Below are 57350 nucleotides of genomic sequence, written 5' to 3' on the forward strand. Positions count from 1 at the left end.
ATGAACTCGATTATTTCTTTCCAGCAGCATCGTCTCTGGCGCCGCGATGTCATGAAGCGGATGAATGTCCAACCGGGCGATCGGGTGTTGGACGTTTGCTGTGGTACAGGGGATTGGACGATGTCACTCGCTGATGCGGTCGGAAAAGAAGGAAAAGTCATCGGTCTTGACTTTAGTGTGAACATGCTTTCTGTTGGGATCAAAAAGAAAATGCAGAAACGTTGGAGTCACGTCGAATTCGAGCATGGAAATGCCATGGATCTTCCCTATGAAGACGACAGCTTTGATTATGTGACCATCGGTTTTGGCTTGAGAAACGTCCCTGATTATCAGCAGGTGCTCAATGAAATGTTCAGAGTCGTGAAGCCTGGCGGAAAAGTGGTCTGTCTTGAAACATCACAACCGACAAACCCTCTATTCAAAGGCATCTATTATTTTTATTTCGGCAATGTCATGCCTGTATTCGGTAAGCTGTTTGCGAAAAGTTATCAGGAATACAGCTGGTTACATGAATCTGCAAAAGATTTTCCCGACCAGGAGGAACTGAAGCAGATGTTCTATAATGCCGGATTCAAACCTGTGCGTGTAAAGTCCTATACAGGAGGCGTCGCTGCGATGCATATGGGGGAAAAGCAAGAATGAAGGATGAAGTCCCATGAAATTAGCCATGATCTATTCGTTTCTTAAAAATGATCTCGCTGTCATTGAAGAAGCGGTAAACGAAACGATCCAATCTGAAAACCCTGTATTACGTGAGGCGTCCAGTCAACTACTCCAAGCAGGAGGAAAACGGATACGCCCTGTTTTTGTGCTGCTCGCAGGGAAATTCGGTGATTATGACCTGGAACGCATGAAGGCCGTTGCCGTGTCGCTTGAACTGATACATACTGCTTCACTCGTTCATGACGATGTCATAGATGAAGCGGAAGTGAGGCGTGGGCAGCCGACGATTAAATCACGCTGGGACAATCGCATTGCGATGTACACTGGGGACTATATCTTTGCGCGATCGCTTGAAAATATGTCGATGCTGGATAATCCACGGGCTCATCAGACGCTTGCGAAGACGATGGTGGAACTATGTCTTGGGGAGATTGAACAAATTCGGGATAAATACAACACGGACCAGAATTTGAGATCTTATTTGAGAAGAATCAAACGGAAGACGGCATTGCTTATTGCATCCAGCTGCCGCCTTGGTGCGATTGCTTCAGACGCCTGGCCGGAATATGAGCGAGCGCTTTGGGCGTATGGATATTATGTAGGAATGTCCTATCAGATCATTGACGATGTACTGGATTTCACAGCGTCTGAGAAAGAACTAGGGAAACCGGCTGGAAGTGACTTGTTACAAGGAAATATCACCCTGCCTGTACTTTATTCGATGCAGGATGCGGCGTTTAAGCAGAAGCTCGATGAGTTGTTTGAAGATAAAGAGAATCTGACCCATGAGCAGATTGAGCCTTTAATCGAGACGATCAAGACGAATGGTTCGATAGAGAAATCTCTAGCGTTTAGTGACAGGTACTTGAAGAAGGCATACGCTTCCTTGGACCGACTGCCACCAGGACGATCAAAACAGACCCTGAAGGGGATTGCCAAATACATCGGAAAAAGAAAAGCCTAGCCCTATTGCCTTCCTTAGCAATATTTGTTAGACTTTTCTTGGCACTTATTAAAAGCGCTTTCACATTATACATAAAATGAGGTGTAGAACATGGAAAAGACTTTTTTAATGGTTAAGCCCGATGGAGTACAACGCAACTTAGTTGGAGATATTTTGACGCGATTTGAAAGAAAAGGATTCAAATTAGTAGGAGCAAAGCTTATGGTCATCCCTGCTTCTCTGGCAGAGCAGCATTATGGAGAGCATAAGGGCAAGCCTTTCTTCGGAGAACTTGTTGACTTTATCACTTCCGGACCTGTTTTTGCCATGGTGTGGGAAGGGGAAGAAGTGATTGCGACGGCTCGTCAAATGATGGGTGCGACCAAGCCTCAAGATGCAGCTCCAGGAACCATTCGAGGAGACTTCGGCGTTACGGTTGGCAAGAACGTCATTCATGGATCAGATTCACCTGAAAGCGCAGAAAGAGAAATTAACTTATTTTTTGATGCTGAACAACTCGTGGACTACAAGAAGGAAAACCTTGCCTGGGTTTACTAATCGAGATGATCTGCAAAAAGCCGCTGTCTTATGCGGCTTTTTTATTTTGGGAAAAGTGGAGCGCTCCTTCGATCAATAGAATGCTGCTCCGCTAGCTGGTTTCGAATCTCGCCTTTCTTTATTTACAATCCATATGTCATAGAGTACGCTAATAAAGACTAGGTAAGGAGGAGCTTTCGAACGATGACAGAAGCACAGGGCTATAAAGAATTCGTTAAACTGATACATAAAAAGACAGGGATTGATTTGTCGCTTTATAAAGAAGCACAGATGAAGCGGAGGTTGACCTCTCTTCGGGACAGAAGGGGATTTGAGACGTTTCCGCGCTACTTTGAAGCCATAGGCAGAGAGCCGAAGCTATTTCATGAATTACTCGACAGAATGACGATTAATGTATCCGAGTTTTATAGAAATAGACAAAGGTTCGACGTGCTTGAGAATAAGGTCATCCCGATGCTGTTACAGGGGAAGAAGAAAATTAGAGTGTGGAGTGCAGCGTGCTCGACTGGGGAAGAACCCTACACGCTTGCGATGATTCTAAGTAAATTCATCCCCCTGAGTCAAATCGAGATCATCGCGACAGACCTTGATGATAACGCGTTGGAGCGAGCTCAAAAAGGGGTCTACTCGGAACGGTCTTTGAAAGAGGCGCCGGCGGAATCCGTTCATAAGTTTTTCAAAAAAGAAGGAGCATTTTACCACATTGCCCCTGAGATTAAACAGTGCGTCACGTTTAAGAAACATAATTTACTCGCAGATCCCTATCAAAAGGACTGCGACCTCATTGTCTGCCGGAATGTCATGATCTATTTTACAGAGGAAGCGAAGGAAGAAATTTACCGAAACTTCAGCAAGTCGTTGAAGAAAGATGGCGTATTCTTTGTCGGCAGTACCGAGCAAATCTTTTCACCGAACAAGTATGGTTTTGATGTTTATGATACATTTTTTTACAAAAAGAGATGAAATTTGAGGTCGGAAGCGCTTTCCGGTCTCTTTTTATAAAAATTTGAATATTTGAAGAACACAAACATCCGTGCTTATGATATAGTAATACGTAAATTTTAAAGCTGATTCAATCAGTTTCAGGAGGGACCATATAAATGCGCTACTTAACCGCTGGGGAATCTCACGGAAAACAACTTACGACAATTATCGAAGGCATGCCGTCACATCTGCCTCTATTAAAAGAACAGATCAACGAATCACTCCTAAGAAGACAGGGTGGATACGGCCGTGGAAAACGGATGCAGATTGAAAAAGATCTGGTCGAGATCACGAGCGGGGTGCGCCATGGCTATACGTTGGGATCTCCCATTACGCTTGTCGTACATAATGATGATTTTAAGCATTGGACGGACATCATGGGAGAGGACCCGATTCCTGATGACACGAAGCTCAGACGTGTCGTGACAAAACCAAGACCCGGACATGCTGATTTAAACGGTGGAATGAAATATGGACACCGTGATATGAGAAATGTGCTTGAGCGCTCTTCTGCAAGAGAGACAGCTGCCAGAGTAGGGGCGGGTGCCGTAGCAAAGGTACTGCTTAAAGAGCTTGGCATTGAAGTGGCCGGATATGTAAGAGAGATCGCAGGAATTGTCAGTGATGTGGACGAATCTCTTACCCTTGAGGAAAGACGTGAAATATCAGAGGCATCGCCCGTACGTACTTTTGATGAAGGTGCAGCTGAAAAGATGATGCACGCCATTGATGAAGCGAAGAAAGAAGGGGACTCCATTGGCGGCGTTTGTGAAGTGTATGTGGAAGGCATGCCGCCTGGAATCGGTTCATACGTTCATTACGACCGAAAACTCGACTCCCGTATTGCTGGAAGTGTTATGAGTATCAATGCCTTCAAAGGGGTTGAGTTCGGCATCGGGTTCGAAGCCGCAAGAAGAAACGGAAGTGACGTTCACGATGAGATCCTTTGGAGTGAAGAACGTGGCTACTACCGTAGAACGAATCGTCTTGGAGGATTTGAAGGCGGCATGACGACCGGGATGCCGATTGTTGTGAAAGGCGTCATGAAGCCGATCCCGACGCTTTACAAGCCTTTAAAGAGTGTGGACATCGAATCGAAAGAGGTATTCTCAGCAAGTATCGAAAGATCGGATTCCTGTGCTGTACCGGCAGCTTCTGTCGTCATGGAACATATCGTTGCCTTCGAACTTGCGAAAGTCATAACGGAAGAGTTCCCAGCTGACTACTTCCCTCGCCTGAAGAGAGCAGTCGATGACTACCGTAAAGAAGTGCAGGCGTTTTAATGTCTCAACTTACGATTCAAGCGGAGACGCATTCCTATGATGTGCTGATCGAGGCTGGGATCAGGCATCGGTTGGGAACATATGCTTCAGGTTATAAAGAGGTACTCGTTGTCACAGATGATCAAGTGGCAGAAAAATATCTGGATGATGTTGTAGCTGGGTTGATGGGGCAGAAGGTGTACACTCATATCGTCCCTTCAGGAGAAGCTTCCAAAAGCATGAAGCGATATGAAGACATTCTTGATAAGTGTATCGATGTAAAACTCGACCGCAACAGTCTTTTGATTGCTTTAGGTGGTGGCATGATCGGTGATTTAGCCGGCTTTGCCGCTTCCACCTATCTGCGCGGGATCGACTTTATCCAAATGCCAACGACCATCCTTGCCCATGACAGCAGTGTGGGTGGTAAGGTTGCGATCAATCACCCCTCAGGCAAAAACTTAATCGGAAGCTTTTATAATCCTGTTCAAGTCCTTTATGATGTGGAGACCCTGCACTCGCTTCCCGAGAAGGAAGTGAGGTCTGGTTACGGTGAAGTGATCAAACATGCAATGCTCAGTGATTACGACTGGTTAACGGACTTACTCGGTCTGACGCTGAGTAATATTGGGGATCAGAGGTTGATTCGTGACTTGGAGAAGGGAATTCAAGTGAAGGCCGGCATTGTGGAGAAAGATGAAAAAGAGCAAGGTCTCAGAAAACACCTTAACTTAGGTCACACGCTGGCTCATGCAATCGAAGCGGAAGTTGGATACGGGGAAGTCACCCATGGAGAAGCAGTTGCCATCGGCTTGTGGTTCGCCATGAGGTTAAGTGAACGAAAAGGTGATGTGAGGTTACCAATAAAAGATTATGTAAACTGGTTGAAAATGAATGGATATCCGCTTTCGTCCATCCGCTCACTTCAGTCCGTTGCATTGCTAAAGCGTATGAAGGTGGATAAGAAAACACTTGAACAAAAAGTTCATATGGTGCTATTGCAGGAGATTGCTGATCCATATGTTGTTTCTGTGGAAGACGAAGAGATGTTAACGCAACTTGAACTTTTTCTTAAAGAGGTGATCGAGACATGATAAGAGGAATCAGGGGAGCGACAACAGTAGAGAACAATGAGTCAGAAGAGATGTTGTCCCGGTCCTATGACATGATGGAAGATCTCATTAAACAAAATGGGATTACGCCAGATCAAGTGGTATCTGTTTACTTCTCCGTAACGGATGAACTAGATGCAGTCTTTCCTGCCAAATGCTTACGGCAGCTTGAAGGATGGACGCATGTACCCGTCATGTGTATGAGAGAGATTCCTGTTCCGGGAAGCCTTCCCTACTGCATTCGTGTTATGGTTACAGTAGAGACAGCACGTTCTCAGGAAGAGATCGAACATATCTATCACCATCAAGCCAAACAACTTAGACCTGACTTGCAGAAGTGAGAGGAGAATACTAGTGAAAGCAAAAGAGATATTAAAAACGATGAAACCTTACAAACCTGGAAAAGGAATTGAAGAGGTCAAGGAGGAATACGGCCTAGACCGTATCGTCAAGCTTGCTTCAAATGAGAACCCGTTCGGTTTTTCTCCGGAGGTTCAAAAGGAACTTCCGGCCTTGATTGAAAAACTGGAAATCTACCCGGACGGATATTCGGCTGCCATAAGGAAGAAAGTGGCCCAATTCATCAATGTGAATGAGGATCAGTTAATCTTCGGAAACGGCTCTGATGAAGTGGTGCAAATCGTTTGCCGAACATTCCTCGAGCCTGGTACGAACACGGTTATGGCGACACCTACTTTTCCGCAGTACCGACACAATGCGTTGATCGAAGGAGCGGAAGTCAGGGAAGTCCCGTTAGTAGACGGTCATCATGACTTAGATGAAATGCTTAATCAAGTGGATGAGCATACGAGAGTGTTGTGGATTTGTACACCGAACAACCCAACAGGCGTCCACATCGACCATGACCACCTTCAATCTGTCGTGGAGCGATGCCCGGAACATGTCTTGATCGTAATCGACGAAGCGTATTATGAATACTTGGAAGCGGAAGATGCCTTTGATTCCCTTGCTGGGCTTAAAGAACATTCGAACCTGATGGTCCTGAGAACTTTTTCTAAAGCGTACGGACTTGCCGGTCTCAGAATCGGATATGGTGTCGCTCATCCTGATATCATTCAAGTGCTTGAGCCTGCAAGAGAACCTTTTAATACATCAACAGTAGCTCAGGCAGCTGCCATCATCGCACTAGACGACCAGGCATTTATCCAAAAATCTGTAGAAGAAAACCGTAAAAATAAAAAGAAATTGATGAAATTCTGTGACGATAACGGGATCTCCTACTATGACTCACAAGCAAACTTCATCCTTGTGCATTTACCGATCAGCGGGGATGCCATGTTTGAGCATCTGCTCACAAAAGGGTTTATCGTACGTTCGGGTGAAGCGCTTGGACTTCCGAATACGATCCGTTTGACGATTGGAAAAGAAGAGGATATGGAAAGAATCCAGGAGGAAATGAAACAAAGAATCGCTTCAGGAGTGAGTTAATATGTCAGAGAAGGTGCTGATCGTCGGTCTCGGGTTGATTGGCGGATCACTTGCCATGAATGTATCAGAGAAAGAGGGCTACACCGTGATTGGTGTTGACCAGGATGAAGAAGCGTTGAACATGGCGCTTGCTCAGGGTGTCATTCACCAGGCATCGACGGAGTTTGAAGCTGTTGTCAAGGAAGCGGACATTTGTGTATTAGCCACCCCCATTTCCACCACCATCCGTTACTTGAACATACTCCAAAAGATGGATTTAGAGAAGCCTCTTCTTGTGACCGATGTTTCTTCAGTCAAAAATCGTGTACTGGAGGCAGCGAACAAATGGGAGCATCCCATGCTTTCGTTTGTAGGGGGGCACCCGATGGCGGGGTCTCATAAGCAGGGATATACAGCCGCTAAGCCCCATTTGTTTGAAAATGCCATTTACGTGTTGACGCCTTCCGTTCATGCGAGCAATCAGGAAGCGGATCGATTGAAGGAATTGTTCTCCGAAACGGGAGCGCGTTTTCTCACGTTTACAACTGAGGAACATGACGAAATGACGGCGGTCATTTCCCATTTTCCTCATTTGATTGCGTCTTCCCTCGTTCACCAGGCGAGAGAATGGCAGGAGACGCATCCTTATATCGAACATCTAGCTGCAGGCGGGTTCAAAGATATTACACGCATAGCTTCTAGTAATCCTTCTTTATGGCAGGACATCTTCTTCCAAAATAGAGAACTGCTGATGACTATGCTCGATGATTGGATCAAGGAAATGGAAGAAATTCGTGATTATTTATCTGAACAAGATGCGGAGAAGACGCTGGAATACTTGGTCGAGGCGAAGCGTTATCGAGACGGGCTTCCGACGAAGGAAAGAGGAGCCATCCCGGCGTTTTATGATCTTTACGTCGATATTCATGATAAGCCGGGAGCCATTTATCAGGTCATCGGTCAGCTTGCTGCTGCCGAAATCAGCATTAAAAACATCGAAATCCTGGAAATCCGTGAAGGGATTACAGGTGTGCTCCGAATCAGCTTTGCATCGAGTGAAGATCAGATGAAGAGTAAAGACCTGCTTGGACGCAACTCGTTCGAAGTCATGGTCCAACAATGAGAGGAGGGATTAAATGTCAGAAGTAACATTAGAATCCAAGACGAAAGGATTGTCTGGTGAGGTGCGAGTACCAGGCGACAAATCTATATCACACAGAGCAGTCATTTTTTCTTCATTGGCTGAAGGGACGTCGACCATTACAAATTTCCTGACCGGAGAGGATTGTTTCCGAACGGTGGAAGCCTTCCGACAAATGGGTGTGAACATCGAGGAGGAAGGCTCCACACTGAAGATTCATGGGCAAGGCGTTCAAAAGTTGACCGCCCCAACACAGCCGATCAACTTCGGTAACTCGGGAACAACCGCCCGCTTGATGAGTGGCGTTCTTTCTGCCCTGCCTTTCTTTACAACAGCTTATGGAGATGAATCGTTATCAAAAAGACCGATGGACCGTGTCGTCCTACCACTGAAGGAAATGGGCGCCGTCATTCATGGACGCAATAGTTCCTCATTCCTTCCGCTTGCCTTCTCCGGAACCACGCTTAGAGGCATGCGCCATGAGTTGAAGGTCCGTAGTGCTCAAGTGAAGTCCGCGCTCCTTCTCGCTGGTTTGTTGTCAGAAGGGGACACAACCGTCGTCGAAAAAGGGGTTACGAGGGACCACACCGAAAAGCTCTTGCCACAATACGGAGTTGACCTTGAGGTGAAGGGTTCTGAAATTACGATTTCCGGTGGACAAGCGTTGTCTGCCTCCGACTTGCAAGTGCCGGGTGACATCTCTTCTGCAGCATTCTTCATGGTGGCAGCAGCCATCACTCCTGGGAGTGAAGTGACGATTCGGGACGTAGGATTGAATGAAACGAGAAACGGAATTGTCACAGCTCTCGAACGAATGGGAGCATCTATCGATTATGACATTCATACATACATCGGGGATGAACCGGTCGGCGATGTGCGCGTATCGACAAGTACGCTTGAGGGTGTCACAATAGAAGGCGAACTGATTGCCAATCTCATTGATGAAATTCCGATCCTTGCCCTTGCCGCTACTCAAGCGGAAGGTGAGACGGTCATCAAAGACGCCGAAGAATTGCGAGTGAAGGAGACCGACCGCATTTACGCCGTTGTAGAGAATTTGAAGCGTCTCGGTGCCGATATCGAAGCGCGTGACGATGGAATGGTCATAAAAGGCGGCAGAGCCCTTAATGGAGGCGTGCTGGACTCATTCGGGGATCACCGCATCGGAATGATGGCTGCCATCGCCTCGCTCGTTACAGAGGGTCCTGTGACGATCCTGGACAAAGAGTGCATTAATATTTCCTATCCACCGTTTTTCGAGCATTTGGATCAATTAAGATAGAAGAAAGTTTCATAGTTTGCCATAAGCTCTCATACGATGTAAAAAGCCCAATGGAGGTTTTAATCGTATGGGAGCTTATTGGTTTATCCATCAAAAAGAAGGCACCCGATCAGAGACAACCGTTTATGGGAACAAGTATGTAAGAGACCGTATTGGAAAGATGCATTACATCCAAATGGATACGAGTGGGTTCTCTGTTACACCGGGACATGTCATGATGGATGTGAACGACCCACTCGAAGAGTCCGCACACCCTGTACAAACATCCGAGTCCTACATAAAAAAAGGGTGCACGCTTCTCGTAGTGAAACACCTAGTTTCTAGCATACGTCACTACAGGGAATTGTATGACCAATTATTAAAAAAACTGGAGCCGATCCCCGTCCCGTACATGGTGACTCCAGTCGTTCCGGCACACCTGCTCCGCCCGGAACTGGTCCGTTACTTTTCCCGCAAAGGCGCTCCTTTTTTATGTGTTGAAGTGAAAGGTCCAGAAGAGCTTCGTTCCGTCACTTGGGAATGGATTGTCCAGGCTCAGTCCCACAAGCGAATACCTTTGACAATTATCGTCAAAGATGGCGAAAATACGTCCGTAGATTATACGGATTTGTGGGATGCGCTCTCTCGGCAGTATGGTATCATTAGGTTAACAGACATACAGGAAGACGAATGGTTGACGAGTCAAAACCTGAGGGACAGTGGTATTTATCCGAATAGAGGGGACTTTATCTATGGTGGATGTGCCGATTACAACTTATACCGGCAGGAAGAAGGCTCAACGTTTGATGAAGAGGATGATTTCAGATATCATAATGCTGTTCCAGATGTGACCGTTGTAAGTGGGAAGGTCGTTCAAGTGAATCAGACTTTAATCGACTATACCCCTCAATCACATGTGAAAGTAAACGTACACAAGCACTTTGTTTAATTTGAAAGGATGTAACCATGGAGGAAATTCAAAAAGCCGTCCGTCTGATGGATGAGCACAAGACGGAAGATGCGATAAATACTTTAACAACCTACCTACCAGAAGCTGATGAAGAAGAACGCTTCACGATAGCTGAACTTTACATTCAATGGGGGATGCTGGAAGAAGCGAAACCCGTTCTTGAAGAAATGATGCAGCGTTACCCGAAGGAGCAGGAATTGAAGGTCATGATGGCTGAGATCCATATTGACCTTGGCGAAGATGATGAAGCCATAGACATTCTGAATCAGTTCGGTCCGGAAGATGAGGACTATTTACAGGCTCTTGTACAGCTGGCTGATCTCTACCAGGCTCAAGGACTGTATGAGGTTTCAGAGCAGAAGTTATTAGAAGCTAAACAAGTGGAACCTAACTCTTCGATTATCGACTTCGCCCTTGGGGAACTTGCTTTCTCTAATGGTGAATACGCGAAGAGTGTCCCTTATTATGAAAATGCCATGCACCACGAGCCGGTAATCGGTGATGTAGAAGTTGCAACCCGACTCGCAGAAGCATTCGCAGCAAACGGGGAATTCGAACAGTCTCTTGAAATGTTCCAGAACGTTGAAGAGGATAACCCAGATGTCCTTTTCCGTTACGGTTTTGTAGCGTATCAGGCAAATCGAAATGATATTGCGATGAAAGTATGGGAAAACTTAATTGACAAAGACCCGTATTATCAATCTGTTTATCCTCACCTGGCACAGGTCTATGAATCAGAAGGCATGCAGAAAGAAGCGCTTGCCATGGCGGAAAAAGGGTTGGAAAAAGATGAATTCAACAAAGAGCTTTATCACCTGGCCGCTACGTTATCTCACCACCAGGGCAACAAAGAGCAGGGCTATCAGTACATGCGTGAAGCGATTGCTCTCGACCCGGGTTATAAGGAAGCCGTATTGTTCCTGATTGAAAATTACAAGGCGGATGAAGACTTCGAGTCGATCATTGAACTTATTAATGAACTGATCCACCTCGGGGAAGAAGACCCGAATTACTACTGGGAGCTTGCGAACGCTTATGAAGAAGAAGAACAGTTCAAGGATGCGCTTGGTATGTATGAGAAAGCTTACCCGAACTTGAAAGAAGACACAGACTTCCTTAAAGCATATGGATACTTCCTTGTAGAAGAAGGGTTAATGAATGATGCACAGAAAGTTCTTGGAGAATATTTAGCGATTGATCCGACAGATACAGAGGTGGAGGACTTCGTTTCCAGGTTGAAAGAAGAATAGGTTTAACACTGTAGCGCAGGAGGGGCGCCCATGCAAACACCCATTTCCGTGGATGAAAAGAAGGATTTTGTCCGATGGTTTTTGAATCACTTTCAGTTGAAAAAACGGGAAAGCGTATGGATTCTGAATTACTTGATGAATCATGAGTCTCTATTATCCAGTGTACATTTCGTTAATGAAGTCAAGTTCTGCCCTCGCGGCATGGAAATCAGCGCACAAGGCGTATCGGACCCGCCGTTCCGTTTTTACAAAGGTCAGGTCATGACAAACGATGCTGAGAAATCCTTTCACGATCTACGCATGAATAAAGATGAACCGGTCTATATCCAAATGAATTTTGAAAAAGCTCAACAGTGTTCGAAATATGCTTTGGTGTTGGAGGAGAACCCTTATCTCCCGAAAGATTATTACTTGAATGACCGGGACAAATCAGAAGCGAACCGCCTGCTCTCCCACAGCCTGCTGCAGCATAGATTGAAACAGACAGAGACCGAAATTGATCTTGCGCTAGTGCGGGGGGACCGGGAAACGTTCAACGATCTCTGTCAGGCATTAAACCAAATTAAAAAAGAATTGAATGCTTTCACATGAAAGTCAGGAACATCCTTGATGTCCTGGCTTTTCTTTTTGTGAGGATTTAGTACAATAGAGGGAAAGATAAATAAGGGGAGAATTCCATGCGCTTTGCGAAAAAAGATATCGGCCAGTACCTGCCGGAGAAGGAATACATAGACACGGTTGTCATACCGCTTGTTCCGTTTGACCCGTCCTCTGACAAAAACATGGAGAAGCAGGCGTTTCTGCGTGAATTGAATCAAGTCTTCACCAATGTGATAGAAAAAGAGTATAGAGGACGAATATTTTTATCACCTGATTACCATTATATGAGTGATGGACAAGATGAGGAAGTAGAGAGGATCAATCAATGGATTCATCATTTCCGAGAACAGCCTTTCAAGCATATTTTTCTTTTCACCTTCGACATGAAATGGAAAAAGTACGAAAAAGATATCGAGGGCGAGTTGATCTGGGTGCCTGGATTGCAAACAGGGGATCTTCAATCCACTGAGACACAAGCATTTGTCAAAGAACAGGCTAAAGAGATCAGCGAACTTATCCAATCGTATTGGTAGGAGCAGAAGTTACGACAAGGATTGATAGGATATATTGACCCGTCTTCAAGATTGCGCTATCATGGTATTGTCCTAGTAAACTGTGTGTAAACAATCCATGTCACATGGATGACCGCATAGAGGGGGGAAAAAAATGAGCGACAAAAAAAGAGTATCCCGCCGTCAATTTCTAAACTACACATTGACTGGTGTGGGCGGATTTATGGCTGCCGGTATGCTTGCACCGATGGTACGCTTTGCGATTGATCCTGTGTTGAAAACACAAGAGGGTGGCGACATGGTATCGGTTGCGTCCGTAGACGAAATCACCAACGAACCACAACGCTTTGAATGGACGATCGATCAGGTGGATGCCTGGTACGAATCTGAAGTTCAGAAAACGGCTTGGGTGTACAGAAACGATAGTGATGAGATTATAGCTTTATCTCCGATCTGTACACACTTAGGGTGTACGGTGGACTGGGCTTCAAATGAAGAATATCCGAATCAATTCTTCTGTCCATGTCACGCCGGACGTTATACCAAGGATGGTGTAAACGTGCCGAATACACCTCCAACTGCACCGCTTCCTGTTTATCAACATGAAGTGAGAGATGGCATGCTTTACTTAGGTGATGCTATATCAAGAGAGGGGGCATAATTCATGCTACAAAGGTTGTATGACTGGGTGGACGAGCGTGTTGACATTACCCCGTTATGGCGAGACATTGCTGACCACGAGGTGCCTGAGCATGTCAACCCTGCACACCACTTTTCTGCATTTGTTTACTGTTTTGGCGGACTGACATTCTTTGTTACCGTTATTCAAATTCTTTCTGGAATGTTCTTAACGATGTATTACGTTCCGGATATCGAAAATGCTTGGAAATCTGTTTATTACTTACAAAGAGAAGTAGCCTATGGGCAGATCGTTCGTGGTATGCACCACTGGGGAGCGAGTCTCGTGATTGTCATGTTATTCCTACATACATTACGGGTATTCTTCCAAGGAGCATATAAGAAGCCACGTGAGCTTAACTGGGTAATCGGAGTACTCTTGTTCTTCGTAATGCTCGGACTTGGTTTCACTGGATACCTACTACCTTGGGATAACAAAGCTTACTTTGCAACACAAGTAGGGCTTGAGATTGCAGCAGCAACACCTCTGATTGGTGATATGCTTAGAACATTACTCGCGGGTGATCCATCTATCGTTGGAGCGCAAACGCTTACTCGTTTCTTTGCCATTCACGTATTCTTCCTGCCTGCAGCTTTGTTCGGATTGATGGCGTTCCACTTCATACTCATCCGTAAACAAGGTATTTCTGGACCACTATAAGAGGTAAGATGAAAAGGAGGGAAAGTTGTGCATAGGGGAAAAGGTATGAAATTTGTCGGTGACTCCCGTGTCACTGCCGAACAAAAAGCTAATTTACCAAAAGACTATTCAGAGTACCCGGGACGTACGGAAGCGTTTTGGCCGAACTTTCTACTTAAAGAATGGCTTGTGGGCTCCGTATTCTTAATCGGTTTCCTTATACTTACTGCCGCTCACCCGTCTCCACTTGAGCAGCAGGCGGATCCGACGAATGCGAGTTACATCCCGTTACCTGACTGGTATTTCTTGTTCTTATACCAATTTCTGAAGTATCAATTCGCTGGGGGAGACTACATCGTATTAGGTGCAATCGTCATGCCTGGTATCGCTTTTGGAGCGTTGTTACTGGCTCCGTTCCTGGACCGAGGACCTGAAAGACGACCTACGAAGCGACCAATCGCTGTCAGCCTTATGCTTCTTGGTGTCATCGCTACGTTCTGGTTGACGTATGAATCTGTCAGCCACGCGGACTATGAGATGCGTGCTGAACAGTACGGTGTTAACATTGAAGCTGTCGAGTCTGAGATTGATCGTTCAGGACCTGGCTGGGCGGTTTATGAAGCGAACTGTATGAGCTGTCACGGTGATGCACTTCAGGGGGTAGGGAACTATCCATCCTTAATGGATACTGAGAAATCAGTTGATGAAATTAAAGATATTGCCGTCAATGGTATTGGTCAAATGCCTGCTGGAATCTTCAACGGCTCTGATGAAGAACTTCAGCAACTGGCCGAATTTATTAAAAATGCTGGTTCTGGTGGAGGCGGCGAGGAAGGTTCCTCAGAAGAAGGTGGGTCTTCAGAAGAAGGTTCATCTGAAGGTGAGGAGTCTGCTTCCGCGCACTAATTCACTAGAGATTCAAACATAATGTACAATGAAGCCGCGCTCGTAAGAAGAGCGCGGCTTCATTTATCCTGGAGGAATGGTTTATGAAAGGTTTTATCTCCTACATACTCACGAACCGCCTATTCTTATGGCTATTATTCATTGTCAACCTTTTTGGCACAATCTATGGGTATATCTGGTATGAACCTCAACTCGTTCAGACGGAAGCCATTTACCTTGTTTTTGTTCCAGACAGCCCTACAGCCAGCTTGTTTTTCACTATATTTTTAGGGTTCTTCCTTTTCGGGAGAAACGTTCCTTATATTGAAGCGCTGGCTCTCATTACGCTGATGAAATACGGCATATGGGCTGTCGTCATGAACGGATTGACGTTCGTCGATCAAGGCGGTTCACTACCGCTCACGGGATATATGCTGATCGCTTCTCACGGAGCTATGGCTGTTCAGGCTCTTTTATACACCCCGTATTATCGAATTCGACTGAGACATATTGCTTTCGCTGCGGTTTGGACGCTTCATAATGATGTGATCGATTATGTGTTTGAGCAGATGCCGATCTATCCGTCCATTATGGAGCACATGAATGAAATTGGATACTTTACGTTCTGGTTGAGTATTGGATGTATCGCTATCGCTTATGTGACAACACAAAAGCGTCGTTCTACATGATGCCGCCCATTCATACACTCTCTGTAAGACTGTTTATGAGAGAGGAGAAATGGAATGGGACGAGCGCTTCTGGTTTGTCTGATCAGTTCCCTTATTTTCACACTCGTGACGCCGAATGCCTTCGGGGAGAGACAATACTCTGGGTGGGATGAATTTGCAAAACAATTCCAGCTTCTAGTTCGTGATGATAAGCATTCATTGGCTGAAAGGCTATTGAATAACCGACTGCCTGAGATGGAAACATATATAAAAGACCAAGCCGAAGAGGTTAGAACGGTATGGGATAAGGTTTCCCCTTCGATCGTCGATGAAGAGATAACGGCTCAAGATGCAGAAGCTTTAAAGAAGTTTATTTCATTCTTGGTGGCATCTGACTCTAAAGAATGGGTGAATCATCAGATTGAAGATATTCAATTACGATCGATGGACTCTAAGACGTCTGCTGAGACTTTAGTGAACGAATGGGACGAGCTTAGCCCTTATGTGGCTGCTTTCGTAGAAGAAGAGGAGCTGCTGCCCTTGAAAGTGGCTTTTTCTCAATTAGGGCAGCATGATACTATGCAAACGAGGGATCATGTTGTTCAAAGTCTGCCCATTCTAGAACAAGACTGGCAATTCAAGGATAGTGCGTTATTGTTTACGGTCATCATTATAGGTGGTACGATTGTGTTCACACTTTTCTATGTCGCATTGCGAAGGTTTATAGCTAACCGAAAAAGTGGGCACAAGAGAAGCGAAAATAGTTGATTTTTTCGGTTAATTTGACTAAAATTGACCTAAGTAAGTCATCTACATCCAAGACGGAGGAATGAATTATGGAATTTCTGATTTACTTTGCGTTGATCTTAATTATTCCAATTTGGGCTCAATCCAAAGTGAAAAAGACGTATAAAAAATATTCAAAAGAACCTATCTCATCTGCTATGAGTGGTGCTGAGGTAGCTAGAAAAATCTTAGATGATAACGGATTGTACAATGTAGCAGTGGAAGAAGTTCGTGGTCACTTAACGGACCACTATGACCCTCGTTCTAAAGTGATTCGTCTGTCTTCAGACAACTTCCACGGACGTTCGGCTGCAGGGGCAGCAGTTGCTGCGCACGAAGTCGGACACGCCATTCAGGATGCTCAGGACTATGCCTTCCTGAAATTCCGCAGCGCGCTTGTTCCGGTTGCAAGCTTCGGTTCGAACGCTTCAATCTTCTTGATTATCGGAGGATTGTTACTGAATATGACCGGTCTTTATTTAGCTGGTGTCGTATTCTTCACAGCAGCTGTATTGTTCCAGCTTGTTACACTTCCAGTTGAGTTTGATGCATCGAACCGTGCCATGGGGCAGATGGTTAGCTCCGGCATCATCCGCAATGATGAAGAACGTAAAACGAAGAAAGTACTCAATGCCGCTGCGATGACTTACGTAGCTGCAGCGATTGTAGCTCTACTCGAGCTTCTCCGCTTCGTTCTTATGTTCACAGGCATGGGTGAAGAATAATAGCGTAGTAAAAAGCCTTCTTAGTTCTCATACTAAGAAGGCTTTTTTGAATGTTTGAGGAATGGTCGTATAGAAAACGATGTTTGAAAAGGTTAATCATCCAGAGGATTTTTGTTCTCGTCCAATGTAAATCCTTCTCCCATAACGTCGTGGACGTGACTAACAGCTACAAATGCATGTGGATCAATTCGGTCTATTAGTGACTTCATACGGACGATCTCGTTTTTGCCGATTACGCAGTACAATACGTCACGCTTGGCACCTGAGAAGGATCCGCGTCCTTCAAGAACGGTGACCCCGCGATCCATTTCTTTCATGACGAGTTTGGCGATCTCATCGCTTCGTTCTGATATGATGGTTGTACCTCTGGCGGCATAGGCTCCTTCCTGGATAAAGTCGATGACCTTAGCCCCGATGAACACGGCGACAAGCGTGTACATCCCTTTGATCGAGTTCAAGTAAGTGATGACGGATATAAAGATGACGACAGCATCAAAAACAAACATCGCACGTCCCATGCTCCAGCCTAGATATTTATTGATCAACCGGGCGATGATATCGACGCCTCCGGTCGTTCCACCGTAACGGAAAATGATTCCAAGTCCTACACCGATGAACACTCCGGCGAATAGGGAAGCGAGAGTCAAGTCGTTGGCCAGGTTGATTTCAATCATGTACATTTGAGAAAGGCGTATGAACACAGATACGGCTACGATGCCGATCAGCGAATATAAAAATGTATTGCGTCCGAGAATACGCCAACCGACCAAAAGGACGGGAATGTTCAGGACGATGTTCATGACTGCTGGGTCCCAGTTGAATAAGTACAATAAGAGCAGCGTAATCCCTGTGAATCCTCCCTCACCGAGCTCGTTTTGAATGTTGAAATGTACGAGACCGAATGAAAAAATGGCAGAGCCAACTAGAATCAGTAAAATATTTTTAACTTTAAGTCCAAAAATTTTCATAAGTACACCTCCAATAAATCTGCACGATTTTAATTATAGGGAAGCTTGTGTCATCCGGCAATGGGAGTTGAACAAATAAATAATTTGTCAAATCACGCCCTTTTGGCTACCATTTAGAGAGATGCTTAAGTTTATTCAAAAGGAGCGGACCTTCATGAATTATTCAACTCAACAAATTCAAAAGCGTGTGGATGATTATATATCGCAGTTTAAGGAGGGCTATTTTTCACCTTTAGCTCTCCAGGTGCGCTTGACAGAAGAAGTCGGAGAAATGGCAAGAGAAATCAACCACAGGTATGGTGAGAAACCGAAGAAATCTAGCGAGCAGGACAAAGCCTTGTCTGAAGAGCTTGGCGATGTGATTTTCGTCCTTACCTGCTTTGCGAATTCGCTGGATATCGATCTGTCAGAAGCATTTGAACAGTCGATGAGCAAAATTGAAACGAGAGATAAAGATCGATGGACAAAAAAGGAGGAGGATGCAAATGGATAAGATCCGCGTAATTGTTGCCGGACCGAGAGGGAAAATGGGGAAGGCCGCATTAGAAATGGTGGCTTCGGATGAACGGTTGGAACTTGCAGCCTGTATCGACCGAAAGCATGAGGGAGAACGCGTCGGCGACATAGATGGGCTTCCATCACTTGATGCTGAAGTATATACAGATGCAGCACGTTGTATGTCCGAAGTAGAGGCGGATGTATTGATTGAACTGACGACTCCGGAGAATGGCTATCTACATACAAAGCTTGCCTTGGAAAATGAAATCCGTCCTGTGGTCGGTACAACCGGGTTTACAGAAGAACAGTTGAATGAACTGACAGCGCTCTGTGAGGAGAAAAAGCTTGGTGCAGTGATTGCACCGAACTTTGCGATAGGAGCCGTATTGATGATGCAGTTCTCGAAATGGGCTGCCAAGCACATGCCACAGGTCGAAATCATTGAAAAACACCATGACCAGAAACTGGACGCCCCGTCTGGAACAGCAGTCAAAACTGCTCAGCTGATCCAAGAAGTGAGGGATAGTCAAAAGCAAGGGCATCCTGAAGAGAAGGAAGCGATTGAAGGAGCTCGGGGAGCTGATGTAGACGGTATGAAAATTCATAGTATGCGCCTGCCTGGCCTCGTGGCTCACCAGGAGGTCATTTTCGGCGGTCTAGGTCAAACGCTTACCATTAAACATGACTCCTACAACCGGGAATCGTTTATGAGCGGCGTAAAGTTGTCCTGTGAAAAAGTGATGGAACTGGATGTTCTAGTATACGGTCTCGAACACCTATTAGAGTAGGGGGAAAAGATATGAATATTGCGTTGATTGCTCACGATGAAAAAAAGAAGGATATGGTCCAATTTGCAACAGCTTATCAGTCCATATTGGAGAAGCATGACTTGTATGCGACAGGAACAACAGGAACGAAAATTTCAGATTCGACGGGATTAAGTGTCCACAAATTCTTGTCCGGACCATTGGGTGGAGATCAGCAGATCGGTTCAAAAATTGCTGAGAATGACATGGACGTCATTATATTTTTCCGTGATCCGCTGACAGCGCAGCCTCACGAACCGGACATCAGTGCGCTTATGCGTCTGTGTGATGTCCACCAAATCCCGCTGGCAACGAACCTTGCCGGAGCTGAAATTCTCATCCGTGCGCTCGACCGCGGTGACTTTGAATGGAGAAGTATAGTGAAAGAAAAGAAAGATCAGGAGTGAATGGAATGGCTAAAATAGGAATTACCTGCTACCCCACAGTCGGGGGATCAGGTGTAATTGCAACAGAGCTAGGGAAACTGTTGGCAGAAAAAGGGCACGAAATTCATTTTATTGCAGCACAGGTCCCTTTCAGGCTGAATCGTGTATACCCTAATATTTATTATCATGAGGTGGAAGTCAGTAACTACCCGGTCTTCCAACACCCGCCTTACGATTTAGCTCTTGCAAATAAAATGGCTGAAGTCATCAACCGCGAAGAACTCGACATCCTTCATGTGCATTATGCGATGCCACATGCCATTTGTGCTATTTTAGCGAAGCAGATGTGTAACCGTGATGTAAAAATCGTCACGACTCTTCATGGTACCGATATAACCGTGCTCGGCATCGACACGAGTCTTAAACAGATGATCAAGTTTGGCATTGAACAATCGGACCGGGTTACGGCCGTTTCCAAAAGTCTCGTCCACCAAACGAGAGACATGCTGGATACGACAAAAGATATTGATGTCATTTATAATTTTGTAGATGAGCGTGAGTATTACAAGAAGGATACTCAATCGTTGAAAAAAGATTATGAGATTGATGACGATGAGAAGGTCCTCATACACATTTCGAATTTCAGGAAAGTTAAACGAGTGCAGGATGTGATTTATTCCTTCTCTCTAATCGAGAAAGAAGTACCGTCTAAGCTATTATTAGTAGGAGACGGACCAGAGTACTCTGAATGCAGGCAACTCGTACAAAATCTTGAATTAGAAGACAAGGTGCTTTTCCTAGGCAAGCAGGACAACGTCAGTGACCTTCTCTCCATAGCTGATTTGAAGCTTCTCCTTTCCGAAAAGGAAAGCTTTGGTCTGGTATTGCTCGAGGCTATGGCGTGCGGTGTGCCTTGTATTGGTACGAATATCGGCGGAATTCCGGAAGTGATCGACCATGATGAGACGGGGTATATTGCTGAACTCGGTAATGTCGAGCAGATTGCGTACTATGCTGTGAAAATGCTTCAGGATGATGAGCGAATGAAGAATATGTCCGCCCAGGCGAGGAAAACGGTGTGCGAAAAATTTTCTTCAGATGCGATACTGAGTCAGTATGAAGACTTGTATGAACAGGTGAGCGATCGTGAATCTTTTTGAAGAAGCGTTTGAAGTCATTGAACGGATAGAAGAAGCCGGAGGTGAGGCTTATATCGTCGGTGGAGCCGTACGGGACTTACTGACAGGCCGTGCCATCGGAGATATCGACATCGCAACGTCGCTTACGCCAGGTGACGTACAGAATACCTTTGAAAAAGTGATTCCGGTCGGCATCGAACATGGTACCGTCATCGTCAGACATAAGGGAACGTCGTTTGAAGTTACAACATTCCGCACTGAAGAAGGCTATGAGGATTTCAGACACCCGGATGAGGTGACATTTGTATCTGACATTAAAGAAGACTTGGCGCGCCGGGATTTCACGATGAATGCGATTGCAATGGACCGACAACAGAATATCATCGACCCTTTCCGTGGGAAAGAGGCGATCGAGCAAAAGTTGATCCAGGCCGTAGGAGAGCCGGATGAGCGATTTCGTGAAGATCCGCTCCGTATGATCCGCGCCGCCCGATTTGCAAGTAAGCTCGGGTACAGCCTTGAACCATCCACCCAGGAGGCACTGGCAAAGCAGGCCCCTCTGCTTCGTCACATTGCGGTAGAGAGGATTTCCGTTGAATTCTTGAAACTCCTGGCAGGTGATCAATTCCAAAACGGACTGGAAATCTTGGTTGAGACGAACTTGATTCATGAGCTGCCCGTATTACGGGAGGGGTTCATGTTGGATCAGCACACGCCTTCCCTTTCCCTACAAACGTGGCCTGAAACCATTGTCTTTTTCTTGAAAAAGGGCTTTGGCGACAGTGTTCAGGATTGGGTGAAATCATGGAAACTTTCGAATCAAATTCGTCGGAACAGTGAGCACCTCTACGAAATGACAGCGTTGCTCGAACGAGATGGAAAGGTCACCCCTTGGCTTGCTTATCAATTGAAGGACGACTGTCTGGATGCCTTTTCGAGAATTGTGATTGCTTCAGGGAAGGTAGAACAAGGCACACTCGAAGCAATAAGAAATGAAAAATCTCTGCTTCCCATTCGATCAAGGAAGGATTTGGTATTTTCAAGTACCGATTTAATCAATCTATTTCCTGATCGACAAAAAGGTCCTTGGATTGGAGAGGGACTCCTCGAGATTGAGAGAGCGGTTGTACAAGGTTCGGTTGACAACGACCATGATCAAATAAAGAAATGGGTGCAGCAATGGAATCTACACGGAAAAGACTAATTGATTTATTGGAGAAGCAGGAAGAACATATTTCCGGCCAGCAGCTGTCTGAACAGCTGGACATTTCAAGGACAGCGGTTTGGAAGCATATGAAGGAACTGAGGAAAGACGGCTATGAGATTGAAGCGGTGCAACGGAAAGGCTATAAAATCGTTTCATCTCCTGACAAAGTGAGTGAGAATACGCTCCGCTGGGGGCTCGACACGCATTGGATCGGTTGTGAGCTGCATCACTTCAGTCAAGTGGAATCAACGCAGGATATCGTCCATCGGTTAGCGAAGGAGAACAAGCCGCACGGAACTGTCGTCATCGCTGATGAACAACTGAAAGGGAAAGGGAGAATGGCTCGGGAGTGGCACTCACCTGAGGGAAAAGGGATCTGGATGAGTCTATTGCTGAGACCGACGCTTCCGCCCGTTCAGGCGCCGCAGTTAACTCTTTTGACGGCTACTGTACTTGCAAAAGTCATCGACGAGTGCTCTGAGCTTTCACCGGCTATCAAGTGGCCGAACGACATTTTAATTCATCATAAGAAAGTATCCGGCATTCTGACCGAAATGCAGGCTGAACAGGACCAGATCCAGTATGTTGTGCTTGGTATTGGAATGAATGTCAATCAAAATGAAGACGAAATCCCTTCATCGATTGCCCATAAAGCGTCTTCTCTGAAGCTTGAATCGGGTGACGAATGGGATATCCCCAAAACCATACAAACGATTCTACGGACGTTTGAGACTACATACGACGCGTTTATCAAGTCTGGTTTTGAGCAGGTTAAATATGAATGGGAACGGTACGGCTACCGGATTGGAGAGAAAGTCACCATTTCGACGATGAAACGTACCTTTGAAGCAGTTCTCATCGGGATTGAACCGGACGGAGCTCTTCGTGCACGAGATATGGACGGGAAAGTTGAGAAATTGTATTCCGCTGAAATTCACTGGGGAGAAGGAGGATACCATGCTTAATACGAATTCACTTAGGCAAATGAAAGAACGTGGAGAGAAGATTGCAATGATTACGAGTTATGACTATCCATCTGCCAAAATGGCTGAACAGGCAGAAGCAGACATGATCCTGGTAGGAGACAGTCTTGGGATGACGGTGCTCGGGTATGACTCCACCATACCGGTCACGATTGAGGACATGGTTCATCACGGTAAAGCTGTCACAAGAGGGGCTCCCGATACGTTCAAGGTCGTCGATATGCCATTCATGAGTTATCACATATCTCTAGAGGACTCCATGAAAAATGCACGAATCCTTTTCCAAGATACAGGCGCGCAGGCGCTTAAGGTGGAAGGAAGCGGTGAGGTTCTCTTGACGATTGAGCGACTTGTTGCTGCTGGTATTCCAGTTGTCGGCCACATCGGCCTTACCCCTCAGTCCGTCAACGTCCTCGGGGGATACAAAGTCCAAGGCAAAGATAAAGAAACAGCCGAGCGACTTCTGGATGAAGCCCGGCAGATCGAAGCGGCAGGTGCGATGGCAATCGTATTAGAGTGCGTTCCAAGGCAGTTGGCTGAGTTGATCTCATCAAAGCTTACGATTCCGACCATCGGGATCGGAGCGGGTGTAGAATGTGACGGCCAAGTGCTAGTCTATCACGACATTTTAAAATACGGTGTAGAACGGCTTCCGAAGTTCGTAAAGAGCTATTTCGATGCGAATGAAGCCTTGGGTGAGGCTGTCACCTCTTATGTTAAAGAAGTGAAAACAAAAGAATTTCCAGAAGAAATGCACACCTTCACGATGGATACAGAAGGGCTGCCAAAGGAGTAAGGAGCACTTATGAACGTTTTCGATTCAATTGCACAAGTTCAGGAACAAACAACGAAGTGGGTCAGGGAAGGAAAAACCATCGGCTTTGTACCCACGATGGGATACCTTCATGAGGGGCATGAACGCTTAATGGAAGAAGCGAGGAAAGAGAATGACAAAGTGATCCTCAGTATTTTCGTCAATCCTCTTCAATTCGGGGAAAATGAAGATTTGGATCAGTACCCGCGCGACCACGATCATGATGTGTCTGTCGCGGAGAAATACGGTGTCGATCTCGTCTTTCTTCCGACCGAAGATACGATGTACCCCGCCCCGTTAACCTTGAATATATCGGTTGTTAGGCGTGCTGACGTACTATGTGGAAGAAGCCGTCCCGGTCATTTCGAAGGCGTTGTGACGGTTCTCACCAAGCTGTTCAATATCTGTCAGCCTACAAGAGCTTATTTCGGCATGAAAGATGCCCAGCAAGTAGCGGTCGTTGATGGACTGATCCAGGACTTCAATTTTCCGGTTCAATTAGTACGCGTTCCGACCGTGCGAGAAGCTGATGGACTGGCCAAGAGCAGCCGTAATGTTAACTTATCTCATTCGGAACGAGAAGAAGCGCCTTCCATTCAAGCGGCTTTGTCACATGCCACGGATCTTGTGAGAAAAGGGGAGCGGAACCCTGAAGAGATCATCCAATCTGTAAGAGAGTTTCTTGACAGCCGAACTCGTGGTAAAATAGACTATATTGAGCTACTGTCTTATCCTGAACTAGAGCCCGTCCACTCCATCGACCAGACCGTCATTTTGGCCGTTGCCGTTTACTACGAGAAAGCAAGGCTTATTGACAACGTCGTGATGGGAAAAGACGGTGTGTCTGAACTCAGGTAAAGCAAGGAGGAAATCGAATGTTCCGCACCATGATGAAAGCGAAAATTCACCGTGCCCGTGTGACAGAAGCCAACTTAAACTACGTTGGCAGTGTAACGATCGATCAAAACATTCTGGACGAGGTAGGGATACTGCCTCACGAAAAAGTTCAGATCGTAAACAATAATAATGGAGCACGTCTCGAGACGTACGTCATTGCAGGAGAGAGAGGGAGTGGAGTGGTCTGCTTAAACGGCGCTGCTGCACGCCTTGTTCAACCAGAAGATATTGTCATTATTGTTTCTTATGCTATGTTGAACGAGGAAGAGCTCTCTCAATTCAAGCCGAAAATTGCTCTGATGGGCGAGGGCAATAAGATTGAAGAAATCATTGAGGAAGAACCGCCATTGACTGCGCTTCCTTATTCATTGCAGAAGTAACACCTAAAGGGTCTCTGCCTCTTCTTATTGGCAGGGTCCTTACTTTTTGAAAGCTGGACTTTTTCGAACGTTCGGAAAGAGGGATATCATGACAACATTTGCGATTGTGGATCTGGAAACAACGGGAAATGCATCATCAAAAGGGGACCGAATGATCGAAATCGGCATTGTCCTCATGAAAGAAGACGGTACAGTATTGAAAGAATTCTCATCACTCGTCTATCCTGAGAGAGAGATTCCACCCTTCATCTCGTCTCTAACAGGGATTGAAGATGATGATGTGCTTGATGCTCCTTTGTTTTCTGAAATCGTCGAAGAGGTTTATTCCATGGTAAAAAACAGCTGCATTGTAGCGCATAATATCGAATTCGATCTCGGATTTTTGAACCATGAGTTGAACCAAGCAGGGTATCCATCCTTACATACTCAAATCATGGATACGGTCGAACTATCTAGAATCCTGCTTCCAATGTCTCCTTCCTTTAAGCTTGGTCACCTTTCTGAGTATTTAGGAATGGGGCACGACCGTCCGCACAGGGCATTGTCTGATGCTCAGGCAACGAGTGATCTCCTGGTTTACTTATTAAAAAGGTTACACGAGCTTCCCGAACGGACGTTAGAATATCTATTAAGGATTGAACCGAAGTTAAAGAGCGGACTCCGACCGTTTATACAAGCTGGTATAGAAGCCAAGAGGTATCAAAGCACGCCTTCCTCACAAGATTATGAATTGTGGCACGGCATCCCTGTGAAAAAGGTGGACCGGTCACAAATTGATGTACCGGATCACCTGTCGCCATTTTCAGAATGGCTGGATGGTGTTTACGATTCCGAAGACGGGCTCTCAAGTGTGATGGATCGTTATGAAATGCGTAAGGGTCAGAAAGAGATGAGCGAAGATACGTATCATGCTTTGATGGAAGAACGACATGCACTCATTGAAGCAGGGGCGGGTACAGGGAAGTCGATCGCTTATTTGCTTTCAGCGATTTTTGCGTCGATGAAAAAGAAGGAACGCATTTTGATTACGACTCATACGACAGCCCTGCAGAAGCAGCTGCTTGAAGAGGAGATTCCAAGAATTGAGAAACTGTTTCCCCGTCCTGTTCAAGCTGTGTTGTACAAAGGAAAATCACACTATATCAGTCTTGTGCACTTTCGATATGAGCTGGACCAATCGGATAGGGATAACTATGATATTTCCCTAACAAAGGCCACAATCCTCGTTTGGTTAACAGAGACGACTACAGGGGATGTTGATGAAATACAGCTCCCATCAAATGGGCGGCAGTTCTGGCATAAAGTATCTTCCGAGCAGTCTACAAAAGTTGTTCATTTAGATGGTGGGGAAGCCTCTTTCTACGATTGGGCTCGCAAGAAAGCGGAAGGTTCCGATATTATGATTACAAACCATGCGCTATTCAGCTTGGATTTGATTTCAGATGAAGAACGGCTTCCTACGTATGATCGTGTCATCATTGATGAAGCCCATCACCTTGAAGCTGTCACGACACGCTATTTTGGTGTGCAGTTCAACTACAGAGATTTGCAAAGGCAGCTCAGTCAATTGTCTGAGCTGTACCAAAGACCGGCCTATGCACGATTCTCTCTGCCGGAGGAGTTTTATAAAGAAGCGGCTGCTTGTCAGAAGCTGGTGGATCAGGCGAAGGAAGAGTTAAATCAGTGGTCCCGCTATATGTTTCAACAATTGAAACGGACCCATCGGCGTAAGCGTAACGCGAAAAGCGATATCGGCAGGATCCAATACAGCCTTTCCGCATCGGATCCATTGTTTCAAAATGCCAAAGAAATGTGCTTCCGATTCTTATCAGAGATTCGGACGCTGGCGTATCGGATGGAACGGATGCATAACCACCTGGCATTAACGACAAAACTGATGGATGACCCATCCCTTCAAGTATTGTTATCCCGTTTAGAAAGCCGTATCGAGTTCTGCAGACAAACCATCAAGCGACTTGATCAATATTTCTCAGGCAGCGATGAGATGGCAAAATGGATTGAAATTGAAGGGGGCGGTGCCTCCAATGCCGTGTACCTGTTCAGCGAGCCGCTGGATGTAACAGGGACCCTGCAGAAAAAGCTGTTTGAACAGAAGAAAAGCGTCATACTAACCAGTGCTACGCTTTCTACTAACCAGAGCTTTACTTATATTAAAAAGACTCTGGGTCTACAGGGAGATGACCGTCTACTGGAAAAGACCATTTCTTCCCCCTATGACTTTGATCAGCAGGTCCGTCTGATGATCCCATCAGACTTCCCGAATATCAAAGAGCAACCAGAGGAGTATATAGACGCCCTTAGTGAAGCGATCTATTCGATGGCCTACGTGACAAAAGGGCGGATGCTTGTCCTATTCACGTCCTATGACATGCTGCGCAAGACGTATGAATTGTTGAAGGAATTCATTGACCCGGAAGAATTCATGATTTTTGCACAAGGCATCACAAGTGGCAGTCGCGATCGTCTGAAGAAAAACTTCCAATCATTTGATCAAGCTATTTTGCTCGGTACAAGCTCGTTTTGGGAGGGTGTTGACATACCCGGGGATGATCTATCGTGCCTCGTCATGGTCAGGCTGCCATTTCAGCCTCCTGAGCAGCCTCTTCAGTCGATGCAGAACCAGCACCTTAAAGAAGAAGGGAAGAATCCATTTATGGAGCGCTCTCTTCCTCATGCGATATTAAGGTTTAAGCAAGGCTTTGGGCGATTGATCCGATCGGCAACAGACCGTGGTGTTGTGTTCGTATGTGATCAAAGGATCATGGAGGCAAGGTATGGAAAGTATTTCATTTCCTCTATTCCGAAAGTGCCGATTTCATACAAATCTACAAGGGAATTGATGAATGAAATGGAAGATTGGATTTGAGCTATGATTTCAATCAACTTCTTCTCTGTAAACTGTTATAATGTAGAGCGAAGCGAACCTGCTCGTTATCTTGGGAGGGACAGTCATGTCAAATAAAATGGAAACATTATCAACCGTCCGAATTCAAAAGACGGATGATTTATACAAATTAGTGGACACGTTAAACCGCACATTGAAAGATCAAGACTTAATGTTTGGAATGGCATTGGATGAGGATGACGATGAAACGGCAGTCTTCACGATTTACCGTACCTGACTGGGCGAAGTGGACGCTGCTCTCAGGACTGATCCTCTTCCTAATCTGTGCGGCACTCAGCATTTGGATGTATATTGACGTTCGAAATGATGTAACGAGTGAACATGATGAGGCAAAAGCGATTGCACTGAAAGAAACCGAACTTTCTTCTGTTGAAGACGTCACCGTTTATCATGGAGACCGGGCGGTACATATTCTTCAAGGTCTTTTCGAAGATGGGGAGAAGGGACTTGTCTTTGTACAAGTGGAAGACGAGGAAGTGCTGGATGTATCCTTGCAGACAGAAACCGAATTTCTGAGCCTTGATGAAATGAAAGACCAGTGGCGCAGCTCGTGTGGGGGTTGTTCTTTTAAAAAAATTTCGTATGCTTATGAAGAAGGGCAGCCTGTCTTTGAATTGATTTACATTGACCGGGAGAGCCGCTATGTTTTTGACTACTACACACTAAGTGGAGAATCGTTCGATCAACGATTTGCATTTAAACAGAACTTGTAGAGGAGTGACTTGAATGGAATTAGCAAAGCGTGTACAATCCTTAACGCCATCTAGTACGTTGGCCATCACAGCGAAGGCAAAAGCCCTGAAGGCGGAAGGCCATGATGTGATTGGACTTGGGGCAGGAGAACCCGACTTCAATACCCCTGAATACATTTTGAATGCTGCCAAGAGAGCAATGGACGAAGGGTTGACGAAGTATACTCCTGCTGGTGGAGTCCCGGAACTTAAGAATGCCATTACGGCAAAGCTCCAGCGTGACCAGAACTTGAACTATACAAATGAGCAGATCATAGTGACAACAGGTGCCAAGCATGCCCTGTTCACGTTGTTCCAGGTTCTGTTGAACGAGGGCGACGAAGTGATCGTACCAGCTCCTTACTGGGTAAGTTACCCGGAACAGATCAAACTGGCGGAAGGACAGCCCGTTATCGTCAACGCCGAAGAATCCAATCAGTTCAAAATCACACCAGAACAGCTCGAAAAAGCGGTGACGTCTAAAACAAAAGCTGTCATCATCAATTCACCGAGTAATCCGACCGGTATGATGTATTCAAAAGAAGAGTTACAGGCCATCGGAGAAGTATGTGAAAAGCATGACCTGTTGATTGTATCTGATGAAATTTATGAGAAGCTGATCTATACTGAAGAACAGCATGTATCCATCGCTGAGCTTTCGGATAGCTTGTATGACCGGACGGTGATCATTAACGGTGTCTCCAAGTCGCACTCTATGACAGGGTGGAGAATCGGGTTTGCTGCAGGTCGTAAAGACATCATTAAAGCGATGTCGAACATGGCATCCCATTCAACTTCCAACCCGACTAGCATCGCCCAATACGCAGCATTAGCTGCCTATACCGGTGATGAATCTGCGGTGGAAGAAATGCGCGAAGCGTTCAGTGAGAGACTGGATGCTCTTCACGGATGGTTGACAGAAATTCCAGGTGTGGAATGTGAAAAACCTTCCGGTGCCTTTTATCTCTTCCCAAATGTTCAGAAAGCCGCTGAGTCTTGTGGATTCAAAGGTGTAGATGAATGGGTGAAAGCTCTATTGGATGAAGAGAAGGTCGCACTGGTTCCAGGTTCTGGTTTCGGATCTCCGGAAAACGTACGCTTATCGTACGCGACATCGCTCGATCAATTACAACAAGCCGCAGAGCGCATCAAGCGTTTTGTGAAGAATCATCAATCTTAAATAGTTATTTTGTTGGAGGTATTACTGTGAAAACAACGATTTCTCAAGTTTCAAAACATGTAGGTGAAGAAGTCACGATCGGAGCGTGGCTTGCAAATAAACGTTCAAGCGGAAAGATCGCTTTCCTGCAACTGCGTGATGGTACAGGATTCATGCAGGGAATTGTCGTGAAGGCAGATATCGGGGAAGAGAAATTCCAAGAAGCAAAAGCTCTTACGCAGGAATCTTCTCTATACGTCACGGGTACAATTGTTGAAGATACCCGTTCACCGTTAGGGTTCGAAATGCAAGTATCGGATTTTGAAATCATTCATGAGGCGGTGGATTACCCAATCACGCCAAAAGAACACGGAACAGAATTCTTAATGGATCACCGTCACCTGTGGTTGCGTTCGAAGCGCCAGCACGCCGTGATGAAAGTTCGTAACGAAATCATCCGTGCAACGTACGAATTCTTCAATGACAATGGATATGTTAAAGTTGATCCGCCAATTCTGACTGGTTCATCAGCAGAAGGAACAACAGAACTGTTCCATACGAAGTACTTCGATGAGGATGCCTATCTTTCCCAAAGTGGTCAGCTTTATATGGAAGCCGCCGCTATGGCATTCGGTAAAGTCTTCAGCTTCGGTCCGACATTCAGAGCTGAGAAGTCCAAAACTCGCAGACACTTAATTGAGTTTTGGATGATTGAGCCTGAGATGGCGTTTATGGACCATGAGGAGAGCCTTGAAGTGCAGGAACAGTACGTCTCTCATGTCGTACAGTCGGTCCTTCAAAACTGTAAAATCGAGCTTGATGCGCTTGGTCGTGACACGAAAGCCTTGGAGAACATTAAGGCACCGTTCCCGAGAATCAGTTATGATGATGCGATTCAACTTGTGAAGGAAAAAGGGTTCGACGATATCGAATGGGGAGAAGATTTCGGTGCTCCACATGAAACGGCAATTGCCGAGGCGTTTGATAAGCCTGTGTTTATCACGAATTATCCGGCTGAGATCAAAGCCTTCTATATGAAGCCTGATCCTAATCGTCCTGAAGTTGTATTATGTGCCGACTTGATTGCACCTGAAGGGTATGGGGAAATCATCGGAGGTTCTCAACGAATTGACGACCTGGAATTGATGAAGCAGCGCTATGAGGAACATGATCTGACAGGAGATGCCTATAAGTGGTACCTGCAACTTAGAGAATACGGCAGTGTGCCGCATTCAGGATTCGGACTGGGACTTGAGCGTACGGTCGCTTGGATCTCAGGTGTAGAGCACGTGCGTGAGACGATTCCATTCCCACGCCTGTTAAACCGACTTTACCCTTAAGAATCACACACATGGAGGATGGAACACCGATGGATCGTCATTGACGTCATCGGTGTTTTTTCACGAACAACAACAGGAAATGAGGGGAAGAGAATGGGCAGATATCAAAGCTACCAACAAATGATGGATAACCAATTGACGATTCCCGGGGAATTGTTGACGAAATACGTGTCGCTTGGAATCGCGGAGCAGGAACTTGTTTTGATTTTACAAATCCATCGATTCAGAAGCAAGGGGAATTCTTTCCCGACACCAGAAGAACTTGCAGAGCACGTCAGCCTGACAAGCCAGCAATGTTCACAAATTCTGAGAAGGCTTATTCAAAAGCAGTTCCTTACCATTGAACAAAAGAAGAACGAGCAGCAGATCATCAATGAAACCTATTCGTTAGAGCCTCTCTGGGAGAAGTTGTTCCAGGAAAAGCCGAAAACGCAGGAACCGAACTATGATGAAAACATCTTTCCTCTTTTTGAACAGGAGTTCGGAAGACCATTATCACCTTTTGAAATCGAGACGATCAGTATTTGGCTTGATGAGGACGAGCAGTCTCCCGCGCTGATCAAGGCTGCCTTACGAGAAGCGGTCCTGATGGGCAAGCTGAACTTTAAATACATCGACCGGATTTTGAGGGAGTGGTCTAAAAAAGGGGTACGCACAGTCGAACAGGCGAGAGAGCACGGTAAACAGTTTAGACAGCAGGGATCTCAGCCTAAGAAGACACCGACCAGTGAAAAGCGGGATGTCTCCCTTTACTACAATTGGTTGGAAGAAGATTGAACCGATAGGGGGAGAGCGAATTGTTAAATAAAAAACAAATCCAGTACTGCCTTGATGTATTTGAAGAAATGTTTCCAGATGCCGATTGCGAATTGAACCATAGCAATCCCTTTGAACTGCTTGTAGCCGTCGTATTATCCGCTCAAGCAACAGACGCCCTCGTCAACAAAGTGACGCCGGGTTTGTTCGAGAAGTATAAAAGCCCCTATGACTATATGGATGTTCCCTTAGAAGAGCTTCAACAGGATATCAAGCGAATCGGGCTTTATCGTAACAAAGCGAAGAATATCCAGAAGCTGTCGAAAACGATCATCGAAGAATTCGATGGCCAAGTTCCTCAAACGAAGCAAGAGCTGGAAAGCCTTGCAGGTGTAGGGCGGAAGACGGCCAATGTCGTTGCCTCTGTTGCTTTTGGAGAGCCGGCGATTGCCGTTGATACACATGTGGAGCGGGTTTCCAAGAGGCTCGGGATCTGCAGGTGGAAGGACTCTGTGTTAGAGGTTGAAAAAACTTTGATGAGAAAAGTTCCCGAAGACCAATGGAGCGTCACTCATCATCGGATGATTTTTTTCGGACGGTATCACTGTAAAGCCCAAAGACCAGAATGTGAAGAATGTCCACTATTGACTTTATGCCGAGAAGGTCAGAAACGAATGAAGAAAAGAGAAAAAGTGAAATAAAAAAGCGTGACCAGCTGATAGCTGGTCACGCTTTTTTAGATTACTGCATGGTTTATGCGGCATCGTTTTCGGTGTTTTCTTGATCGTCATTCTGGTTACCCTGGTTAGGATCGTCTTGATTTGAATCATTGTTTGAATCATTATTGTTATTATTTGAATCGTCGTTGTTGTTGTCGTTTTGATTCTCTCCATCAGATTCATCGGCGCCATCATTGTTGCCATTGTTCTCATTTTCACCGTTACCTTCGTTCTCTTCTTCATCCTGATCATCGTTCTCATCTTCTGCTGAATCAGGGTTTCCGGTTTGAACTTGAACGCTTGCAGGATCACTGTCCTGCGCTCGTTCATCAGGGCTGATGGCCGTTACACTGAAGGAATAATCAGCGTCTGGTTCGATGTTTGTAATGTTCAAGCTGGTTTGCCCGGTTGTCGTCAGCTCGGTAGGCTGACCGCCATTAATCGAGACATCGACGCGGAAGTTCACTTCCTCTGACTCGTTGTAGGCCCAGCGCAGTTCGATTGCTCCTGCTTCCTCATTGAATGTACCTGTAAGGTTTTGAACCGGATCGAGTTTTTGATAGGCTTCAGAAACCTTAGAAGGTTGGTTGTCAACATGGAACAATTCCGTCACAATTCTGCTCTCCGGAGTGAATTGACTTGGAAGTTTAGCCGGTCGTGAGCCTTCTTCAATATCAAGCCACGTCACTGTGCTTGGCTTCGTAAAGTCAGCGGTCTCTTTACCGGAAGACAATTCCGCCATTAATGGTTTGAAAATTTGCTTCGGAACGTCTTTCGCAGCTGAGGACAAGCCTTCGTTTATATTTTGATAACCACTCCAAACGGAAATCGAATAGTTGGTTGTATATCCGTTGAACCATGAATCAGGTGCGATATCTCCGGCATCAGTAGGGCGGTTTGTCGTACCTGTTTTTCCTGCTTCCGGAAGGTTTGGTACATCTGCACGGCGACCTGACCCTTCCGTCATCGTTGTTTGTAGCATGTTGGAGACCATGAATGCTGTATATTTACTCATAGCAGCTTTCGGTTCCGGTTTCGTATCAATCGTCTCCTGACCCGGAACTTCGATCTTCCTCACTGTATATGGTTCGTTGTACACTCCCTCATTACCGAACGCCGCATAGGCAGCTGACATTTGAAGAGGTGTTACGTTCGTGTCACCACCTCCGATGGCGTCGACGGGAAGTACGCGATCGTTCGTGAAGTTAATGCCGAGTCCTTCAGCAAATGCCTTCGCGCGATCAGGGCCGACCTCCTGCATCGTCTTCATTGCAGGAATGTTGAGTGAGCGGCTTAACGCATACCGTGCCGATACCCAGCCACGGTATTGATTGTCAAAGTTATTAATGTCTTTTCCGTTGATTTCGTAAGGTTCATCTAAAATCTGGTGGTACGTTGAAATTCTCTGGTGTTCGATGGCGGGTCCGTATGCCATAATCGGCTTGAATGTAGATCCTGCCTGGCGCTCGAGTTGGGTGGCATAGTTGAAGTTATCGCCTTGATAATTTCGACCGCCCCCGATGGCTCGAACAGCACCAGTTTGAGTATCAGTCACTGCTACTCCTGCCTGAAGAGACTCATCAGGCCAGCTGATCGGACCTTCACTACTCAACATCCGTTGAACAGATTCCTGAGCATTAGGATCAAGCGTCGTATAAATTTTCAGGCCGTCTTTGTAAAGATCGGCACCATCCATTTTTTGACGGACTTCATCTCGTACGGCATCGATAAAGGCATCATAAGGTGTCTGCTCTCTGGAATCTGAAGGGACAAGCATATCTTGTACTTTCGTTTGACTGGCTTGATCGGCTTCTTCCTGAGTGATCTTACCGTGCTGCACCATCAAGCTCAGCACCGTTTCCATACGGCTTTGCGCCGCTTCAGGGTTTTCAAACGGATTGTAGCCGGATGGGCGCTGCGGAAGTCCAGCAAGCAGAGCGGCTTCCGGAAGCGTCAGTTCATTCAGGTCCTCTTTTCCGAAGTAAGTATCCGCCGCTTCTGCAACACCATAAGCTCTTGCACCGTAATAGATCTTATTCAAGTACATTTCAAGAATTTGTTCCTTTGTGAACTGCTGATCCAGCTTGATCGCAAGGTATTGTTCCTGCACTTTTCTCTCTAAGGTTTTGTCCGGTGAAAGGAATGAGCGTTTAACGACCTGTTGTGTAATCGTACTTGCTCCTTCGGCTCCGAATCCTTGTGTCACGTTGGCCCAGACTGCGGCTGCAATTCGCTGAAAGTCAATCCCGATATGATTGTAAAAACGCGAATCCTCCGTAGCAATGACGGCATCTTTCATGATTTGTGGAATTTCTTCGTACGTGACTTTTGTTCTGTTTTCTTCGCCGGCTAAGTCGGCGATCAACTCATCATTCATATCATATACTTTTGATGAATAGGGATCGGATAATTGCGATTCATCTAAATCTGGGGCGCTGGATACATAGTAGGCGAATAGTCCGCCACCACCCAGAACCATGATGATACCGAATATAAATAAAGTCATAATAATTTTTTTGAATTTGCCTTTTCTTTTCTTCGATTGTTTCAGCTGCTTTTTTCTAGCTGAACGTGATTGGCTTTCATTGGCCATTGATGTTTCCTCCATTTCAGAAATAGAGCTTATCTAATGCTTTTCTGTAGTCGACCCTGGCCTGGAAGTGGAACGGAACAAGAATTCCTTCTTGCTGCACGGTGTTGTAAGGAATAGACTTTCTGCCACCGTTTTGCTGATCATCCCAGAATGAAAATACACAAGAAGAAGGAACTACGTAGACCTCATCAAGCGGCGTGAATTTCAAAATTAAAAAAGAAATTCCTTCATGCTGTTCGACAGCTTTCATGTGATCGACTTGGTGTTGGTGGATATTGCTTAGAGGGAACGATGTTTTATTCTTCGTTTCTTTTGCCTCAAAATCAATATACCTGCCTCGATAAACTCCATTAAAGTCAGTTGTAGACGCCTGTTTGAAGTACGCTTCTTTAATGACAGCAGCACTTCGCTTCGGGTAGTCCACCTGGACAATTTGAACAGGTGTCGGCTTTTTATGCACGACAGCGATGCCAGCTCTTAAATAATGCTCGTTCGTCGCGTTGATATCTTCTTCCAACGTCATCCCCCGATTGCTGAAGTCGGGTTTTTTCTTTTGTCTTGCTTTTGAATGCTTCGATTGGGCACGTTTGCCGTTTGGGTAGTTCAATGGAATGTCCCTCCCTAATTCCATGAGAGTATCATAACAAAAAAACGTAGCCAAGCCCATTAAATTGTCACCTTAATAGACGTTTTTTGAAGAAAAAAGTTTCAATTCCTTGAACATTCCACATAACTGTTTCGAAAATTCGACTCTATTTAAGGGGGGAGAGGATAAAAAAAACTGCTGCCATGAACACACGGCAGCAGTTTCTACATTACGTCGATGGACGATTTTCTCCGGCAAGTTTCGGGTTATCGGTCTTTGCCGGTTTCGGTTGTTTTTTCTTTGGTTGCTTTTTATTTGGCATAATCAACGTCCCCCTTTTCGAGGTTTTTGACTTGTTTTGTTGCATTACTTCTAGTCTTGTCATTCAGATAGGAGATATTCAAATAAGAGCGAAATTTAGTATTACCAATAAAAGGGGAGAGGATCTTCATGAATAATCGTACCGTATCTGTTGAGGATTTCGAGACAGAATTGCTTCAGTTAAAAGAACGATTTTCCCTGCTGGAACGCCGTTTATCCCTGAAAGCCGATGAAGTCGTCTCTACAATGGCCATCTCTCATCGGAAACAAATCGATGAGCTGAAAGATGAAGTATTCCGACTACGCGACGAGCTGAAGAAGGTGCAGAAGGGACAGAAGGAAAAGCTGATCGACCGTGTCGTGAGACGTCAGCGGAGAGTTGTCTGAACCATTGAATCCTTTTTGCATGTCATGGTAAGGTTAAATAAAAAAGGTGAGTATATATGTCCCTGGAACAAGATACAAGAGATTTGAAACAATTGATGGATGAGCGTCACCGAATGTTTGTTGAAAGTGAAGGACCGGTCGACAAATCGGACCGTGATTTCTTCGAACGTGTGAAGAAAGAGACCTCGTCCATGTTTGCATTAAATACACAATGGTTTGAAAAAGCAGGGGGGTTTGTAAAGAATAGACACACGTCCGTACACCCTAACCAGGTTCAATCCACTCATGAGAATATAGAGATGATCATTCTTCACAGCTACTACTTGGATGTCCATCTGAAACGGTTCAAGGAACTGTACCAATCAGTCCACTACGTGCTGGATATGATGCTGAATGACATACGGAATCAAACTTGATTCAATGATAAAGCAAAAACAAGGCCGGAGCATTTCTGCTTCGGCCTTGTTTCGTTTTCTTATGCTTTTTGTTTTCCTGTCACCTTCGCAATAATAATATAGAAGGTCGGAACGAGTATGAGTGTCAATATGGTGGAGAAGAGCAGTCCGGATACGATGGAGATCGCAAGCGGTCTGAATAGAACGTCTCCTGTGAAAATAATAGGCGTTAACGCTGCAATCGAAGTTAGGGAAGTAAGAATGATCGGACGGACACGTGCCCGACCCGCTTCAATGACAGCTTCGACTGTTGAGCCGTAACGTTCGAGATTCTGCTCCATGAATTCCACCAGGATCACAGAGTTTCGGACAACAATACCTGATAAGGAAACAATCCCTAGTGTCGCAAGGAAGCTGAGCGGTTCTCCAGAGATAAACAGGCCGACGATGGCTCCGGTAACTGCTAGGAATACCGTTCCTGTAATAAGAAGCGGCATCAATAGAGAGTTAAACTGTACAGCAATCGTCAAATAGATGAGGAAGAGGACGATGACGAACAGTTTGGACACCTCAATGAAGAACTCTGTCTGGGCATCGGTCTGGCCACTTTCAACGACTGTATATCCTTCTGGTAGTTCGGATTCAAAATTATCTAGAATTTCGTTCGCTTCTGAATTGAAAGTGTTGCTCTCTCCTTCTTTAGGGTAAGCCTCCAGCGTAATTGTACGCTCCCCGTCTAAGTGGGGGATGGCTCCCAGCTGGTCGGATTCTTCTGTAGAGATGAATTCATCGAGTGTAAACACTTGCGGCGGCTGACCAGGGGCTCCGTCTTGGGAGCTTGAGGCCACTTCCAATTGCTCGAGATTGACTCCTTCTGCTTCCCCATCATCGACAATGACCTTCATCGGTAGTCGGTCCACGCCATTATCAAACGTTCCAAGTGGAATCCCTGTGTTGGCGATTTGAATTTGCGATGTGACTTGATCGATGGCGATGTTTTCCTCGGCCATTCGCTCGCGGTCCAAGTTGTAGCTTAGGAATGGCTGGGTCTCTGAATTTAATGTCGTGATTTCGGTTGTCTCTAGCTCTTGCAGTCTGCTTTGTAGTTCATTGGCTTCTGAAATGAGTGTATCAAGCTCTGGTCCTTGAATCTGTACCTGCACAGGTGGAGAGGTAGGAGGACCAGATACAATCGTTTCTAGAAAGATTTCAGCGTTTTCGAATTCTTCTCTCAAAGGGGCTTCCCATTCGTCCATGAACGCTGTCGCACTTGTTGTGTCACGATCGATGCGGACGAGGACCTGCCCTGTATTTTCACCGGATCGGGTCAGACCGGAACTGAAGATAGGAGGAAGCCCGCTGCCTGTATAGACGCTTGTTTCGGTTATGTCTTCCTCATTCTCCATTAAGAATTCCTGGATCGCCTGGAGCTCTTCTTCCGTCTGTTCGATAGGTGTACCTTGTGGATACTCAACTGAGATGGTGACTTCCTGACGATCGGCTGCCGGGAAGAATTCAAATGGTATTCTTATGGCAAGCGTAGCCAGTAATACACAAACGAGTAGTCCGATAATGGACGTGACCCATGGACGTTTTGTCGTTTTCGGCAGTAGACGGTCGGCATAGATTTTCTCAAGCCCGTTAAACCATCCGCCAAGAAGCCCTTCTTTGGCTTTCGCTTGCTTCTTGCTTCTTCTTTTTCGTGCATATTGAACGGTTGGAATCAGCGTCAACGAAATAAGCGTTGAAGCTACAATTGTGAAAATCAGAACGGACGGCAGGGCCCGAATGAACTCACCGTTCGTTCCGGATAAGAATGTCAGCGGAAGAAAGCTGAAAATAATCATCAAGGTAGATGTGATAATCGACTTTGCAACTTCCTTAACTCCTTTGACAGTTCCTTCTAAGGGACCGTCACCCATTTGAAACCGCCGTTGTATATTATCGTTTACGACAATCGCGTCATCGACCAATATACCGATGGCAATAATCATTCCGATAACCGAAATCTGGTTTAAGTCAACGCCTATATAAGGAAGCGGAATCAGTCCAATCATGATGGAGATCGGGATGGCCAACGCAACAAGGATTGCGGAAGATATCGGCAGCCCCAGCACCATGATGACGATAACGGCCAGGAAAGAAATTCCCAATGAGCTGACCAGACTGTTAAATACTTCTTCGATAATGGTGCTTTGTGTATAAAAGCGGTCCACCGTAATTTCCTCAGGTAATTCCTCTTTCAAGTCATCAACATTCGCTGTAATTTCTTCCTGCAAAGCAGAAATGTTAACGCCTTCTTGAGCAAATATTGTCAAGGATAGAGCTGCTTGGTCTTCGTAGGAGATTAGGTCCTGTGCAGGCAAGTCTTCCACTTCAATTGAACCTACGTCACTCAGAGTAAGCGGGTCTCCATCGGGTGAAGTGCCGATTCGTAGCGAGGAAAGTCCTTCAATATCTGAGTATTTATTTAAAATCAGTTGATAGATGGTGCCATCTTGTTGTTCTGTACCGATCGCTCCGGGCGCAATTTCACTTTGAATCGTGGAGACGATCGGGAAGGCAGCAATCTGATTTTCCTGAAGGGCTTCATTATCCAGCGATACGGTCACCTGTTGTTCCGGTAACCCTTTAACAAGAATCGATTCTACGCCGGAAATACTCGTCAAACTATTCCGCCAAGTTTCCAACTCATTTCTTAAGTCATAAAGTGCTTCACGGTCCTCTGCGAGGAGGTGATAGGAAGCAACGGAGGAAGTCGATAAGTCCGTTGTGACTGTAGGGTCCTGTACTTCATCAGGATAAGTTCTCGACACATCCGAGACAATTTGACGAATCTTCGAATTCACGCTTTCACGGTCCACACCACCTTCGAGGGTCGCCGTAATGGACCCGAAGCCCGTCGTAGAAGCAGAGGTGACTTCGCTGATCCCAACGACATTCAATAACTCGCTTTCGAGTGGGTTCGTAATCGTGCGTTCTACTTCTTCCGGGGTAGCTCCAGGGTACACCGTAGAGATTTGAGCAATATTCACATTAATCTCGGGTATCTCCCTTTTGGGGAGCTGTAAATAAGTAAAGATTCCTGTGAAAATGAGCAGGGCAATGAAGACCCAGACAATTTTTCTGAAATCCAATAATTTAGACATATAAATCCTCCTTTTTTCTTTCTCAAGTCTAAGCTACATTCAGTATAATTATTTTTGACACGTGTGTCATTTATTTTCACTTTTGAATGTGCTGAACGGATTTTTGAAATCGCTTTACATATCTCTATAAGTTTTATATAATGATTTTCCCAATTGAAAGGGAGGGATATGAGATGAACCAGAAACAATTGATAGAAGAAGCAAAGAAAATGACAGAGATGACTTATACGCCATATTCGAAGTTTCCTGTCGGAGCGGCTTTACTTACGGAAGATGGGAAAGTCTATACCGGCTGTAACATTGAGAATGCTGCATACCCTGTTACGTGCTGTGCAGAACGCGTGGCGATCTTCAAAGCGATTTCAGAAGGGGACTATAAGTTCTCACAAATTGCTGTCGTAGCGGATACGAAGCGACCAGTACCGCCATGTGGATCCTGTCGTCAGGTGATGAGTGAGTTTTTCGGACCAGAAACACTGATTCACACATCCAACCTTGAAGGAGAAACAAAGACTCTTACAATGGAAGAACTACTCCCTTATTCCTTCGCTGCATCCGATTTAAACGAAGGATAAGTTAAAGATCCAGCACCTTGGAAAGAAGAGGGTGCTGTTTTTTTATGGATTCGGAGATTGAGTGATGTTATGAAACGGAACGTACTCTCGGCCATGTTGGATCAGACATTGAAGTCTATGTTGAATCCCCAACATGACCCTTGATGATTAAGGGGTTGATCGTAATGACTAGAAAAGCAGAGAGGATTATATTTTATCTTTCCCATCGCAAAAAGCCCGATTATTGATGATATCGCCTAGTACAATGTGGGTCCTAGTGACATACGCTGATAAAGAATAACCGATAAGGAGTGAACTTCCCATGCACCATCATTCAATGAAAGGCCAAATGGCTCCAAATTGTCAGCGTCGTCCAATTGTCTGCCCGATGCAGCAATGTGTTATGGAAAATTGTTATGTAGAGAACCAGGATTACATTCACCCAACACACGTCATGGTGAAAAACAACCATTTATTAAATAACTACCACTACTTCCCTTATATGATGTCCGAACAAGATTTCTTCCAAACGCAGGACTTTGCGTATCCTCAAGGTTCATCCCCGGACTACGACTGGACACAATTCGCGAACCCTCAAGAATTGGAGCAAATGCAAGGACAAATGCCGATGCAGGGTCAGATGCCAATGCAAGGACAAATGCCGATGCAGGGTCAGATGCCAATGCAAGGACAAATGCCAATGCAGGGGCAAATGCCGATGCAAGGTCAGATGCCAATGCAGGGACAAATGCCTATGATGCCCATGATGCCCGAAGACGGCATGATGTAAGATCAGTATATGTAGCCACAACAAATCGTTGTGGCTCATTTCTGTTTCCTTTACACTTATGGAGTAAGGAAGTGATAGAAGTGAGAACCATTGTTGTAACAGGATACAAACCGATCGAAATGGGAATATTTAAATCGAACGATCCGAAAATAGAGTTTGTGAAGGCTGCATTGAGGAAGAGAATCGTCAACCTAGTAGATGATGGTCTGGAGTGGGTGCTCGTGTCCGGGCAAATGGGAGTTGAATTATGGGCTGCACAAGTCGTTCTTGATATGAAGGACGAAGGCTACGAAATCAACCTAGGTGTCATCCCGCCATTTGAGAACCAGGATGAGCGTTGGCCAGAGGACCTGCAGCTTGCCTATGAGGAAGTCACCATGACAGCTGATTTTTTTCAACCCATTTATAATAAGAAGTACGAAGGACCCCATCAATTTAAAGCAAAGGATCAATTTCTTATCGAGCATTCTGACGGCACCCTTATTCTCTTTGACGAAGAAACCGATGGAAGTCCCAAGTTTTATTTGAATAAAGTGAAGAAGCATCAGGAACAGCATGATTATCAGGTTCTGTACATAACGCCTATGGATCTTGATGACATCGTCGAGGAATTAAGAATGGCTGACCCTGATTACTGGAGTTCCTAGCCTCACCACCAAAATGAAAATTGACAATTCCGTGTTGTTTTGAAAAAATAGAGGTAATGTGGCAGACAGAGGTGATGAAAATGAGTGAAGGACGTTTTCAACTGACGAGTAAAGATATACTTGAGAAAGACTTCAAAACGTCAATGCGAGGTTATAATCAAGAAGAAGTTGATGAGTACTTAGATTTAATCATTCAAGACTATGATCGATTCAGTCAAGAACTAGAACGGTTGCAGCAGGAGAATGACCGTCTGAGAAAGATGTCCTCAAGGGAAGTGCCCCAGAGGGCCAAACCCCAGAACACGAGTAACCATCAAATGAACTATGATATTTTAAAACGCGTGTCTAATTTAGAAAAAGCGGTTTTTGGTAAGAAATACGCAGACTGACGAAAATTACTTGTGACAAAACGTCAGACCTCTGCTATAATGACTGAGTGCGTTATTTGAACGTCAACAGTTGAATACTTGGGTAATCGCTGTATGACTTGATCATGCAGAGGAAAGTCCATGCTCACACAGGCTGAGATGTCTGTAGTGTTCGTGCCTGACGAAACCATAAGTCAGGGTAGTGTAAAAGCTAACGGCAGGGAAAATTCCTACGTCCATCTGGATATGGAATGAATACCTTGAAAGTGCCACAGTGACGGAGCCGGAATAGAAATATTTCGGGTGGAACGAGGTAAACCCCACGAGTGAGCAACCCAAATATAGGTAGGGGCACTCTTCATAGGGAAATGAACCGAAGAAGAGGTCGTTCATCGGCAGATAGATGATTACCACCGGAGTACGAGGTTGACCACCGCTTGCAGTACGATGGAACAGAACATGGCTTACAAAGTATTCAACGGTCATTTATGATTAAACAAGATCACCCTTCTGAAAAGTCACAACGCTTTTTAGAAGGGTTTTTTATTGACTACAGGATTTACATAAAGAAGTGGAGGGGTATCATGCCAAAAAAAGTTACCTTGATAGCAACGGCTGCGATGGGGCTTGAATCCATCGTAGCTAACGAAGTGAAAGCTCTTGGGTACGAAGATGTTCAGGTGGAAAACGGACGAGTGCTGTTCACTACTGACGTTTCAGCGATCCCGAGAACGAACCTATGGCTGCGGACGGCCGATCGTGTCAAGCTGTTAGTCGGGCGTTTCAAAGCGACGAGCTTCGATCAACTGTTTGAAGAGACAAAGGCACTGCCATGGGAGCAGTTCATAGATGAAGACGGAGAATTTCCTGTGGTCGGGAAATCCGTTAAATCGAAGCTTTACAGTGTGCCGGACTGCCAATCCATCGTAAAAAAGGCGATTGTAGAACGATTGAAGAAGAAGTATGGAATTGCTTCCTGGCTCAAGGAGACGGGAGCCTTTTACCGTGTAGAAGTTGCCATTCATAAAGATGAGGCTCTTCTGACGATTGATACATCAGGAAGCGGTCTTCACAAAAGAGGCTATCGTGTCGGTCAGGGGGAAGCGCCATTGAAAGAGACCATGGCAGCAGCCCTTGTGCAGATTACGAATTGGAAGCCTGATGAGCCGTTCGTCGATCCGTTTTGTGGCTCCGGTACGATTGCGATCGAAGCCGCATTGATCGGTCAGAACATTGCACCTGGTTTCAACAGAGAGTTCGCATCGGAAGGCTGGAGCTTTATCGGACAAGAGCTTTGGGACGAAGCATTCCGTGAAGCAGAAGAAAAAGCGGATTATGACCAGCCTTTACAGATCACCGGTTCCGATATCGACCCTCAGTTGATCAAGATTGCCGAGAACAATGCGCTTGAAGCAGGTCTCGGTGACTTAGTCACGTGGAAGCAGATGCAGGCATCTGATTTGAAGCCGAAAATGGACAATGGCTATATCGTCACGAATCCGCCTTACGGAGAGCGTTTGAACGAACGCGACGAAGTAGAGGCGATGTACCGGGACCTCGGCGTGATTATGCGGGACTATCCGTCCTGGAGTGTCTATGTATTGACCTCACACGAACAATTTGAAAGCTTTTACGGGAAGAAAGCGACGAAGAAACGTAAATTGTTCAATGGATTCATCAAGACCGATTACTATCAGTATTTCGGTAAAAAAATCAGATCGAAACCAACGCACAATAAAGGATTTTGATTCAGGGAGGCAGAGACATGACACAGCAGAAACTTGATCAATTTAAAACCCTTCTTAAAGAACAAGCTTCTTACGGGGAAGCGATCGGTCTTATGGGGTGGGACATGCGTACGAAAGCTCCGAAGAAAGGGATGGGCCACCGGGCAGAGGTGCTCGGTGTACTTTCTCAAAAAGTGCATGAGATTCAAACGTCCGATGAAATGAAGAGCTGTATCGATGAGTTGAAAGGGAAGGTAGAAGACCCTGTCATGAAGCGTGCTCTTGAGGAAGCGGAAGAAACATACGAGAAAACGGCAAAGATTCCAGTAGATGAGTATCGTGAATATGTCACGTTACAATCCCAAGCTGAATCCATGTGGGAGGAAGCGAAAGACAATGACGACTTTGACAGTTTCCGTCCCTATTTGGAGAAGCTCGTAGAGTATAATCGCAAATTCGCTGATTACTGGGGTTATGAGAACCACCGCTATGACGCTCTTTTACATAACTTTGAGCCGGGAGTTACGGTTGAAGTACTCGATCAAGTATTCCCGAAAGTGAGAGAAGCGTTAACAAGTCTTCTTGATAAAATAAAGAATGCGCCGAAACAGCCTGATCCTTCCGTCTTGGAAGGTCACTTCCCGAAAGATAAGCAGGAGCAGTTCAGCGCAGAAATCCTGAAGCGCATGGGCTATGACTTTCAAGCTGGACGCTTGGATGAAACGGTTCATCCCTTTGCGATTGGTCTCAATACGAATGATGTCCGAGTGACGACGAAATACGATGAGACGGATTTCCGTACGGCTATTTTCGGAACAATTCATGAAGGCGGTCACGCGCTTTATGAGCAGAACATCGATGAAAATCTTTCCTTCACACCTCTTGCAGATGGAACGTCAATGGGGATCCATGAGTCACAGTCTTTATTCTGGGAAAATTTCATTGCTCGAACAGAAGCGTTCTGGCAGACACATTACGAGTTGTTTAAATCGTATGCTCCTGACTCCTTTAAAGACCTGCCGCTTGATGACTTTTACCGTGCCATTAACGAAGTGAAACCTTCATTCATTCGAATCGAAGCGGATGAGCTGACGTATTGTCTCCATATCATGGTGCGATATGAGCTTGAGAAGGCACTCATCGGAGGAGAAATCGAAGTCAAGGATCTGCCTCGTCTATGGAATGAGAAAATGAAAGATTATTTAGGGGTAGAACCTGAGACGAATAGGGAAGGCGTCCTGCAGGATATCCACTGGTCCGGCGGCGCATTCGGATATTTCCCTTCTTATGCTCTCGGCTACATGTATGCCGCTCAATTTTCTAAGAAAATGCAAGAATCAATGGCTGTCGAATCACACATTCAAAACGGGGATTTCCAGCCGATCAAAGAATGGTTGACAGAGCATGTCCATCAGTATGGAAAAATGAAGAAACCGCTTGAGATTGTCAATGATGTAACGGGTGAAGGGTTGAACCCGGATTACATCGTCGATTACTTGACGGAGAAATATCAAAAAATCTATCAGTTTTAAGTTGTATGCAAAAAAGCACGGAATCTAAATTCCGTGCTTTTGCAGGATGTCGAGAAAGTCCTATCGGTTCTTATAAAGTTTGAGAAGCGGTGTTGGCGAACCAACCTGCTTTACGTGGGCTACGCTTGAGTCTCCTCGTTCCCTTCGGTCACTGTGGGGTCTCATCTGTACTCTGCTCCCACTGTCCTCCACATTTGTACCAGAAGTGTTCTCCAACCTTTTTCAACAGACTGAAAAAAGCACGGAATTTGAATTCCGTGCTTTTGTTGAATCATTATGAAAGTTCTTTTTTCATGTCAGGAGCAAGTAGGCCGACTTCTTCATAAAGAGCGCCTAATTGATCGTTGAACTGTGTGAACTGTTCTTCAGCCAATGTGAAGTCAGCACTTTCTGGATTTTCCTCCAGAGCTGCTGCGACTTCTTCATAGTATGCTTGCAAGGAAGCGACAGCCTCTTGAACTTGAGTTGTCACATCTTCAGGAAGCTCAGCTTCGATGCTGTAATCCGCTGCTTTTTTAGCTGCTTCGTCAGCCGCTGCTTTCGCTTCATCAGCCGCCGTTGTGATGGTTTCTGTATCAGGCTCTTCAGCTGAGATCGCTGCTTCATAATCACTGATCTTTGCTTGTTGCTCTTTGAATGCATCTTTAATGTTCATTTGTGTTGCTAGAAGCTGTTTCTTTACAGCTGTTTCATCTTGTTTTGTCTCTGTCTCTTCTGATTGTGAAGCATTGCCGTTCTCTTCAGATGCTGTTGAATCGCTTCCACATCCGGCAAGGACAAGTGCGCCTGTTAGACCCATGGCGAGTAACCATTTTTTCATCATTGAATCCCCCTTAAGTTTTGCTACCTTCATCATTTTAGTGTAAGCGCATTAGAAAGTAAATTGATTTGGAAAAATTTATAAAATCAAAAATATTCAGTTTAATCAAACGATTCATAGGAGGAACGATCATGTATTTACCGAGTTTTCGATTGGATGACAAGCTGGCCGTTGTGACAGGTGGAACGAAGGGAATCGGAAGGGCGATTGCTCTTGCTTTCGCAGAAGCGGGAGCGGATGTCATTATTATTGCCCGAAACGAGGAACAATTATTAGTTGTGAAAAAGGAAGTGGAAGGGCTGGGCAGGAAAGCCTTCACGATTGCAAGAGACATTGTCGAAGTGGATGCTATCAAGGAAGAAGTGGATGCCATTCGGAAAGATAGACCGATAGATGTCTGGGTGAATAACGCAGGTATGAATATCCGAAGTGAAGCGGAGAAGGTAACGGAGATGGAATGGGAGCAGATCATCAATACGAACTTGAAGAGTGCCTTTTTCTTATCGCAATATGCCGGCTCCGTGATGAAGAAAGAAAAGCGAGGGAAGATTATCAACATTTCTTCCGTCGGAGGTCATGTCGCGCTCAAGACAGGCGTAGTTTATGCGATGACGAAGAGTGCATTGATTCAAATGACAAAAAACCTGGCTCTTGAATGGGGAGAAGACCAAATTAATGTAAATGCCATTGGGCCATGGTATTTCCCGACTTCGCTAACCGAGCGCCTTCTTGAGGACGAAGATTATGTAGAGGCTATCCTTGATCGAACACCATTGAACCGGATTGGTGAACTGAAAGAACTGACGGGAGCAGCGGTGTTCCTTGCATCTGAAGCAGGTAACTACATGACAGGACAAACACTGTTTGTCGATGGAGGCATGACGATTTACGGGTTTTAGAATAGGTATACAAAAAGCATGTAGCCGAGTGGTTACATGCTTTTTTGGTCAATCATTAAAATCAACTTTAAACTGTGTTCATCTTCAAGGTTCACGGGAACTTGAAAGGCGAGATCGAAACCTCTGATTCTGGATTCTCCCTGTATGACCGTAGGAGGGGTGATATCGATGGAAATGCTACGTTCTGAGACCTTCGTCGATAAATTTCCAGCAATCATATTAGCTAACTCTCCTGTAAAGGAATATAACATCTCCCCTTCAAGAGGCATTCCGAACATTTTCTCACCTACATATCCGAAGCTGTTGTGGCTTCCATCTATGAGCAGACGGCCGGTGAAGTCACCTGTCATTCCGATGAGTACACCTAGTTCATTCTGTTGGATGGGCTCTTCGAATTTACGGGGGTGTTCGATGGAAAGCTCGAAAGGAAAGACTGAATGGACCGAGTCTAAACTTCCGTTGAGAATATCTGTGATAGATTGACTATTCGACACGATGTAACCCTCCTATTATACATACCATTGACATAGGTTTATCATACCACATTTTTCGACAGCTTCATGGAATAATTTACGATTTTTTAAGCAGAATAAAACAAAAAGGAGGTACATGATGCCATATATCCTTTCCTCAGGTGTGAAAGAAGCAGAGTATTCTTTCGCGCAATCCACTGTCCAGCAATTGGTGTATAATCTCTTTCCAATGAAAGATCATGAGAAAAAGAGGCTGCTCCCGATTTTTGAAAATGCCCAAATCGAAAACCGTCAGTTCGCTCAGCAGTTGGAATGGTTTGAGAGGCCCCATGGACTCGCTGAACGGAACCAGATCTATATGGAGAAGGCGATCCATTATGCGAAGGCGGCGATTGAGTCCTGTTTACATCACGAAGTCTTCCTGCAAAACCCGGTCTCAACAAAAGAGATCGATCATATCATATTCGTTTCATCTACTGGCATCGCCACGCCTACAGTAGACACATATGTCATCAACGAACTTGAGTTCAAAGATTCTGTGAAAAGAAGTCCTCTCTTCGGCCTCGGGTGTGCAGGAGGTACAAGTGGAGTGGGTCGTGCTTACGAATGGCTGAAGGGACATCCTGATAAGAACGTGTTGGTTGTCTGTGTCGAACTATGCAGCTTGACATTTCAGGTGGAAGACCGCCGTGTATCCAACTTTGTTGGAACAGCCCTTTTCGGCGACGGAGCGTCAGCTGTGCTGATGGCAGGAGATGAATCCGAGCTTATGCACCAGGCTTCAAGTCCGATCCGCCTTGGGGAGACCAGTTCCAGGATTCAGCGGAACAGCATGGATGTCATGGGGTGGCGAGTCGTGGATACTGGGTTCGAGGTGATTTTCAATAAGAGCATTCCAAGACTCGTAAAAGATTTCTGGAGTGTTCATATGAAAGATGCGCTTCATGATCAGGAGTGGACGAAGGGAGACCTTGCCTTCATTGTCGCTCACCCGGGTGGCAGGAAGGTACTCGAAGCTTACCGTGATCTGTTTGATCTTCCGGACGAAGCCTTAAGACATTCTCGCAGTGTACTCGAGAGACACGGAAATATGTCTTCTCCAACCGTTCATTTTGTCTTGCATGACGCGATGTCGGAGCGGCCTGAGAAGGGAACGAGATCGATGATGACCTCGCTTGGACCAGGATTCAGTTCAGAAATTGTCAGTTTGGAGTGGGTGTAAATGGAAAGTCTCTTGTTTTTGCTTTTTGGATTTCTACTTATTCAGCGGCTCGGGGAATTAGTGATTGCGAATTCAAATAAAAGGTGGATGATGGACCGAGGAGGGAAAGAGTCGGGACAGGAACATTACATTTTATTTATCATTCTTCACACGTGCTTTTTTCTATCGATCCTTATCGAGTTCATGAGCACGGGGTTTGAGTGGTCTCTTCTTTCTTGGTTTGCACTTGGTTCATTTTTCATCCTCCAACTTCTAAGGGTGTGGTGTATCGCTACACTCGGGCGGCGGTGGAATACGAGAATCATCATCCTTCCCGATGAAGAACCGATTAAAAAAGGGCTTTACCGGTTGATCCGCCATCCCAACTACGTCATTGTGTTTTTTGAACTGGCGGTCATTCCGATTTTATTCCATGCTTATGTAACGGCATTGATTTTCCCGCTGCTTCATCTACTGGTGCTTAAAGTTAGAATCCCTGCCGAAGAAAGAGCACTGGAAGAGCGGACATAAGGAGACAGAATATTCTTGCCCCTTATAAATGGATTTGCTATACTTTAATTAGCAATGAAAATCAATCTCATTTAGAGGAAGTGCGAATATGATCTTCATCGTATTTCTAGTCGTTAGCGTATATAGCATCTTAACTGTCTATTTGCTCGCGAGACTCGGCTCCGCTCCTGCTCAGTCGGTCATCGAAGTGATCAAGGGGCAGAAGCGTTCGACCCTTCAGCAAAAGAGACGAACATACGAACAAAAGATCTCAACCAGGTGACCAGCACCTGGTTATTTTTTGTTATACTAGAACAACAGAGACGAATGATGTCGATTTATGTTCGTTTTGTTCGTATGAGATTTTTGCCTGAATAAGGAGCGTCCTATGAAAAATCATTTACCGTTGGCCTATTTCTTAGAGGATTTGTGGTCGAAAGGGTTTAAATTGCAGGATGAAGACGTAAGGTTCATTTACTTTGGGAAGAACTCAACCAATGCAACCGAGTGGAAAACCATCATAGCGGTGAAGGTGACGCTTAAGTATCAGCACGAATTTGATCCGAGTTTTTTCATCGGAGTGTTAGAACAAATTGCGAAGCCGGAGCTCACAACGAGAAAGCAGGTCTATCAGTATTTAGGAAAGAAGGGGCTTGCGAAGAAGAAGTTACATAAAAACAGATAGAGCAAGACTCTTCTTTGACACAGAAAAACCCAAGGGATGCTTGGGTTTTTTTAGTGGGCTTCATGCAAAGCTTTGCGAGCCAGCTTATCTGCCTGTCTATTCTGCTTTTCAGGGATCCATTTATAAAAAACGATGGAAAAGTGCTCCTCCAGCGATTGGATAGCGGTCAGGTAAGGCATGAACTTCGCATTCTTCGTGTAGCCCTGATCGAGCGCATCAACGGCCGTCTTGGAGTCGGATCTAACAGAAATGATCTCATTCGGAAATCTGTCCTTACATAACTCAAGGGCACGTAGGACCGCTAAAAACTCCGCGTCATGGTTGGAATATTCTCCAAGGTAAAAGGCATACTCAGTCATTTCAGTGCCGTTTCTTATGATGATTCCGCAGGCGCTTGGACCGGGATTGCCACTTGATGCTGCATCAGTAAATACGGTGATCATGCTCAGATCCCCCCTTTAAAAAACTGGACGTTTCCATCTTTTAGCTATATAGAGGAACGGAGTATCCATTGCTGCGACGAGAAACTTAATTAAATAGGTTGTCAGGAAGATTTCAAACCAGACGTCTACTGGATACAAACCGTAGAAGGCGATGCCACAGAAAATCGCCGTGTCGACTAATTGACTCAACATAGTGCTTCCGTTATTTCGAATCCAGAGCGTCTTATCTGTTTTAAATACCCTTTTCAAGCGGGCATAAAGCCATACATCGAAATATTGACTGATGATATACGCGGTCAAACTCCCTATCGCGATTGAAGGTACAATTCCGAACAGTGTCTCAAGGGCAGGTTGTGCGATATCATTTTCACCCGGTGTGAACTGCAGGGCCATCTGCATGATCAACGTCAGAAGGATCAGCGTGGAAAATCCCATCCAAACCGCTTTCCTTGCTTCTTTTTGACCGTACTTCTCATTAAGGATGTCTGTCGCCAAAAAGGCTGTTCCATATAAGATATTACCGAGCGTTGCATTGAGTCCGAACATTTCAACGGTTTTGACCACTTGGATATTGGCGACAACCGTGGACATCCCAATCCAGACGAACAGTCCCACTTTGCCAAATAACTTATACATCGTTAATAATAATCCGAAATTTATGAGTGCGAAAATGATCCACAAAAGTTCATTGCTCATTTGCCTTCACTCCTTTCTTAAAGAATGAACAGCAGTTAATTATAAGTGGTCAAGTTTGTTTTTTCAAGGCGCAGACCTCCAGCCTATTATGTGAGCGCGATGAGCCTAGGAAAAACGTTAAAAAGAAAAACGGCAGCCCACTTGGGGCTGCCGTTCATGGTTTCATTTATTTTTTCTCAACGTTAGCCGCTTGTGGGCCACGGTCGCCTTCTACGATTTCGAATGTTACTTCTTGACCTTCTTCAAGAGATTTGAAACCTTCTTCTTGAATAGCGGAGAAGTGTACGAATACATCGTTTCCACCCTCAACTTGAATGAAGCCGTAACCTTTTTCTGCGTTGAACCATTTTACTGTACCGTTTTGCATGATATGATTCCTCCTAAAAACTTTCACGTGAACCGTGTGAATTACAAATAAATAGGTAGAATCGAAAAAAGTCCCCAGGAAGGCGGCGGAATATAAATACCGAGCACTTCTATGGGAACTACCTGTCTTTATGATTCCGAACTACTTATTTGCTTAACCCTAATATATCGTATCACGTACCCAGCGTCAATAAATGAAAGCGCATTTTTTAAAATCGATTCTTGAAAAAATGGAAGAAGGGAAAAGAAATTAAGGGCGGACTGCGATACAATAGAAACGACATATATGAAAAGGGGTTGGATGGATGAAAACGGATATTGAAATCGCGTTAGAAGCAAAAATGAAACCTATTCGTGAGATTGCAAGTCAACTAAACCTGGACCTTGAAGATTGGGAGCCTTATGGCCATTATAAAGCGAAACTTTCTGATCAACTATTGGACAAGCTCCGGGACCGTCCGGACGGAAAGGTTATTCTGACGACCTCAATCAATCCGACACCAGCCGGAGAAGGGAAATCAACTGTTACAGTCGGCCTCGGACAGGCATTGAACCAATTGAACCAAAAGGCGGTCATTGCATTACGTGAGCCATCCCTTGGTCCGACGATGGGCATCAAAGGAGGGGCGGCCGGGGGTGGATACTCCCAGGTCGTGCCGATGGAGGAGATCAACCTTCACTTCACAGGTGACATTCATGCAATCACAACAGCTAATAATGCCTTATCTGCCTTCATTGATAACCATATCCATCAAGGGAACGAGCTTGAAATTGATGCCCGCCGAGTAGAATGGAAGCGCGTACTCGACTTGAATGACCGGGCCTTGCGGGAGGTAGTCGTCGGTCTTGGTGGACCTGTAAAAGGCATTCCACGTGAAGATCAGTTTACTATTACGGTAGCATCAGAAGTCATGGCTGTTCTCTGCCTGGCAAGTGATTTGAATGACTTGAAGAAGCGCCTTTCCCGCATCGTCGTCGCTTACACGTATGACAAAAAGCCTGTTACGGTGAAGCAGCTCAGATACGAAGGGGCTTTAACTTTGCTCTTGAAGGATGCGCTTAAGCCAAATCTTGTGCAGACACTCGAGAATACTCCGGCAATTATCCACGGAGGCCCGTTTGCGAACATCGCCCATGGATGTAACAGTTTAATGGCGACTCAAATCGCATCGAAGCTCGGTGACTACGTCGTGACGGAGGCAGGGTTTGGAGCAGATCTCGGGGCAGAGAAGTTCCTTGATATTAAAACCCGTGCAGGAGAGTTCGAGCCGGACGCCGTCGTCATCGTCGCCACGATACGGGCGCTGAAAATGCACGGAGGACTTGATAAAAAATCACTCGATCGAGAGGACGTCTTGGCCCTTCAAAAAGGCATCTCCAATTTGAAGAAGCATATCGAGACAATTGAACAGTTCAACCTTCCGTTTGTCGTTGCCATCAATCAGTTCCCTTCTGACACAGAAGCTGAGACGGAGTTCCTGCTTGATTGGTGTAAACAAAATAAAGCCCCGGTTTCTCTCGTGAAGGTGTTTACAGAAGGGGGTAAAGGCGGAATTGAACTCGCTGAAAAAGTCATCGAAGCTTGCGAGAGGAAAGAAGGAAGTCTTACTTATACGTACGAGTTAACCGACTCGATCGAGGAGAAAATGACCAAGGTCGTCCAAAAAGTTTATGGAGGCGAGAAGGTCGAATTTTCATCCAAAGCCATGAAGCAGTTGAAGCAGTTCAACGATCTTGGATATAACAATCTACCAGTTTGTATGGCGAAAACCCAATATTCTTTGTCTGATGATCCTGCTCTCTTAGGGCGCCCGGAAGGGTTTACTGTGACGGTTCAGGAACTTAGAGCCTCTGTAGGTGCTGGTTTCATCGTTGCTTTGACAGGAGACGTCATGACGATGCCGGGTCTGCCGAAGAAACCAGCGGCCCTCAACATGGACGTGACGGATGAAGGCGTCATTAAAGGTTTATTCTAAGTGACGGGTACAAGTGGTCATGATTAAAGAAATGGTCTAATGATTATAAACCTGAAGATAGTACGTAAGATAAAGGTTCCTGAGGTATGACTTCCCCAGGGACCTTTTCTTTTGGTAAACTAACATCAAAAGCACGTTTTGAAGGGAGGGTGCCCGGGTGGGAATTGAAATCGGACTGACGGGGTGGGGCGACCACGTGGATTTGTACACAGACAAATCCAAATCCGGTGATAAGTTAGGGGAGTATGCTTCTCACTTTCCTGTAGTAGAGGTCGATACGGCTTTCTACGCGATTCAACCCCAGCGTTATTATGAAAAATGGGTTTCACAAACGCCTTCCTCTTTTTCCTTTGTCATCAAGGCGTTCAATGGACTGACAGGACATGACCGGGAATCCCGGACGGTTCAGGAAGCAAGGGATTTAGTGAAGGCGTATGAAGAATCCATCCAGCCAGTGCTCGAAAAAGGGAAGCTGAAAGCACTACTGTTTCAGTTTCCACCTTGGTTTGACGTGAATCGTGAGCACATTAAGAAGCTGAGACTGTTACGAGAGTGGCTGCAGGACTACCCCATGGCCCTGGAGTTCCGGAACCAAACGTGGTTTCAGCCCGCATACCGTGAAAAGACGCTTGAGTTTATGAGGGAATATGAATGGATCCATGCCATTTGTGACGAACCACAGGCAGGGATAGGGTCGGTTCCGCGTGTGCTCGAAACGACCCACCCAGAGAAGACGCTCGTCCGTTTTCATGGAAGAAACGTTCACGGATGGAACAAAAACGGTCGGAAAGACTGGCGGAAAGTGCGGTTTCTTTATAAATATAACGAAGAAGAATTGAAAGAGTGGGCAGCCCGGATTCGAGAGCTTAAACAGGCGACGCCGGATATCACGTTGTTATTTAACAACAACTCTGGTGGAGATGCCGCCACAAATGCCAAGCAGATGCAGCAATTATTAAACATCGAATACAACGATTTAAATCCTAGACAGATGGATTTGTTTCAATTTTAGGAGGAACTATGGACTCAGGTGTAATTCAAAAAGCGCTTCATTACATCCAACCTTTATTTGAAAAAGATGCCACCGGTCATGACCTCGACCATATGAAACGTGTGGCCAGGTGGTCGAGAGAGCTCGCCTTGAGGGAAGGGGCAGATCCTACCCTCGCAGAACTCGCGGGCCTGCTTCATGATGTCGATGATGCCAAGCTTTCACAGAATCCTGATGCATCAAGGCGTGAGCGTAGGGAGAAGCTTCTGGAATGGGGGCTTTCGGATGCGCAGGTTGAAGAAATCGAACAAGCGATCGAAACCGTCTCCTTCCGGAAAGGGAAAGTACCGGCTTCCACACTTGGAAAAGTACTGCAGGATGCGGACCGGTTAGATGCGATGGGGGCTGTGGGCATTGCCCGCACATTTGCATTCGGAGGTGCGAAAGGGCAGATGATACATAGTGATGACCCGGGTGCCGGAACGTCTGTGCAGCATTTCCATGATAAATTGCTTCATCTTCTACACCTCATGAACACGGACAGCGGGCGTCAGGAAGCCGAGCATCGACATGAGACGATGACAGCGTTTCTGAATGAGTTCAATCGTGAATACTATGCTTTAGGAGGAAAATCAGATGAGTCAAAATGAACAGCAGTACTTGAATTTATGTAAACATGTCCTAGGTCAAGGAGCGTATAAAGAGGACAGGACCGGGACGGGGACATACTCAGTGTTCGGATACCAAATGCGTTTCGACCTTTCAGAAGGTTTTCCTTTGCTGACAACGAAGCGTGTACCATTCCGTTTGATTGCAAGCGAACTGTTGTGGTTTATCAAAGGGGATACGAATATCAGGTATCTGCTTGAACATAACAACAACATCTGGAATGAGTGGGCGTTTCAAAACTGGATAAATAGTGAAGATTATAAAGGACCGAATATGACGGATTTCGGCCGCCGCAGCCAGCAGGATGAAGCGTTTAAGGAAGAATACGATGAGCAGATGAACCGATTCAAGGAGAAGATTCTGAAGGACGATGCATTTGCGGCGGCCTACGGCGATCTGGGAGCCGTTTATGGAAGTCAATGGAGAGCCTGGAAGACGTCGCAGGGGGAAACGATTGATCAGCTTAAGCGTGTAATTGATTCGATTAAGCATAATCCCGACTCCAGACGACATATCGTAACGGCTTGGAACCCGGAGGATGTGCCGTCCAACATGGCCCTGCCCCCTTGTCATACGATGTTCCAATTTTACGTGGCGGAAGGAAAGCTCTCCTGTCAGCTTTATCAAAGAAGTGGAGACATCTTTTTAGGTGTACCGTTTAACATTGCGAGCTATGCGCTTCTGACGCATTTGATAGCAGAGGAATGTGGGCTCCAAGTAGGAGAGTTCATTCATACACTCGGGGATGCCCACATCTATAGCAATCACTTAAGTCAAGTGCAGACTCAGCTGAAGCGGTCCGAGAGGGCTCTACCTAAACTGAAAATCGATCATGGTGGTAAGAGTCTGTTCGACATTGAAATGGAAGATTTGGAGCTTGATGGTTATGATCCGCATCCATCCATAAAAGCACCAGTCGCTGTTTAACTATTAACGGAGGTGTAAGACCTATGATTTCTTTTATTTTTGCAATGGATCGTAATCGATTGATCGGGAAGGATAATGATCTTCCGTGGCATATTCCGAATGACTTCAAGTTTTTCAAAGACATGACCATCGGAAAAACAATTATCATGGGGAGAAAGACGTTTGAATCCTTTGGAAAACCTCTGCCTGATAGAAAACACATCGTCATAACATCCAATCACGATTACGACAGAGAAGGGTGTACAGTCATTCATTCGATTGATGACATTCTTGAGATGGAAAAGAACGATCCGGACACAGAGTGGTTCGTCATTGGCGGAACGGTCCTTTTTGAAAAGATGCTTCCGTATGCCGATCGTATGTACTTGACGTATATCGACTACGAATTTGAAGGGGACACGCATTTCCCTGAATATGATGAGTCCGATTGGAAACTAGTCTCGGAAACGAAGGGCGAAAAAGACGAGAAGAACCCTTACGATTATTATTTCCGGATTTACGAGAGAACGTAATAAATATGACATTAGCAGGTGTCATTCTAGCAGGGGGCGGTTCGAGCAGGATGGGACGTGACAAAGCCAGCCTCCCGCTCGGCTCTCGGACGGTTCTGGCACGGATCTACAGTCAGCTTCACGAAGTGACAAGTCATATTGTCGTCAACAGCAATATCGAAAGATCTGGCTTCGAACCGGTACCGGATCGCTATGTGGACGGTGGGCCGCTTGCCGGTATTCAGGCAGGGATGCAAGCTGCAGGAGCAGAATGGGTGGTGGTCAGTGCCTGTGACACCCCTTTCATTCATCCCGATATTTACAAAGAGCTCTTATCCTACAGAGACTCGAAATTCGAAGCGATTATTCCGTTTCATAA

General features: G+C 45.6%; 64 protein-coding genes and 1 other RNA gene (2 of these 65 running past the window's edge). 56 read left to right on the forward strand and 9 right to left on the reverse strand.

Annotation, left to right across the window (positions count from 1 at the left end; all coding sequences use genetic code 11):
* From LCM20_RS07070 to LCM20_RS07165, 20 genes are all read left to right on the forward strand, one after another.
* Positions 1–642, forward strand: the 3' portion of a protein-coding gene (locus LCM20_RS07070) for a demethylmenaquinone methyltransferase (RefSeq protein WP_225194724.1). It extends 69 nt beyond the left edge of the window; the window shows 642 of its 711 coding nt (coding positions 70–711); its start codon lies off the left edge, out of view; it ends in the stop codon at positions 640–642.
* A 13-nt stretch (positions 643–655) separates the two neighbouring features.
* Positions 656–1627: a heptaprenyl diphosphate synthase component II gene (gene hepT / locus LCM20_RS07075; RefSeq protein WP_225194725.1), complete on the forward strand. Its 972-nt coding sequence runs from the start codon at positions 656–658 to the stop codon at positions 1625–1627.
* Between the two features lie 90 nt (positions 1628–1717).
* On the forward strand, positions 1718–2164 hold the full coding sequence (gene ndk / locus LCM20_RS07080) for a nucleoside-diphosphate kinase (protein WP_225194726.1): 447 nt from the start codon (positions 1718–1720) through the stop codon (positions 2162–2164).
* A gap of 183 nt (positions 2165–2347) precedes the next feature.
* Complete coding sequence (locus LCM20_RS07085) at positions 2348–3127, forward strand: CheR family methyltransferase (RefSeq protein WP_225194727.1); 780 nt, start codon at positions 2348–2350, stop codon at positions 3125–3127.
* Between the two features lie 137 nt (positions 3128–3264).
* Positions 3265–4431: a chorismate synthase gene (aroC, locus tag LCM20_RS07090; protein ID WP_225194728.1), complete on the forward strand. Its 1167-nt coding sequence runs from the start codon at positions 3265–3267 to the stop codon at positions 4429–4431.
* Entirely contained in the window at positions 4431–5504 is a 1074-nt protein-coding gene (gene aroB, locus LCM20_RS07095) for a 3-dehydroquinate synthase (protein ID WP_225194729.1), read from the forward strand. Before aroC ends, aroB begins: the two co-directional genes overlap by 1 nt.
* Complete coding sequence (aroH, locus tag LCM20_RS07100; protein WP_225194730.1) at positions 5501–5863, forward strand: chorismate mutase; 363 nt, start codon at positions 5501–5503, stop codon at positions 5861–5863. The genes aroB and aroH overlap by 4 nt, the downstream gene beginning before the upstream one ends.
* 13 nt (positions 5864–5876) lie before the next feature.
* Positions 5877–6971, forward strand: coding sequence for a histidinol-phosphate transaminase (gene hisC / locus LCM20_RS07105; RefSeq protein ID WP_225194731.1), 1095 nt, complete (start codon positions 5877–5879; stop codon positions 6969–6971).
* Position 6972: 1 nt separating this feature from the next.
* Positions 6973–8073: a prephenate dehydrogenase gene (locus tag LCM20_RS07110; RefSeq protein ID WP_225194732.1), complete on the forward strand. Its 1101-nt coding sequence runs from the start codon at positions 6973–6975 to the stop codon at positions 8071–8073.
* Between the two features lie 13 nt (positions 8074–8086).
* Positions 8087–9373, forward strand: coding sequence for a 3-phosphoshikimate 1-carboxyvinyltransferase (aroA, locus tag LCM20_RS07115; protein WP_225194733.1), 1287 nt, complete (start codon positions 8087–8089; stop codon positions 9371–9373).
* Positions 9374–9440: 67 nt separating this feature from the next.
* The gene (locus tag LCM20_RS07120) at positions 9441–10301 is read left to right on the forward strand and encodes a hypothetical protein (RefSeq protein WP_225194734.1); all 861 of its coding nucleotides are present in this window, start codon (positions 9441–9443) and stop codon (positions 10299–10301) included.
* A 17-nt stretch (positions 10302–10318) separates the two neighbouring features.
* Positions 10319–11572, forward strand: coding sequence for a tetratricopeptide repeat protein (locus tag LCM20_RS07125; RefSeq protein ID WP_225194735.1), 1254 nt, complete (start codon positions 10319–10321; stop codon positions 11570–11572).
* A 30-nt stretch (positions 11573–11602) separates the two neighbouring features.
* Entirely contained in the window at positions 11603–12163 is a 561-nt protein-coding gene (locus LCM20_RS07130; protein WP_225194736.1) for a ReoY family proteolytic degradation factor, read from the forward strand.
* Positions 12164–12249: 86 nt separating this feature from the next.
* Positions 12250–12705 (forward strand): YpiF family protein, encoded by a 456-nt coding sequence (locus tag LCM20_RS07135; RefSeq protein ID WP_225194737.1) that lies wholly within the window; start codon positions 12250–12252, stop codon positions 12703–12705.
* 133 nt (positions 12706–12838) lie between these two features.
* Positions 12839–13345, forward strand: coding sequence for a ubiquinol-cytochrome c reductase iron-sulfur subunit (locus LCM20_RS07140; protein ID WP_225194738.1), 507 nt, complete (start codon positions 12839–12841; stop codon positions 13343–13345).
* A 3-nt stretch (positions 13346–13348) separates the two neighbouring features.
* A complete protein-coding gene (qcrB, locus tag LCM20_RS07145; protein WP_225194739.1) occupies positions 13349–14023 on the forward strand; it encodes a menaquinol-cytochrome c reductase cytochrome b subunit in 675 nt (224 codons plus the stop codon).
* Positions 14024–14050: 27 nt separating this feature from the next.
* Entirely contained in the window at positions 14051–14908 is an 858-nt protein-coding gene (locus tag LCM20_RS07150; protein WP_225194740.1) for a menaquinol-cytochrome c reductase cytochrome b/c subunit, read from the forward strand.
* A gap of 83 nt (positions 14909–14991) precedes the next feature.
* On the forward strand, positions 14992–15576 hold the full coding sequence (locus LCM20_RS07155) for a DUF1405 domain-containing protein (RefSeq protein WP_225194741.1): 585 nt from the start codon (positions 14992–14994) through the stop codon (positions 15574–15576).
* A gap of 54 nt (positions 15577–15630) precedes the next feature.
* Positions 15631–16323 carry a hypothetical protein gene (locus LCM20_RS07160; protein ID WP_225194742.1) on the forward strand — a complete coding sequence of 231 codons (693 nt, stop codon included), beginning with the start codon at positions 15631–15633 and terminating at the stop codon, positions 16321–16323.
* 68 nt (positions 16324–16391) lie between these two features.
* Positions 16392–17066, forward strand: a complete 675-nt coding sequence (locus tag LCM20_RS07165) for a zinc metallopeptidase (protein WP_225194743.1) — start codon at positions 16392–16394, stop codon at positions 17064–17066.
* A gap of 92 nt (positions 17067–17158) precedes the next feature.
* Here the strand turns inward: LCM20_RS07165 and LCM20_RS07170 are convergent, their stop codons facing one another.
* Positions 17159–18034 (reverse strand): YitT family protein, encoded by an 876-nt coding sequence (locus LCM20_RS07170; RefSeq protein WP_225194744.1) that lies wholly within the window; start codon positions 18032–18034, stop codon positions 17159–17161.
* Positions 18035–18188: 154 nt separating this feature from the next.
* Between LCM20_RS07170 and LCM20_RS07175 the strand changes: the two genes are divergently transcribed.
* The 16 genes from LCM20_RS07175 to nth all read left to right on the forward strand — a co-directional run bounded on the left by LCM20_RS07175 (position 18189) and on the right by nth (position 32757).
* Complete coding sequence (locus LCM20_RS07175) at positions 18189–18527, forward strand: nucleotide pyrophosphohydrolase (RefSeq protein WP_225194745.1); 339 nt, start codon at positions 18189–18191, stop codon at positions 18525–18527.
* Positions 18520–19320, forward strand: a complete 801-nt coding sequence (gene dapB, locus LCM20_RS07180) for a 4-hydroxy-tetrahydrodipicolinate reductase (protein ID WP_225194746.1) — start codon at positions 18520–18522, stop codon at positions 19318–19320. The genes LCM20_RS07175 and dapB overlap by 8 nt, the downstream gene beginning before the upstream one ends.
* Positions 19321–19331: 11 nt before the next feature.
* Positions 19332–19745: a methylglyoxal synthase gene (gene mgsA, locus LCM20_RS07185; RefSeq protein ID WP_225194747.1), complete on the forward strand. Its 414-nt coding sequence runs from the start codon at positions 19332–19334 to the stop codon at positions 19743–19745.
* Positions 19746–19750: 5 nt separating this feature from the next.
* Positions 19751–20884, forward strand: coding sequence for an N-acetyl-alpha-D-glucosaminyl L-malate synthase BshA (gene bshA / locus LCM20_RS07190; protein WP_225194748.1), 1134 nt, complete (start codon positions 19751–19753; stop codon positions 20882–20884).
* Positions 20871–22067, forward strand: a complete 1197-nt coding sequence (locus tag LCM20_RS07195) for a CCA tRNA nucleotidyltransferase (RefSeq protein ID WP_225194749.1) — start codon at positions 20871–20873, stop codon at positions 22065–22067. Before bshA ends, LCM20_RS07195 begins: the two co-directional genes overlap by 14 nt.
* A complete protein-coding gene (locus tag LCM20_RS07200) occupies positions 22043–23035 on the forward strand; it encodes a biotin--[acetyl-CoA-carboxylase] ligase (protein WP_225194750.1) in 993 nt (330 codons plus the stop codon). Before LCM20_RS07195 ends, LCM20_RS07200 begins: the two co-directional genes overlap by 25 nt.
* Positions 23028–23849, forward strand: coding sequence for a 3-methyl-2-oxobutanoate hydroxymethyltransferase (gene panB, locus LCM20_RS07205; RefSeq protein ID WP_225194751.1), 822 nt, complete (start codon positions 23028–23030; stop codon positions 23847–23849). Before LCM20_RS07200 ends, panB begins: the two co-directional genes overlap by 8 nt.
* Positions 23850–23858: 9 nt before the next feature.
* Complete coding sequence (gene panC, locus LCM20_RS07210) at positions 23859–24725, forward strand: pantoate--beta-alanine ligase (protein ID WP_225194752.1); 867 nt, start codon at positions 23859–23861, stop codon at positions 24723–24725.
* 17 nt (positions 24726–24742) lie between these two features.
* The gene (gene panD / locus LCM20_RS07215) at positions 24743–25144 is read left to right on the forward strand and encodes an aspartate 1-decarboxylase (RefSeq protein ID WP_225194753.1); all 402 of its coding nucleotides are present in this window, start codon (positions 24743–24745) and stop codon (positions 25142–25144) included.
* Between the two features lie 88 nt (positions 25145–25232).
* The gene (dinG, locus tag LCM20_RS07220) at positions 25233–28031 is read left to right on the forward strand and encodes an ATP-dependent DNA helicase DinG (RefSeq protein WP_225194754.1); all 2799 of its coding nucleotides are present in this window, start codon (positions 25233–25235) and stop codon (positions 28029–28031) included.
* Positions 28032–28116: 85 nt separating this feature from the next.
* Complete coding sequence (locus tag LCM20_RS07225; RefSeq protein WP_225194755.1) at positions 28117–28287, forward strand: YpmA family protein; 171 nt, start codon at positions 28117–28119, stop codon at positions 28285–28287.
* The gene (locus LCM20_RS07230; protein ID WP_225194756.1) at positions 28253–28783 is read left to right on the forward strand and encodes a DUF5590 domain-containing protein; all 531 of its coding nucleotides are present in this window, start codon (positions 28253–28255) and stop codon (positions 28781–28783) included. Before LCM20_RS07225 ends, LCM20_RS07230 begins: the two co-directional genes overlap by 35 nt.
* 13 nt (positions 28784–28796) lie before the next feature.
* Positions 28797–29981 (forward strand): pyridoxal phosphate-dependent aminotransferase, encoded by a 1185-nt coding sequence (locus LCM20_RS07235; RefSeq protein WP_225194757.1) that lies wholly within the window; start codon positions 28797–28799, stop codon positions 29979–29981.
* Positions 29982–30007: 26 nt separating this feature from the next.
* On the forward strand, positions 30008–31300 hold the full coding sequence (gene asnS / locus LCM20_RS07240; protein ID WP_225194758.1) for an asparagine--tRNA ligase: 1293 nt from the start codon (positions 30008–30010) through the stop codon (positions 31298–31300).
* 93 nt (positions 31301–31393) lie between these two features.
* A complete protein-coding gene (locus LCM20_RS07245; RefSeq protein WP_225194814.1) occupies positions 31394–32077 on the forward strand; it encodes a DnaD domain-containing protein in 684 nt (227 codons plus the stop codon).
* Positions 32078–32097: 20 nt separating this feature from the next.
* Positions 32098–32757 carry an endonuclease III gene (gene nth / locus LCM20_RS07250; RefSeq protein ID WP_225194759.1) on the forward strand — a complete coding sequence of 220 codons (660 nt, stop codon included), beginning with the start codon at positions 32098–32100 and terminating at the stop codon, positions 32755–32757.
* A 52-nt stretch (positions 32758–32809) separates the two neighbouring features.
* Here nth and LCM20_RS07255 read toward each other — a convergent pair whose 3' ends face one another.
* A complete protein-coding gene (locus LCM20_RS07255) occupies positions 32810–35368 on the reverse strand; it encodes a penicillin-binding protein 1A (RefSeq protein WP_225194760.1) in 2559 nt (852 codons plus the stop codon).
* Positions 35369–35384: 16 nt separating this feature from the next.
* Positions 35385–35975 carry a Holliday junction resolvase RecU gene (gene recU, locus LCM20_RS07260; RefSeq protein WP_225194761.1) on the reverse strand — a complete coding sequence of 197 codons (591 nt, stop codon included), beginning with the start codon at positions 35973–35975 and terminating at the stop codon, positions 35385–35387.
* A 429-nt stretch (positions 35976–36404) separates the two neighbouring features.
* On the opposite strand from recU, the gene LCM20_RS07265 reads away from it, so the two are divergent.
* Positions 36405–36662 carry a hypothetical protein gene (locus LCM20_RS07265; RefSeq protein ID WP_225194762.1) on the forward strand — a complete coding sequence of 86 codons (258 nt, stop codon included), beginning with the start codon at positions 36405–36407 and terminating at the stop codon, positions 36660–36662.
* 56 nt (positions 36663–36718) lie between these two features.
* The gene (locus LCM20_RS07270) at positions 36719–37078 is read left to right on the forward strand and encodes a DUF1798 family protein (protein ID WP_225194763.1); all 360 of its coding nucleotides are present in this window, start codon (positions 36719–36721) and stop codon (positions 37076–37078) included.
* Between the two features lie 59 nt (positions 37079–37137).
* On the opposite strand, the gene LCM20_RS07275 is transcribed toward LCM20_RS07270, so the two are convergent.
* Positions 37138–40206 (reverse strand): efflux RND transporter permease subunit, encoded by a 3069-nt coding sequence (locus LCM20_RS07275; RefSeq protein WP_225194764.1) that lies wholly within the window; start codon positions 40204–40206, stop codon positions 37138–37140.
* A gap of 173 nt (positions 40207–40379) precedes the next feature.
* Between LCM20_RS07275 and LCM20_RS07280 the strand changes: the two genes are divergently transcribed.
* The 7 genes from LCM20_RS07280 (at position 40380) to LCM20_RS07310 (ending at position 45824) form a co-directional block, all read left to right on the forward strand.
* Positions 40380–40781, forward strand: a complete 402-nt coding sequence (locus LCM20_RS07280) for a cytidine deaminase (RefSeq protein ID WP_225194765.1) — start codon at positions 40380–40382, stop codon at positions 40779–40781.
* Between the two features lie 316 nt (positions 40782–41097).
* On the forward strand, positions 41098–41550 hold the full coding sequence (locus LCM20_RS07285; RefSeq protein ID WP_225194766.1) for a CotD family spore coat protein: 453 nt from the start codon (positions 41098–41100) through the stop codon (positions 41548–41550).
* Between the two features lie 80 nt (positions 41551–41630).
* On the forward strand, positions 41631–42197 hold the full coding sequence (locus tag LCM20_RS07290) for an SLOG family protein (RefSeq protein ID WP_225194767.1): 567 nt from the start codon (positions 41631–41633) through the stop codon (positions 42195–42197).
* Positions 42198–42277: 80 nt separating this feature from the next.
* A complete protein-coding gene (gene gpsB, locus LCM20_RS07295; protein WP_225194768.1) occupies positions 42278–42586 on the forward strand; it encodes a cell division regulator GpsB in 309 nt (102 codons plus the stop codon).
* Between the two features lie 74 nt (positions 42587–42660).
* Positions 42661–43037: RNase P RNA component class B (gene rnpB / locus LCM20_RS07300), an RNA gene on the forward strand.
* A gap of 112 nt (positions 43038–43149) precedes the next feature.
* Positions 43150–44313, forward strand: a complete 1164-nt coding sequence (locus tag LCM20_RS07305; protein ID WP_225194769.1) for a THUMP domain-containing class I SAM-dependent RNA methyltransferase — start codon at positions 43150–43152, stop codon at positions 44311–44313.
* 17 nt (positions 44314–44330) lie between these two features.
* Positions 44331–45824 carry a carboxypeptidase M32 gene (locus LCM20_RS07310; RefSeq protein WP_225194770.1) on the forward strand — a complete coding sequence of 498 codons (1494 nt, stop codon included), beginning with the start codon at positions 44331–44333 and terminating at the stop codon, positions 45822–45824.
* Between the two features lie 274 nt (positions 45825–46098).
* Here LCM20_RS07310 and LCM20_RS07315 read toward each other — a convergent pair whose 3' ends face one another.
* Complete coding sequence (locus LCM20_RS07315) at positions 46099–46644, reverse strand: hypothetical protein (RefSeq protein ID WP_225194771.1); 546 nt, start codon at positions 46642–46644, stop codon at positions 46099–46101.
* 131 nt (positions 46645–46775) lie between these two features.
* Between LCM20_RS07315 and LCM20_RS07320 the strand changes: the two genes are divergently transcribed.
* Entirely contained in the window at positions 46776–47543 is a 768-nt protein-coding gene (locus LCM20_RS07320; RefSeq protein WP_225194772.1) for an SDR family NAD(P)-dependent oxidoreductase, read from the forward strand.
* 32 nt (positions 47544–47575) lie between these two features.
* On the opposite strand, the gene LCM20_RS07325 is transcribed toward LCM20_RS07320, so the two are convergent.
* Positions 47576–48037 carry a chemotaxis protein CheX gene (locus LCM20_RS07325; protein WP_225194773.1) on the reverse strand — a complete coding sequence of 154 codons (462 nt, stop codon included), beginning with the start codon at positions 48035–48037 and terminating at the stop codon, positions 47576–47578.
* A gap of 118 nt (positions 48038–48155) precedes the next feature.
* Between LCM20_RS07325 and LCM20_RS07330 the strand changes: the two genes are divergently transcribed.
* The 4 genes from LCM20_RS07330 to LCM20_RS07345 all read left to right on the forward strand — a co-directional run bounded on the left by LCM20_RS07330 (position 48156) and on the right by LCM20_RS07345 (position 50412).
* Positions 48156–49238 carry a type III polyketide synthase gene (locus tag LCM20_RS07330; RefSeq protein ID WP_225194774.1) on the forward strand — a complete coding sequence of 361 codons (1083 nt, stop codon included), beginning with the start codon at positions 48156–48158 and terminating at the stop codon, positions 49236–49238.
* Positions 49239–49748, forward strand: a complete 510-nt coding sequence (locus LCM20_RS07335) for an isoprenylcysteine carboxyl methyltransferase family protein (protein ID WP_225194775.1) — start codon at positions 49239–49241, stop codon at positions 49746–49748.
* A gap of 88 nt (positions 49749–49836) precedes the next feature.
* The gene (locus tag LCM20_RS07340) at positions 49837–50010 is read left to right on the forward strand and encodes a hypothetical protein (protein WP_225194776.1); all 174 of its coding nucleotides are present in this window, start codon (positions 49837–49839) and stop codon (positions 50008–50010) included.
* Between the two features lie 105 nt (positions 50011–50115).
* Positions 50116–50412: a DUF6123 family protein gene (locus tag LCM20_RS07345; protein WP_225194777.1), complete on the forward strand. Its 297-nt coding sequence runs from the start codon at positions 50116–50118 to the stop codon at positions 50410–50412.
* Between the two features lie 50 nt (positions 50413–50462).
* On the opposite strand, the gene LCM20_RS07350 is transcribed toward LCM20_RS07345, so the two are convergent.
* The 3 genes from LCM20_RS07350 to LCM20_RS07360 form a co-directional block, all read right to left on the reverse strand.
* A complete protein-coding gene (locus LCM20_RS07350) occupies positions 50463–50855 on the reverse strand; it encodes a ribonuclease HI family protein (protein ID WP_225194778.1) in 393 nt (130 codons plus the stop codon).
* 15 nt (positions 50856–50870) lie between these two features.
* Positions 50871–51551 carry a queuosine precursor transporter gene (locus LCM20_RS07355; RefSeq protein WP_225194779.1) on the reverse strand — a complete coding sequence of 227 codons (681 nt, stop codon included), beginning with the start codon at positions 51549–51551 and terminating at the stop codon, positions 50871–50873.
* A gap of 166 nt (positions 51552–51717) precedes the next feature.
* The gene (locus LCM20_RS07360; protein WP_079480009.1) at positions 51718–51918 is read right to left on the reverse strand and encodes a cold-shock protein; all 201 of its coding nucleotides are present in this window, start codon (positions 51916–51918) and stop codon (positions 51718–51720) included.
* 304 nt (positions 51919–52222) lie between these two features.
* Between LCM20_RS07360 and LCM20_RS07365 the strand changes: the two genes are divergently transcribed.
* The 6 genes from LCM20_RS07365 to LCM20_RS07390 all read left to right on the forward strand — a co-directional run.
* Positions 52223–53893: a formate--tetrahydrofolate ligase gene (locus tag LCM20_RS07365; RefSeq protein WP_225194780.1), complete on the forward strand. Its 1671-nt coding sequence runs from the start codon at positions 52223–52225 to the stop codon at positions 53891–53893.
* Positions 53894–54050: 157 nt separating this feature from the next.
* A complete protein-coding gene (locus LCM20_RS07370) occupies positions 54051–54905 on the forward strand; it encodes a DUF72 domain-containing protein (protein WP_225194781.1) in 855 nt (284 codons plus the stop codon).
* Positions 54906–54913: 8 nt separating this feature from the next.
* Positions 54914–55534 carry an HD domain-containing protein gene (locus tag LCM20_RS07375; protein ID WP_225194782.1) on the forward strand — a complete coding sequence of 207 codons (621 nt, stop codon included), beginning with the start codon at positions 54914–54916 and terminating at the stop codon, positions 55532–55534.
* Positions 55521–56480: a thymidylate synthase gene (locus LCM20_RS07380; protein ID WP_225194783.1), complete on the forward strand. Its 960-nt coding sequence runs from the start codon at positions 55521–55523 to the stop codon at positions 56478–56480. The genes LCM20_RS07375 and LCM20_RS07380 overlap by 14 nt, the downstream gene beginning before the upstream one ends.
* A gap of 23 nt (positions 56481–56503) precedes the next feature.
* Entirely contained in the window at positions 56504–56992 is a 489-nt protein-coding gene (locus LCM20_RS07385) for a dihydrofolate reductase (RefSeq protein ID WP_225194784.1), read from the forward strand.
* Positions 56993–56997: 5 nt separating this feature from the next.
* Positions 56998–57350: the 5' portion of a molybdenum cofactor guanylyltransferase gene (locus tag LCM20_RS07390; RefSeq protein WP_225194785.1), read on the forward strand. It continues 250 nt past the right edge of the window; 353 of the gene's 603 nt are visible here — the first part of the coding sequence; the start codon lies at positions 56998–57000; its stop codon lies beyond the right edge, outside the window.

This window comes from Halobacillus litoralis (genome assembly GCF_020171725.1).
Classification (GTDB): Bacteria; Bacillota; Bacilli; order Bacillales; family Halobacillaceae; genus Halobacillus; species Halobacillus litoralis_F.

Bases quoted from the DNA above. Each gene is read 5' to 3' on its own strand.
- LCM20_RS07330 (WP_225194774.1), top strand. From the start codon at position 48,156: ATGCCATATATCCTTTCCTCAGGTGTGAAAGAAGCAGAGTATTCTTTC.
- LCM20_RS07235 (WP_225194757.1), top strand. From the start codon at position 28,797: ATGGAATTAGCAAAGCGTGTACAATCCTTAACGCCATCTAGTACGTTG.
- LCM20_RS07335 (WP_225194775.1), top strand. From the start codon at position 49,239: ATGGAAAGTCTCTTGTTTTTGCTTTTTGGATTTCTACTTATTCAGCGG.
- panD (WP_225194753.1), top strand. From the start codon at position 24,743: ATGTTCCGCACCATGATGAAAGCGAAAATTCACCGTGCCCGTGTGACA.
- LCM20_RS07320 (WP_225194772.1), top strand. From the start codon at position 46,776: ATGTATTTACCGAGTTTTCGATTGGATGACAAGCTGGCCGTTGTGACA.
- LCM20_RS07135 (WP_225194737.1), top strand. From the start codon at position 12,250: ATGCGCTTTGCGAAAAAAGATATCGGCCAGTACCTGCCGGAGAAGGAA.
- mgsA (WP_225194747.1), top strand. From the start codon at position 19,332: ATGAATATTGCGTTGATTGCTCACGATGAAAAAAAGAAGGATATGGTC.
- LCM20_RS07385 (WP_225194784.1), top strand. From the start codon at position 56,504: ATGATTTCTTTTATTTTTGCAATGGATCGTAATCGATTGATCGGGAAG.
- LCM20_RS07245 (WP_225194814.1), top strand. From the start codon at position 31,394: ATGGGCAGATATCAAAGCTACCAACAAATGATGGATAACCAATTGACG.
- LCM20_RS07175 (WP_225194745.1), top strand. From the start codon at position 18,189: ATGAATTATTCAACTCAACAAATTCAAAAGCGTGTGGATGATTATATA.
- LCM20_RS07085 (WP_225194727.1), top strand. From the start codon at position 2,348: ATGACAGAAGCACAGGGCTATAAAGAATTCGTTAAACTGATACATAAA.
- LCM20_RS07355 (WP_225194779.1), bottom strand. From the start codon at position 51,551: ATGAGCAATGAACTTTTGTGGATCATTTTCGCACTCATAAATTTCGGA.
- LCM20_RS07200 (WP_225194750.1), top strand. From the start codon at position 22,043: ATGGAATCTACACGGAAAAGACTAATTGATTTATTGGAGAAGCAGGAA.
- dinG (WP_225194754.1), top strand. From the start codon at position 25,233: ATGACAACATTTGCGATTGTGGATCTGGAAACAACGGGAAATGCATCA.
- LCM20_RS07230 (WP_225194756.1), top strand. From the start codon at position 28,253: ATGAAACGGCAGTCTTCACGATTTACCGTACCTGACTGGGCGAAGTGG.
- LCM20_RS07165 (WP_225194743.1), top strand. From the start codon at position 16,392: ATGGAATTTCTGATTTACTTTGCGTTGATCTTAATTATTCCAATTTGG.
- LCM20_RS07315 (WP_225194771.1), bottom strand. From the start codon at position 46,644: ATGAAAAAATGGTTACTCGCCATGGGTCTAACAGGCGCACTTGTCCTT.
- LCM20_RS07340 (WP_225194776.1), top strand. From the start codon at position 49,837: ATGATCTTCATCGTATTTCTAGTCGTTAGCGTATATAGCATCTTAACT.
- qcrB (WP_225194739.1), top strand. From the start codon at position 13,349: ATGCTACAAAGGTTGTATGACTGGGTGGACGAGCGTGTTGACATTACC.
- LCM20_RS07255 (WP_225194760.1), bottom strand. From the start codon at position 35,368: ATGGCCAATGAAAGCCAATCACGTTCAGCTAGAAAAAAGCAGCTGAAA.
- bshA (WP_225194748.1), top strand. From the start codon at position 19,751: ATGGCTAAAATAGGAATTACCTGCTACCCCACAGTCGGGGGATCAGGT.
- hepT (WP_225194725.1), top strand. From the start codon at position 656: ATGAAATTAGCCATGATCTATTCGTTTCTTAAAAATGATCTCGCTGTC.
- LCM20_RS07280 (WP_225194765.1), top strand. From the start codon at position 40,380: ATGAACCAGAAACAATTGATAGAAGAAGCAAAGAAAATGACAGAGATG.
- gpsB (WP_225194768.1), top strand. From the start codon at position 42,278: ATGAGTGAAGGACGTTTTCAACTGACGAGTAAAGATATACTTGAGAAA.
- LCM20_RS07170 (WP_225194744.1), bottom strand. From the start codon at position 18,034: ATGAAAATTTTTGGACTTAAAGTTAAAAATATTTTACTGATTCTAGTT.
- ndk (WP_225194726.1), top strand. From the start codon at position 1,718: ATGGAAAAGACTTTTTTAATGGTTAAGCCCGATGGAGTACAACGCAAC.
- LCM20_RS07350 (WP_225194778.1), bottom strand. From the start codon at position 50,855: ATGATCACCGTATTTACTGATGCAGCATCAAGTGGCAATCCCGGTCCA.
- panC (WP_225194752.1), top strand. From the start codon at position 23,859: ATGAACGTTTTCGATTCAATTGCACAAGTTCAGGAACAAACAACGAAG.
- panB (WP_225194751.1), top strand. From the start codon at position 23,028: ATGCTTAATACGAATTCACTTAGGCAAATGAAAGAACGTGGAGAGAAG.
- LCM20_RS07285 (WP_225194766.1), top strand. From the start codon at position 41,098: ATGAAAGGCCAAATGGCTCCAAATTGTCAGCGTCGTCCAATTGTCTGC.
- aroA (WP_225194733.1), top strand. From the start codon at position 8,087: ATGTCAGAAGTAACATTAGAATCCAAGACGAAAGGATTGTCTGGTGAG.
- aroH (WP_225194730.1), top strand. From the start codon at position 5,501: ATGATAAGAGGAATCAGGGGAGCGACAACAGTAGAGAACAATGAGTCA.
- LCM20_RS07275 (WP_225194764.1), bottom strand. From the start codon at position 40,206: ATGTCTAAATTATTGGATTTCAGAAAAATTGTCTGGGTCTTCATTGCC.
- LCM20_RS07310 (WP_225194770.1), top strand. From the start codon at position 44,331: ATGACACAGCAGAAACTTGATCAATTTAAAACCCTTCTTAAAGAACAA.
- LCM20_RS07265 (WP_225194762.1), top strand. From the start codon at position 36,405: ATGAATAATCGTACCGTATCTGTTGAGGATTTCGAGACAGAATTGCTT.
- aroC (WP_225194728.1), top strand. From the start codon at position 3,265: ATGCGCTACTTAACCGCTGGGGAATCTCACGGAAAACAACTTACGACA.
- LCM20_RS07160 (WP_225194742.1), top strand. From the start codon at position 15,631: ATGGGACGAGCGCTTCTGGTTTGTCTGATCAGTTCCCTTATTTTCACA.
- LCM20_RS07120 (WP_225194734.1), top strand. From the start codon at position 9,441: ATGGGAGCTTATTGGTTTATCCATCAAAAAGAAGGCACCCGATCAGAG.
- aroB (WP_225194729.1), top strand. From the start codon at position 4,431: ATGTCTCAACTTACGATTCAAGCGGAGACGCATTCCTATGATGTGCTG.
- LCM20_RS07375 (WP_225194782.1), top strand. From the start codon at position 54,914: ATGGACTCAGGTGTAATTCAAAAAGCGCTTCATTACATCCAACCTTTA.
- LCM20_RS07130 (WP_225194736.1), top strand. From the start codon at position 11,603: ATGCAAACACCCATTTCCGTGGATGAAAAGAAGGATTTTGTCCGATGG.
- LCM20_RS07155 (WP_225194741.1), top strand. From the start codon at position 14,992: ATGAAAGGTTTTATCTCCTACATACTCACGAACCGCCTATTCTTATGG.
- LCM20_RS07360 (WP_079480009.1), bottom strand. From the start codon at position 51,918: ATGCAAAACGGTACAGTAAAATGGTTCAACGCAGAAAAAGGTTACGGC.
- dapB (WP_225194746.1), top strand. From the start codon at position 18,520: ATGGATAAGATCCGCGTAATTGTTGCCGGACCGAGAGGGAAAATGGGG.
- LCM20_RS07305 (WP_225194769.1), top strand. From the start codon at position 43,150: ATGCCAAAAAAAGTTACCTTGATAGCAACGGCTGCGATGGGGCTTGAA.
- LCM20_RS07225 (WP_225194755.1), top strand. From the start codon at position 28,117: ATGTCAAATAAAATGGAAACATTATCAACCGTCCGAATTCAAAAGACG.
- LCM20_RS07380 (WP_225194783.1), top strand. From the start codon at position 55,521: ATGAGTCAAAATGAACAGCAGTACTTGAATTTATGTAAACATGTCCTA.
- LCM20_RS07140 (WP_225194738.1), top strand. From the start codon at position 12,839: ATGAGCGACAAAAAAAGAGTATCCCGCCGTCAATTTCTAAACTACACA.
- LCM20_RS07110 (WP_225194732.1), top strand. From the start codon at position 6,973: ATGTCAGAGAAGGTGCTGATCGTCGGTCTCGGGTTGATTGGCGGATCA.
- LCM20_RS07270 (WP_225194763.1), top strand. From the start codon at position 36,719: ATGTCCCTGGAACAAGATACAAGAGATTTGAAACAATTGATGGATGAG.
- LCM20_RS07125 (WP_225194735.1), top strand. From the start codon at position 10,319: ATGGAGGAAATTCAAAAAGCCGTCCGTCTGATGGATGAGCACAAGACG.
- LCM20_RS07365 (WP_225194780.1), top strand. From the start codon at position 52,223: ATGAAAACGGATATTGAAATCGCGTTAGAAGCAAAAATGAAACCTATT.
- LCM20_RS07345 (WP_225194777.1), top strand. From the start codon at position 50,116: ATGAAAAATCATTTACCGTTGGCCTATTTCTTAGAGGATTTGTGGTCG.